General features: G+C 66.7%; 46 protein-coding genes (2 of these 46 cut by a window edge). 34 read left to right on the forward strand and 12 right to left on the reverse strand.

All coding sequences use genetic code 11. The features are described 5' to 3' along the window. On the forward strand, positions 1 to 441 hold the end of the coding sequence (locus F464_RS0121750; protein ID WP_018991971.1) for a transglycosylase SLT domain-containing protein. 1,059 nt of this gene lie to the left of the window's left edge; the window shows 441 of its 1,500 coding nt (coding positions 1,060-1,500); the start codon falls outside the window, past its left edge; the stop codon is at positions 439 to 441. A gap of 27 nt (positions 442 to 468) precedes the next feature. On the opposite strand, the gene F464_RS0121755 is transcribed toward F464_RS0121750, so the two are convergent. The 3 genes from F464_RS0121755 to F464_RS0121765 form a co-directional block, all read right to left on the reverse strand. Next, the gene (locus F464_RS0121755; RefSeq protein ID WP_018991972.1) at positions 469 to 2,565 is read right to left on the reverse strand and encodes an ABC transporter ATP-binding protein; all 2,097 of its coding nucleotides are present in this window, start codon (positions 2,563 to 2,565) and stop codon (positions 469 to 471) included. Between the two features lie 120 nt (positions 2,566 to 2,685). Next, positions 2,686 to 3,165, reverse strand: a complete 480-nt coding sequence (locus F464_RS0121760) for an FKBP-type peptidyl-prolyl cis-trans isomerase (protein WP_018991973.1) — start codon at positions 3,163 to 3,165, stop codon at positions 2,686 to 2,688. Continuing rightward, positions 3,131 to 3,643, reverse strand: a complete 513-nt coding sequence (locus tag F464_RS0121765; RefSeq protein WP_018991974.1) for a peroxiredoxin — start codon at positions 3,641 to 3,643, stop codon at positions 3,131 to 3,133. The genes F464_RS0121760 and F464_RS0121765 overlap by 35 nt, the downstream gene beginning before the upstream one ends. 139 nt (positions 3,644 to 3,782) lie before the next feature. Between F464_RS0121765 and lexA the strand changes: the two genes are divergently transcribed. From lexA to F464_RS0121785, 4 genes are read left to right on the forward strand one after another with little or no spacing between them, the layout of a single operon-like run. Then, positions 3,783 to 4,394, forward strand: coding sequence for a transcriptional repressor LexA (gene lexA / locus F464_RS0121770; protein ID WP_018991975.1), 612 nt, complete (start codon positions 3,783 to 3,785; stop codon positions 4,392 to 4,394). Positions 4,395 to 4,436: 42 nt separating this feature from the next. Continuing rightward, entirely contained in the window at positions 4,437 to 5,159 is a 723-nt protein-coding gene (imuA, locus tag F464_RS29270; RefSeq protein ID WP_018991976.1) for a translesion DNA synthesis-associated protein ImuA, read from the forward strand. Beyond that, positions 5,095 to 6,528: a Y-family DNA polymerase gene (locus tag F464_RS0121780; protein ID WP_026296218.1), complete on the forward strand. Its 1,434-nt coding sequence runs from the start codon at positions 5,095 to 5,097 to the stop codon at positions 6,526 to 6,528. The genes imuA and F464_RS0121780 overlap by 65 nt, the downstream gene beginning before the upstream one ends. 59 nt (positions 6,529 to 6,587) lie before the next feature. Then, complete coding sequence (locus F464_RS0121785; protein WP_018991978.1) at positions 6,588 to 7,967, forward strand: MATE family efflux transporter; 1,380 nt, start codon at positions 6,588 to 6,590, stop codon at positions 7,965 to 7,967. Between the two features lie 22 nt (positions 7,968 to 7,989). Here F464_RS0121785 and F464_RS0121790 read toward each other — a convergent pair whose 3' ends face one another. Then, positions 7,990 to 9,801, reverse strand: coding sequence for a M61 family metallopeptidase (locus F464_RS0121790; RefSeq protein WP_018991979.1), 1,812 nt, complete (start codon positions 9,799 to 9,801; stop codon positions 7,990 to 7,992). Positions 9,802 to 10,150: 349 nt separating this feature from the next. Beyond that, on the reverse strand, positions 10,151 to 14,008 hold the full coding sequence (locus tag F464_RS29275; protein WP_018991980.1) for a CHASE domain-containing protein: 3,858 nt from the start codon (positions 14,006 to 14,008) through the stop codon (positions 10,151 to 10,153). Between the two features lie 174 nt (positions 14,009 to 14,182). On the opposite strand from F464_RS29275, the gene F464_RS0121800 reads away from it, so the two are divergent. After that, entirely contained in the window at positions 14,183 to 17,362 is a 3,180-nt protein-coding gene (locus tag F464_RS0121800; protein WP_018991981.1) for an error-prone DNA polymerase, read from the forward strand. A gap of 31 nt (positions 17,363 to 17,393) precedes the next feature. On the opposite strand, the gene F464_RS0121805 is transcribed toward F464_RS0121800, so the two are convergent. Continuing rightward, positions 17,394 to 18,812: a sensor domain-containing diguanylate cyclase gene (locus F464_RS0121805; protein ID WP_232429016.1), complete on the reverse strand. Its 1,419-nt coding sequence runs from the start codon at positions 18,810 to 18,812 to the stop codon at positions 17,394 to 17,396. Positions 18,813 to 18,859: 47 nt separating this feature from the next. On the opposite strand from F464_RS0121805, the gene pabB reads away from it, so the two are divergent. After that, positions 18,860 to 20,638, forward strand: a complete 1,779-nt coding sequence (pabB, locus tag F464_RS0121810) for an aminodeoxychorismate synthase component I (protein WP_018991983.1) — start codon at positions 18,860 to 18,862, stop codon at positions 20,636 to 20,638. Positions 20,639 to 20,640: 2 nt separating this feature from the next. On the opposite strand, the gene F464_RS0121815 is transcribed toward pabB, so the two are convergent. Next, positions 20,641 to 21,006 carry a hypothetical protein gene (locus tag F464_RS0121815; protein ID WP_228216789.1) on the reverse strand — a complete coding sequence of 122 codons (366 nt, stop codon included), beginning with the start codon at positions 21,004 to 21,006 and terminating at the stop codon, positions 20,641 to 20,643. A 247-nt stretch (positions 21,007 to 21,253) separates the two neighbouring features. Between F464_RS0121815 and F464_RS0121820 the strand changes: the two genes are divergently transcribed. After that, a complete protein-coding gene (locus tag F464_RS0121820; protein ID WP_018991985.1) occupies positions 21,254 to 22,525 on the forward strand; it encodes a bifunctional O-acetylhomoserine aminocarboxypropyltransferase/cysteine synthase in 1,272 nt (423 codons plus the stop codon). 144 nt (positions 22,526 to 22,669) lie between these two features. On the opposite strand, the gene F464_RS0121825 is transcribed toward F464_RS0121820, so the two are convergent. Together F464_RS0121825 and F464_RS0121830 are read right to left on the reverse strand one after the other, a co-directional pair. Further along, positions 22,670 to 23,011 (reverse strand): 4a-hydroxytetrahydrobiopterin dehydratase, encoded by a 342-nt coding sequence (locus tag F464_RS0121825; RefSeq protein ID WP_269744913.1) that lies wholly within the window; start codon positions 23,009 to 23,011, stop codon positions 22,670 to 22,672. Next, a complete protein-coding gene (locus F464_RS0121830; RefSeq protein ID WP_018991987.1) occupies positions 23,008 to 26,805 on the reverse strand; it encodes a DUF748 domain-containing protein in 3,798 nt (1,265 codons plus the stop codon). The genes F464_RS0121825 and F464_RS0121830 overlap by 4 nt, the downstream gene beginning before the upstream one ends. Positions 26,806 to 27,104: 299 nt before the next feature. Here F464_RS0121830 and F464_RS0121835 point away from each other — a divergent pair, with 299 nt between their 5' ends. From F464_RS0121835 to F464_RS0121935, 21 genes are all read left to right on the forward strand, one after another. Further along, entirely contained in the window at positions 27,105 to 27,548 is a 444-nt protein-coding gene (locus F464_RS0121835) for a hemerythrin domain-containing protein (RefSeq protein ID WP_018991988.1), read from the forward strand. After that, complete coding sequence (locus F464_RS0121840) at positions 27,548 to 27,763, forward strand: DUF2249 domain-containing protein (RefSeq protein ID WP_018991989.1); 216 nt, start codon at positions 27,548 to 27,550, stop codon at positions 27,761 to 27,763. The genes F464_RS0121835 and F464_RS0121840 overlap by 1 nt, the downstream gene beginning before the upstream one ends. After that, positions 27,760 to 29,022 carry a hypothetical protein gene (locus F464_RS0121845; protein ID WP_018991990.1) on the forward strand — a complete coding sequence of 421 codons (1,263 nt, stop codon included), beginning with the start codon at positions 27,760 to 27,762 and terminating at the stop codon, positions 29,020 to 29,022. Before F464_RS0121840 ends, F464_RS0121845 begins: the two co-directional genes overlap by 4 nt. Positions 29,023 to 29,366: 344 nt before the next feature. Next, on the forward strand, positions 29,367 to 30,620 hold the full coding sequence (locus tag F464_RS0121850) for an MFS transporter (protein WP_018991991.1): 1,254 nt from the start codon (positions 29,367 to 29,369) through the stop codon (positions 30,618 to 30,620). Positions 30,621 to 30,658: 38 nt separating this feature from the next. Then, complete coding sequence (locus F464_RS0121855) at positions 30,659 to 32,350, forward strand: MFS transporter (RefSeq protein ID WP_018991992.1); 1,692 nt, start codon at positions 30,659 to 30,661, stop codon at positions 32,348 to 32,350. A gap of 68 nt (positions 32,351 to 32,418) precedes the next feature. Beyond that, entirely contained in the window at positions 32,419 to 36,174 is a 3,756-nt protein-coding gene (locus tag F464_RS0121860) for a nitrate reductase subunit alpha (RefSeq protein WP_018991993.1), read from the forward strand. A 123-nt stretch (positions 36,175 to 36,297) separates the two neighbouring features. Further along, positions 36,298 to 37,848 carry a nitrate reductase subunit beta gene (narH, locus tag F464_RS0121865; RefSeq protein WP_018991994.1) on the forward strand — a complete coding sequence of 517 codons (1,551 nt, stop codon included), beginning with the start codon at positions 36,298 to 36,300 and terminating at the stop codon, positions 37,846 to 37,848. Between the two features lie 11 nt (positions 37,849 to 37,859). Then, entirely contained in the window at positions 37,860 to 38,402 is a 543-nt protein-coding gene (gene narJ, locus F464_RS0121870) for a nitrate reductase molybdenum cofactor assembly chaperone (RefSeq protein ID WP_018991995.1), read from the forward strand. A gap of 9 nt (positions 38,403 to 38,411) precedes the next feature. Continuing rightward, positions 38,412 to 39,119: a respiratory nitrate reductase subunit gamma gene (gene narI / locus F464_RS0121875; protein ID WP_018991996.1), complete on the forward strand. Its 708-nt coding sequence runs from the start codon at positions 38,412 to 38,414 to the stop codon at positions 39,117 to 39,119. An 87-nt stretch (positions 39,120 to 39,206) separates the two neighbouring features. Next, positions 39,207 to 41,153 (forward strand): type IV pili methyl-accepting chemotaxis transducer N-terminal domain-containing protein, encoded by a 1,947-nt coding sequence (locus F464_RS0121880; RefSeq protein ID WP_018991997.1) that lies wholly within the window; start codon positions 39,207 to 39,209, stop codon positions 41,151 to 41,153. Further along, positions 41,153 to 41,839 carry a response regulator gene (locus tag F464_RS0121885; protein ID WP_018991998.1) on the forward strand — a complete coding sequence of 229 codons (687 nt, stop codon included), beginning with the start codon at positions 41,153 to 41,155 and terminating at the stop codon, positions 41,837 to 41,839. Before F464_RS0121880 ends, F464_RS0121885 begins: the two co-directional genes overlap by 1 nt. A 22-nt stretch (positions 41,840 to 41,861) precedes the next feature. Then, positions 41,862 to 42,371: a hypothetical protein gene (locus F464_RS0121890; protein WP_018991999.1), complete on the forward strand. Its 510-nt coding sequence runs from the start codon at positions 41,862 to 41,864 to the stop codon at positions 42,369 to 42,371. Between the two features lie 205 nt (positions 42,372 to 42,576). Continuing rightward, positions 42,577 to 44,526, forward strand: coding sequence for a TAT-dependent nitrous-oxide reductase (gene nosZ / locus F464_RS0121895; RefSeq protein WP_018992000.1), 1,950 nt, complete (start codon positions 42,577 to 42,579; stop codon positions 44,524 to 44,526). 212 nt (positions 44,527 to 44,738) lie between these two features. Next, positions 44,739 to 46,934: a NosR/NirI family protein gene (locus F464_RS0121900; RefSeq protein ID WP_018992001.1), complete on the forward strand. Its 2,196-nt coding sequence runs from the start codon at positions 44,739 to 44,741 to the stop codon at positions 46,932 to 46,934. 18 nt (positions 46,935 to 46,952) lie between these two features. Continuing rightward, positions 46,953 to 47,387 (forward strand): hypothetical protein, encoded by a 435-nt coding sequence (locus F464_RS0121905; protein ID WP_018992002.1) that lies wholly within the window; start codon positions 46,953 to 46,955, stop codon positions 47,385 to 47,387. 3 nt (positions 47,388 to 47,390) lie between these two features. Next, the gene (locus tag F464_RS0121910) at positions 47,391 to 48,689 is read left to right on the forward strand and encodes a nitrous oxide reductase family maturation protein NosD (RefSeq protein WP_018992003.1); all 1,299 of its coding nucleotides are present in this window, start codon (positions 47,391 to 47,393) and stop codon (positions 48,687 to 48,689) included. After that, on the forward strand, positions 48,661 to 49,602 hold the full coding sequence (locus tag F464_RS0121915; protein ID WP_026296221.1) for an ABC transporter ATP-binding protein: 942 nt from the start codon (positions 48,661 to 48,663) through the stop codon (positions 49,600 to 49,602). The genes F464_RS0121910 and F464_RS0121915 overlap by 29 nt, the downstream gene beginning before the upstream one ends. A gap of 12 nt (positions 49,603 to 49,614) precedes the next feature. After that, a complete protein-coding gene (locus F464_RS0121920; protein ID WP_018992005.1) occupies positions 49,615 to 50,430 on the forward strand; it encodes an ABC transporter permease in 816 nt (271 codons plus the stop codon). Next, positions 50,427 to 50,963 (forward strand): nitrous oxide reductase accessory protein NosL, encoded by a 537-nt coding sequence (locus F464_RS0121925; protein ID WP_018992006.1) that lies wholly within the window; start codon positions 50,427 to 50,429, stop codon positions 50,961 to 50,963. The genes F464_RS0121920 and F464_RS0121925 overlap by 4 nt, the downstream gene beginning before the upstream one ends. A 9-nt stretch (positions 50,964 to 50,972) precedes the next feature. Next, a complete protein-coding gene (locus tag F464_RS0121930) occupies positions 50,973 to 51,245 on the forward strand; it encodes a hypothetical protein (RefSeq protein WP_018992007.1) in 273 nt (90 codons plus the stop codon). Beyond that, on the forward strand, positions 51,242 to 51,598 hold the full coding sequence (locus F464_RS0121935; RefSeq protein ID WP_018992008.1) for a toxin-antitoxin system TumE family protein: 357 nt from the start codon (positions 51,242 to 51,244) through the stop codon (positions 51,596 to 51,598). Before F464_RS0121930 ends, F464_RS0121935 begins: the two co-directional genes overlap by 4 nt. Before the next feature lie 55 nt (positions 51,599 to 51,653). Here F464_RS0121935 and F464_RS0121940 read toward each other — a convergent pair whose 3' ends face one another. After that, positions 51,654 to 52,100, reverse strand: a complete 447-nt coding sequence (locus F464_RS0121940; protein WP_018992009.1) for a c-type cytochrome — start codon at positions 52,098 to 52,100, stop codon at positions 51,654 to 51,656. Between the two features lie 274 nt (positions 52,101 to 52,374). Between F464_RS0121940 and F464_RS0121945 the strand changes: the two genes are divergently transcribed. From F464_RS0121945 to serB, 5 genes are all read left to right on the forward strand, one after another. Next, positions 52,375 to 52,860, forward strand: coding sequence for a rubrerythrin family protein (locus F464_RS0121945; RefSeq protein WP_018992010.1), 486 nt, complete (start codon positions 52,375 to 52,377; stop codon positions 52,858 to 52,860). A gap of 42 nt (positions 52,861 to 52,902) precedes the next feature. Beyond that, positions 52,903 to 53,067, forward strand: coding sequence for a rubredoxin (locus F464_RS0121950; protein WP_018992011.1), 165 nt, complete (start codon positions 52,903 to 52,905; stop codon positions 53,065 to 53,067). Positions 53,068 to 53,224: 157 nt separating this feature from the next. Continuing rightward, positions 53,225 to 54,397: an NAD(P)/FAD-dependent oxidoreductase gene (locus F464_RS0121955; RefSeq protein WP_018992012.1), complete on the forward strand. Its 1,173-nt coding sequence runs from the start codon at positions 53,225 to 53,227 to the stop codon at positions 54,395 to 54,397. Between the two features lie 81 nt (positions 54,398 to 54,478). Next, positions 54,479 to 55,558 carry a 3-deoxy-7-phosphoheptulonate synthase gene (locus F464_RS0121960; protein ID WP_018992013.1) on the forward strand — a complete coding sequence of 360 codons (1,080 nt, stop codon included), beginning with the start codon at positions 54,479 to 54,481 and terminating at the stop codon, positions 55,556 to 55,558. Then, positions 55,555 to 56,385 carry a phosphoserine phosphatase SerB gene (gene serB / locus F464_RS0121965; protein WP_018992014.1) on the forward strand — a complete coding sequence of 277 codons (831 nt, stop codon included), beginning with the start codon at positions 55,555 to 55,557 and terminating at the stop codon, positions 56,383 to 56,385. Before F464_RS0121960 ends, serB begins: the two co-directional genes overlap by 4 nt. Positions 56,386 to 56,510: 125 nt before the next feature. Here the strand turns inward: serB and F464_RS0121970 are convergent, their stop codons facing one another. Both F464_RS0121970 and yaaA read right to left on the reverse strand, forming a co-directional pair. Beyond that, positions 56,511 to 57,638 carry a M14 family metallopeptidase gene (locus F464_RS0121970; protein ID WP_018992015.1) on the reverse strand — a complete coding sequence of 376 codons (1,128 nt, stop codon included), beginning with the start codon at positions 57,636 to 57,638 and terminating at the stop codon, positions 56,511 to 56,513. Between the two features lie 10 nt (positions 57,639 to 57,648). After that, on the reverse strand, positions 57,649 to 57,671 hold the final stretch of the coding sequence (gene yaaA / locus F464_RS0121975) for a peroxide stress protein YaaA (protein WP_018992016.1). 763 nt of this gene lie beyond the right edge of the window; 23 of the gene's 786 nt are visible here — the last part of the coding sequence; its start codon lies off the right edge, out of view; the stop codon is at positions 57,649 to 57,651.

Genomic DNA, 57,671 nt, shown 5'->3' on the forward strand with positions numbered 1-57,671 from the left:
AGTGGCAAGCAGTGGCGCACCTACGAGATGCGGCGCGGCGACACCCTCGCGTCGGTCGCGCGCGATTTCGGCCTGTCGCTGAGCGAACTGCACCAGATCAACGGTCTCGACGCCCGCAGCCGGGTCAGCCCCGGCTACACGCTGCTCGTGCCCGAAGGCGCCGAGCTTGGCGGCGCACTGGCCGCGGCCCGGATGATCCCGCGCAACGCTGCGCTCGACACCAGCACGATTCCGCCCCCGTCGGCAGCGAAGGCGGACGCGAAGAGCGGGCGCAAGGGCGCTCAGGCGAAAGGCAAGGGAAAATCGCGCGCTGGCAAGGTGTCGGGCGGCAGCCCGAGCCGTGCCGCGGCGAAGGCTCCGTCAGCAGGCGCCAAGGCGACGCCGAAGTCCTCCGGCAAGGCAGCCCCGGTCAAGCCCGCACCAAAGAAACAGAAGCACTGAGGCCGATTCAGCCCCGGAGGCAGGCCCTCAGGCAGGCCCTCCGGCAGGCCAGTGGCAGCGTACGCTGCGCCCGCCGCGCAGATCGGTGACTGCGGGATACTGCGCGCGGCAGATGTCGGTCGCCCGGTCGCAGCGCGGGTGGAAATGGCAGCCTGGCGGGGGTGCCAGCGGCGACGGCAGGTCGCCTGCCACGGCCGGGCGCGCGGAGCCACCCTTGCCGCCTGCGCTCGCTGCTGTCTCGCGCTCGATGTCGGGAACCGCTGCGAGCAGCACGCGGGTGTAGGGATGCGCCGGCGCGGCCAGTACTTTCCCGACCGGCCCCTGCTCGACGATGCGTCCCAGATACATCACCGCGACCTCGTCCGCGAGCCAGCTCACCACGCCGATGTTGTGCGTGATGAAGAGGTAGGCGAGGCCGAACTCCGCCTGCAGCTCACGCATCAGGTTGAGGATCTGCGCCTGCACCGACACGTCCAGTGCGCTCGTCGGCTCGTCGCACACGATCAATTTCGGCCGCACCGCGAGCGCCCGGGCAATTGCGATGCGCTGCCGCTGGCCGCCGGAGAATTCGTGCGGGTAGCGCAACTTCATGTCCGGACGCAGGCCGACACGCTGCAGCAGCGCGTCGATGCGTTCGGCGCGCTTCAGCGGATCCGGCTCGACGCCCAGTGCGAGCATGCCCTCCTCGATGATCTCGCCGACGCGCATGCGCGGGTTGAGCGACGCGAAGGGATCCTGGAACACCATCTGGAAGTCGCGCCGCAGCGCGCGCAAGGCCGGCCGGGACAGACCCGCGAGCGGCGTGCCGTCGAGGAACACCTCGCCGTCCGTGGGCGTCACGAGCTGCAGGATCGCCTTGCCGGCCGTCGTCTTGCCGCAGCCGGATTCACCCACCAGTGCCAGCGTGCGACCCGGCGCGAGAGTGAGGCTCACGCCATCGACGGCACGCACGCGCGCCACCTCGCGCCGAAGGAGGCCCTTGCGCACCGGGAAATGCACCTGCAGGTCGCGCACATCGAGCAGCGGCACCGCCCTTGCACCAGCACGCGCGTCCGCCGCAACGGCCACGGGCGCCGCGGCCGCGGCCATGTGCGCTTCCGTGCGACCTTCCGCGTACAGATGGCAGCGCACCGCCTGTGCCCCCACGGCCTGCCACGCCGGGGCCTCGTGCCGGCAACGGTCGAACACGTCGGGGCAGCGTCCGGCGAAGCGGCAACCGGTGAAGACCTGATCGAGCGGCGGAACATGCCCACCCAGCGCTGCCAGCGGACGCCCGCGCTGGGCGTCGGTCGGCAGCGCGGCGAAGAGCTTGCGCGAATACGGATGCAGGGGCGCGCGGAAGAAATCGCCCCGCGCACCCGCCTCGACCAGCTCGCCCGCGTACATCACGCCGATGCGCTGCGCCATGCGCGCCACCACGCCCAGGTCGTGGGTGATCAGCAGCATGCCCATGCCGCGCTCGGCCTGCAGGCGGGCGAGCAGGTCGAGCACCTGGGCCTGGATCGTCACGTCGAGTGCAGTCGTCGGTTCATCGGCGATCAGCAGTTCCGGCTCGCCCGCGAGCGCCATCGCGATCATCACGCGCTGCTTCATCCCGCCCGAGAACTGGAAGGGATAGTCGTCCAGCCGTCGGCCGGCATCCGGAATGCCCACCGCGTCGAGGAGGCGCTGCGCCTCGGCGCGCGCCGCCGCGCCGCGCAGGCCGCGGTGGCGCGCCAGCACCTCGCTGATCTGCGCCATCACCGTCATCACCGGGTTGAGGCTGGTCGAAGGCTCCTGGAAGATCATCGCGATCCTCCCGCCGCGCACTTCGCGCATGCCCGCCTCGCTGCGCGCGAGGAGGTCGTCACCGGCGAAGCGCACCTCCCCCCCGACGATGCGTCCGGCGTCGGGCAGCAGGCGCAGCAACGCGAGCGCCGTCATCGACTTGCCGCAGCCCGATTCGCCCAGCAGCGCGAAGGTCTCCCCCGCCGCAATCGAGAAGCCGACGCCGTCTACCGGTCGCACGGGCCGTGCGGCGGCACCGATGTGCACGCGCAGGTCCTTCACGTCCAGAAGCGGAGCGTCGATCGGTCGGTTCGGCTGCGCAGCCTGCGCTCGGTCGGTTCCTGCGAGTACGGTCATCGGACGGGGATATCCGCGGAAGTGGATGGAGAGGGGCAAAAAGGAGCGAAAACGACTACAAACGGATGGAAAAAGGGCCGCTTACGCGGCCCTCTGACACTGCTGCGACCGGCCGGCCGATCAGTGGTGGTGACCGCCCGCGCCGTGCACGTGGCCGTGCGCCAGCTCCTCGGCAGTCGCCGGACGCACTTCCGCGATGGTGACGTCGAACACCAGCGCAGTGCCGGCCAGCGGGTGATTGCCGTCGACGACGACCTTGCCGTCGGCGATGTCGGTGATGCGGAAGATCATTTCCTCCTCACCGTCGTCGGTGACGCGCTCGAAGGACATGCCGACCTCGATGTTCTCGGGGAACTGGCTGATATCCTCGACCAGCACGAGTTCCTCGTCGTAATCGCCGAAGGCATCTTCGGGCTGCAGTTTGACCTTCAGCTGCTCGCCGACCTTCTTGCCGTGCAGCGCTTCCTCGATGGCGGGGAAGATGCCATCGTAGCCGCCGTGCAGGTAGACCAGCGGCTGCTGACCATCATCGATCATGTTGCCGTCCGGGTCGACGACGGTGTACTTAAGCGTTACGACGCTGTTCTTGACGATTTCCATTAGCTTTCTCTGTTTCCAGTTTCCTGACCAGTTCGAAAACCCCCGCCGCATGGCCGCGGGGTGTAACGTCGCGGAGTGCGTGGCGAACGATACCTTCCTTGTCGATCACGAAGGTCGCCCGTGCCACGCCCATCTTCTTCACACCATCGACTTCCTTGGGCTGCCAGACATCGTAGAGCCGGCACACTTCGGTCTCGACGTCGGAAAGCAGACGTATCGACAGGCCGTGCTGGTCGCGGAATTCGGCGTGGGTCAGGCAATCGTCGGGACTGACGCCGACAATGATGCAGCCGTAGCGGGCAAAGTCGTCTTCATGATCGGAGAAGTCGGCCGCCTGCAGGGTGCATCCCGGCGTGTTGTCACGAGGGTAAAAGTAGAGGACCACATGGTGCCTGCCGCGTTCTGCGGCGAGGTCGAAATCCTCCATGTCCGCATCCGGCAGCGAAAACGTTGGCGCGATATCACCGATCTGCAACATGTGATCTCCCTGACGTCGTTGGATTCTAGCCGAGACACGAAGCGAACTCTACCTGCGTCTCCCCCGCTTGCGCTACACCGATTTATTGCTTGCGGATCAGCGTAAGCTGTTTAAAATTACAGTTATCCTGGAGAACCCCATGAGCAGCCGCGACCATAACCTGACCGCCCGCCAAGGCGAAATCCTCGACTTCATCCGCCAGACGGTCGAATCCGAGGGGCGCCCGCCCACGCGCGCCGAAGTGTGCAGCGCATTCGGCTTCCGCTCGCCGAACGCGGCCGAAAGCCATCTGCGCGCGCTCGCCGCGAAAGGCGCGATCCTGCTCGATGAAGGGCGGGCACGCGGCATCCGCCTTGCCGAAGCGCTCGGCCTGCCGCTGATCGGCCGGGTTGCGGCCGGCAGCCCGATCCTCGCGATCGAGCACATCGAGTCGCGCCACCAGATCGACCCGGCCCTGTTCTCGCCGCGCGCCGACTACCTGCTGCGCGTGCGCGGCCTGAGCATGCGCGACGCAGGCATCCTCGACGGCGACCTGCTCGCCGTACACCGCAGCCACGAAGCGCGTTCCGGGCAGGTGGTGGTCGCCCGCGTCGAGGACGAGGTGACCGTGAAGACCTTCACCAGCAAGGGGCCCATCGTCAGCCTGCTGCCGGCCAACCCCGATTTCGAGCCCATCGTCGTCGACACCCGCAGCACCCCCCTGACGATAGAGGGGATCGCCGTCGGCCTGGTGCGCAACGGCTCGCTGTGAAGCCTGGCGTCGTGCTCCCCCTTCTTCGGCCCCTCGCTCCCGATGTCCGCCCTCGCCCAGACCGCCCTCGCTGCCCTGCCGCCCGGCCTCGTATGGCAGGCCGACCGGCTCGCGCAGCCGGTCGAGGCGGGCATCGCCACCGGCTTTGCGGCGCTCGATGCCCAGCTGCCGGGCGGCGGCTGGCCCCGTAATGCGCTGATCGAGCTGCTGTCCGACAGCCCCGGCATCGGCGAGATCGGACTGCTGCTGCCCGTCCTGCACACCCTTCCGGCCGACCGCTGGATCGTCTGGGTCGCCCCGCCTCACCTGCCCTACGCCCCGGCTCTCGCTGCCGCGGGCATGCCGCTCGAACGCCTGCTGCTGCTCGAACCCGACAGCCATGCCGAGATCCTGTGGGCGGTCCGGCAGGCGCTGGCCTCGGGCGGCAGCAGCGCCGTGCTCGCGTGGCTGGCACGCGCGGACACCGCCGCGCTGCGGCGCCTGCAGCTCGCCGCCGAAACCTCCGCGACGCCGCTGTTCCTGTTCCGTCCCGCGTCCGCCGCACGTCAGCCGTCCCCCGCCGTCCTGCGCCTGCGGCTCGCGGCGCGCGACGGCGAGCTCGCGGTGGACATCCTCAAGCGACGCGGCCCCGGCCTTGCAGCCCCGCTGCGCCTGTCGCTCCCGCAACGTCCCGGCCTGCGCCGCACTCCCGCCCTCAACGATGCTCTGGTTCGCCCTGATCCTGTCCGACCTGCCGCTGCAGGTATTCACGCGCGGCGTAGATGAGCCGGGCGAACTCGCGGTCGTCGAACACACGCCCGGTGCGCGCGTGGCGGCCGCGACGCCCGCTGCACTGGCGCGCGGCGTCGAACCCGGCCAGGGCGTGGCCGGCGCGCTCGCCGTAGCCCCGTCGCTGCAGCTGCGCGAACGCGACCCGGCACTCGAGGCCGCGACGCTGGCGGAGTTCGCCGTGTGGGCCGCACAATTCACGCCCTGCGTCAGCATCGACCCGCCCGATGCGCTGGTGCTGGAAACGAGCGGCAGCCTGCGCCTTTTCGGCGGCGTCACGGGGCTGGTACGGCGGATCCGTGCCGGACTCCTTCCGCTCGGCCTCGATGCCGCCATCGCCGCCGCCCCGACCCCGCTCGCGGCCCGCTGGCTCGCCCGCACGCACTCCGGACGGCAGATCCGGGCTGCCGCCGAATGGTGGCGCAAACTGGACGATCTGCCCGTCGAACTGCTCGGCGACGGCGCCGAAGTGTCCCGCACCACGCTCGACCTGCTGCACGGCATCGGTGCGCGGCGCATCGGCGACGTCGCCCGCCTGCCGCGCGACGGGCTGGCCCGCCGCCAGGCCTCCGTCGTGCTCGACACGCTCGCACGCGCACGCGGCGAACGCCCCGATCCGCGCCTCTGGTTCCTGCCGCCGGAACGCTTCGAATCGCGCCTCGTCCTGCCCACGAGCCTGTTGCACACCGAGCCGCTGCTGTTCGCCGCGGGAAGGCTGTTTTCCGGGCTTTCCGCCTGGCTTGCCGCCCGCCATGCCGGACTCGACCGCTGCCGCCTGCATCTGGAGCACGAGGATCGCCCAGACACCGTGCTCGAGATTGTCACCGGCGCACCGGGGCGCGACGACGGCCGGCTGCTGATGCTCGCCCGCGAGCATCTGGCCGCGCTGAAACTGCCCGCGCCGGTCGAGGCGCTGCGCCTTTTCGCCGACAATCCGGTCGTCACCCCCGGACGCACGCAGGACCTGTTCGGCGATCCCGACAGCGCGCGCGACGCCGCCGCCCTGCTGCTCGACCGCCTGCGCGCCCGCCTGGGGCGCGAGGCGGTACGCACCGTGCACCCGGTTTCCGAGCACCGCCCCGAACGCGCCTGGTGCCGCGCGGACCCCGGACGCCCCGCCCCCCGCAGCACCCCGGCGGCCGCCGGCCCCCGCCCCCTGTGGCTGATGAACGAACCGCGCGCGCTCGAGTCGATCCGCTCGCTGACGCTGCTACGCGGGCCGGAACGCATCGAATCCGGGTGGTGGGACGGCGCCGACATGCGTCGCGACTACTACATCGCGCGCGCACCGGATGCCGCGCTGTGGTGGGTGTTCGAGCAGCTCGACCCGCCCGGCGGCTGGTATGTGCATGGTTTTTTTGGCTAAACTCGCTTCCCACCCCCGGCCGCCGCCGGGCTCCCATCCCTTCGACCGAACCCCAGCCCTTGAGCGCCTCCGACTCGTCGCCGACCTCACCGTCCACCATCGCCCGTCAGCTGCTCCACCACGCATGGCCGGTGCTGGTCGCGCAGATCCTGTCGATGAGCATGATGATCGCCGACACCGTGATCGTCGGGCGCTACAGCACCGTTGACCTCGCCGCGATCGCAGTCGGCAGCGGCGTGTACATTTCCATCGTCATGCTGGTGGTGGGCGTGCTGCAGGCCGTCGCGCCGACCGTCGCGCATCATTTCGGCGCCGGCCGCACGGATCGGATCGGCCCCGCCCTGCAGCAGGGCTTCTGGCTGGCACTGATGCTCGCCGTGCCCGGCATCGTGCTGATGGTCTTCCCCGGCTTCCTGCTGGAACTCTCCAGCGTTCCCGCCGACGTCGAAGCGAAGACCCGCGAATACCTCCTCGCGACGGCCGCCGGCCTGCCCGCCGTGCTGCTGTACCGCACCTTCTATGCCTTCAACAACGCCGTCGGCAAACCGCGCGTGCTGATGGCGATCAGCTTCATCACCACCGCGACCCACGCCCCGCTCGCGTGGGCACTGGTGTACGGCCACCTGTGGCTGCCGCCGCTGGGCGTGCTCGGCTGCGGCATCTCGACGGCGATCGTGAACTGGCTCGCCTTCACCTGCGGCGCCACCTATCTCGCGCGCAATCCCGGCTACCGGCCGTATCGCCTGTTCTCGCACTGGCGCGGGCCGCAGGCCGGGGAAATCCTCGGGCTGCTGCGCCTGGGCGTGCCGATGGGCCTGTCGACCTTCATCGAGGTGTCCTCCTTCACGCTGATCGCGCTGTTCGCCGCCCGCCTGGGCGCCGAGTCCGTCGCGGGCCACCGCGTCGTCGCGAACATCGCCGCGCTGATCTACATGCTGCCGCTGGCGATGTCGATCGCCGTGCTAGTCCTCGTCGGCCAGGCAGCCGGCGCGCGCGACTGGGCCCGGGCGCGCATGACGATTCGGGTGGGCATGATCGTCACCGCGGGACTCGCGTCGCTCATCGGCATCGCACTATGGCTTGCGCGCGAGCCGGTCATCGCCCTGTTCTCCGAGGACGTCGCCGTGCGCGCGGTCGGCCTCATGCTGCTGATCTTCGTCTGCCTCTACCAGCTGTTCGACTCGGTGCAGACCGTCGCCGCGCACGCCCTGCGCGGCTACAAGGTGACCTTCGTGCCGATGCTGATGCACGCCGTGTGCTTCTGGGGGGTGGGCCTCGCCGGCGGCTATTGGGCGAGCTTCCACGCGCCATGGCGCACCGCGGGCCCGCATGTCGCCGGCTTCTGGGAGGCGGGCGTGATGTCTACCACGATCGCCGCCGTGCTGTTCGGCTGGCTGCTGCGCGTCGTGATGCGCCGCCAGGACGACCCCCCCGCCTGAGATCCGCGCCGGCGGACGGCGCTCAGCTTCCCAGCCAGCCCTCTCGCAGCGTGCGCATCGCGGCCGACACGCGCTTTCCGCTCGCGAGCTTCACCGCGTCGGCCGGCGCCGCCGCGAGCTCGGCCGTAAACGTCATCAGCTCGTCGCGGCGGAAGGCGTGAATGCTCACCCGCTCGCCCGGCCGGCGGCGCGCAAGCTGCCCGTCCAGCGAAGCGGCCGTGACCTTGAGGCCATCAACGGCGATGAGCACGTCCCCCGCCGACAGCCCGCATTGCTGCGCGGGGCTGCCGTCGAACACGTTCGCAAGCTTCGCCTCGCCATTGCCGCCGGCAAGCTTCACGCCCAGCCAAGCTCCCTTCGCCGCGGCCTCGCTGCGGAACTCGATCCCGAACGGTCTGAGGAACTCGTCCAGCGGCAGGTCTTCTGTACCCTCGACCGCGTCCTTCAGCCAGCGCGACAGGCGCCGCCCGGCGCCCTTGAGGCCCGCTTCCGCGACTTCGCCGACCAGCGCGAACAGGCCGTCCTCCGCGACGCCCTCGCCCGTGAGGCCGTGCCGCTGCCATAACAGGCGCATGACATCGTCAAGGCTCTTGCGCCCCGCACTCGCAGCGCGCAGTTGCAGGTCGAGCCCGAGCGCGATCAGCGCACCCTTCGCGTAGTAGCTGACGATCGCGTTCGGGGCGTTCTCATCCTGCCGGTAATACTTGATCCACGCATCGAAGGACGATTCGGCGACGCTCTGCTTCAAGCGGCCGCTGCCGCGCAGCACGTTGGACATCGTCTTGCCGAGCAGCGCGAGGTAGTCTTCCACGCCAATCACGCCCGAGCGCACCAGGGCGAGGTCGTCGTAGTACGACGTGAAGCCCTCGAACGCCCACAGCAGGCGCGTGTAGTTCTCGGTGGTGAAGTCGTAGGGCGCGAACGCCGCCGGTTTGATGCGCTTGACGTTCCACGTGTGGAAGTACTCGTGGCTGCACAGCCCGAGGAAGGTCCGGTAGCCGTCGGTCTGCTCGTGCATGCCCGCGTACGGCAGGTCGCCGCGGCTCGTCAGCAGCGCGGTCGAGGCGCGATGCTCGAGGCCGCCGTAACCGTCGCCGACCACCATCGTGAGGAAGAGATAGCGATCGACCGGGGCGGGCGTGCCGAACAGTTCGATTTGCCACGTGCAGATGCGCGAGAGATCGGCGCACAGGCGTTCGAGGTCGCAGTCGTGGCGCCCAGTGAGGACGACCTCATGGGGCACGCCGGCCGCTTCGAAGCGCGCGTGCGTGAAGCAGCCCATCTCGACCGGGTGATCGACCAGTTCGTCGTAGCTTTCCGCGCGGTACAAGCCGAAGCCCATCGCCGGCGCCGCGAGCGGATCGCCCGCCGGACGCCGCAGCGTCGTCGCGACCTTCCATGTCTGCAGCGCGGGACCATCAGGGGGCAGGATATCTACATAGCAGGGTTCGTCGGTCCTGCCTTCCACCGCGAGAAATACGCTCGTGCCGTTGAAGAATCCGTGGGTGGCATCGAGATGGGCTGCGCGCACTGAAAGATCCCACGCGTACACCTCGTAATTCAACGTCAAGGCCCGCCCGCCCTCAACCGGTGCCGCGCGCCAGCTGTGCTTGTCGAGCTTTTCGACCGCGACCGGCCGCCCGTTGCATTCGGCACGCAGCTTGACGATGTTGCGGGCGAACTCGCGGATCATGTAGCTACCGGGAATCCACGCGGGAAGCCGAAACACCTGCCCGGCAGGATCGGGTTCGGCGACGATGCAGCTGACTTCGAAGACGTGCGCCTCCGGACGCGCGGGGGTGATGGCGTACGACACGCGGGGCTGGTGGGGCATCTTAAATTCCGCAGAACGAAGCAAATAGTAAATTCTAGCCGCACCGGACCGCATCGGACGACCGGCACGCGCGCGGTGTCGATGCCTCATTTTTGCGCAGAAGCAACATTTCCTTTCCCATCAGCGCTCTGCGGCACATCCCCACAAGTTGTCCACAGGACTGCCCACGTCCGATGGGGATAAGGAGGGACTTTCCCACAACACATGTTGCGCGAATGCCTCATTTTTGTGCAGACACAACATTTCCTTGTGCGTCAGTGGCCTGCAACGCATCCCCACAAGTTGTCCACAAGACTGCCCACGCCACGTGGGGATAACCGCATCGCTCGCGGAAAACAGCCCTCCGGCGTCAGTCCGCAGTCGCGCACCCCTGATCGGGGTGTGCCCCGCTCACGGGAGCCTTCGGCGCGGCGGCGAGGAAGCGCCCGATCTCGGCGAGCGTCGCATCCATCGCCTCATCCAGGCATTCCACCGTCCCGCGAGCTTCCGAACCATCCTGCAACCCCATCTCGGTCTCGCCGGCCGCAGTCGCGAGACACGACAGCCCCATCGCCCCCGCCGCACCGCGCAACTTGTGCGCAACGCCCGCCGCAGCCGCTACATCCCCGGTGTGCACAAAAGTGCGGAGCTTGGCCGGATCCTCGCCGTACGTATCGACGAAGCGCTGCAGGTAGGTCGCGTAGGTCTTCGCGTCGCGCCACAGCCGGAGGCCGAGCGCGGCGTCGATCAGAAGCTCCCCCGCGGGGGCGGCGATGGGAGCGCGGGCGAGGGCGGGAACCGGCGGAGCCGGAGCCGCAGGCGGTGTCCGCCTCGCCGCATAAGCCTGCAAGGCGGAGATCAGGTCCTCGGCCGCGAACGGCTTGGATACGAAACCGCTCATGCCCGCCTGCAGGGCGGCCTCATGCTGGTCGTGGAAGGCACCGGCCGACACCGCGATCACGGGCAGCGTCTGCAGAGCTTCCGAGGCGCGAATGCGGCGCGTCGCCTCGTAGCCGTCCATCACCGGCATCTGCACGTCCATCAGCACCGCGTCGAACTCCGCGGTCTGCCCCTCGAGCAACGCGAGAGCCGCCTCGCCATGTTCCGCCTGCGCAACTTGTGCGCCCTCGCCCTCGAGAATCCCCTGGGCGACTTCGCGGTTGATGTCGCTGTCGTCGACGACTAGTATCCGGTATCCGGCAAGACGGCCCGATTGCGTCGGGAATGGCGTGCCGGCCACGCGACCGCCCCTGCCCGCGGCCAGCTCCATCACCGTTTCGAGCAAGGCCCCCCCCGTCACCGGTTTGGTCAGGACGCGGTCGGCGAAGCGGCTGTCCGGATGCCCGCGCAGCGCTTCCCGGTCGGCCGCGGTCACCATCACGATGGCCGGCTGCGCCTCGCTGCCGAACAGGACGCGCATGGCCGCGGCCGTCGCCAGCCCGTCCATGCCCGGCATGCGCCAGTCGAGCAGCACGATGTCGAACGGCTGGCCGGCATCCCGGCGCGCCCGCGCGGCGTCGATCGCCGCCGGGCCCGAATCGGCGAGTTCGGCCGTCCACCCCAGCGCCATGACGACCGCTCCCAGGGTTTCGCGCACCAGCGGATGGTCATCCACGATCAGAACCCGCCGCGGGCCGAGTGCGGGCGCTGGCGCGGCCGGCATTTCGGCAATCGTGAACGGCAGCTCGAAGAAGAACTCGCTGCCCTGCCCGGGCTCGCTGCGCAAGCCGAGTTGCCCGCCCATCAGTCCGACGAGCTGCCGGCTGATCGCCAGACCGAGACCGGTTCCGCCGAAGCGCCGGCTCGTCGAAGTATCCGCCTGGCTGAAGGGGGAAAAGATCTCTTCCTGCATCTCGGGCGGGATGCCGATCCCGGTATCGGACACCGTGAACCGCAGGCGCAGGCCATCGCCTTCGTGGCCGGTGAGCGCGACGCGCAGCACCACCTCGCCCTGCTCCGTGAACTTGATGGCATTGCTCGCGAGGTTGGTCAGTACCTGTCTCAGGCGCAGCGCGTCCCCCGTCAGGAATTCCGTCCCGGGCGGCGGCGGCCAGACCGCGACCTCCACCGGTTTGCCCTCGCACGCATACGCCATCGTGCTCGCCAGCTCGTCGAGCACCTCCGCAAGGCGGAAGGGCTGATGTTCGATGTCGAGCCGATGCGCCTCGATCTTGGAAAAGTCCAGGATGTCGTTGAGGATGCCCAGCAGCGACCGGCCCGCCCGCTGGATCTTGCGCGCCAGCTCGCGCGCGGCGGGCGGCAGCTCGGCCCTGTCCAGCAGGTATGCCAGGCCAAGCACCGCATTCATCGGGGTGCGGATCTCGTGGCTCATGTTCGCCAGGAACTCGCTCTTGGCCCGGCTCCCGGCCTGCGCGAGCTCCGACTGGCGGGTGAGCTCCACGTTCAGCTCCTCCAGGCGGATCTGCGCCTCCTTCAGTTCGCTCACGTCCGACACCACCGCATACACGCCGCGTACGCGTCCGCCGTCGTGGTCGGGAACAAGATGCCACCACAGGTACTTCACGCCCCCGCGCCGATCATCGGCCGAGCTGGCCTGGAACTTCTGCGGCTGTCCCGCGAGCGCAGCCTCGACGTATGGCCGACTCGTCTCATACAGGGAAGGTTCGAATATGGCCTCCATCGGCGCATTGCTCACCGCCACGGCACGCTTGCCGAGGAACGCCAACAGCGCGCGGTTCACGAAGCGGCATCGCAAGCGATCGTCCCAGTACGCGATCATCGTCGGAATGTTCTCCGTGACCGCGCTCAGGAAACGCTCGCTTTGCCGCAGGGCCTCCTCGTTCTGCCGCTGCTCGGTCACATCCAGCGTGACGCTCACCACCCGCAGCGTCTCGCCCGTTACACTCCGTTGCGCCCGCCCGAGCGAACGGACGATGCGCTCGGCCCCATCCGGGCGCACGATGCGGAAGCTGGAGTCGAAGGCTCCACCCTTCAGGGCGCAATCGAAGGCCGCGCCGACGGCCGGGCGATCGTTAGCCACCACATGCGACAGCCAGTCCTCCAGCCGCCCTGGAAAGTCTTCTGCCGACAGGCCGTAGATGTCCAGGAGACGGGCATCCCAGCTCAGACTACCGTCCTCGCGGCGATATTCCGCCACCCCCATGCCGGCCGCCTCGGTCGCGAGCTGCAGCCTCTCCGCGATGAGCTGCTGGCGCGCCCCCTGCTCGGCGAGCGCTGCGTGGCGTGCTTCCGCCGCGCTCGCGCCGATGCGGCGCTGCACATTCTGCAGGTAGATGTACGCAAGGCTCGCGAGCAGCGCGGCGAGCGCAAGAATGCCCGCCGCGAACCAGCGCGGATCGGGCAGGTTCAGCGCCTTGTAGAAGGGCGCCAGCGCCCGGACCTCGACAAACCACTGTCGGCCGTACAGCTCCACCGGCAACTGGCTGATCAGCCCTGCCGCAGTTTCCTGATCGCTCCCCGGTGATTCGTAGAAGCGGAACGGCTGCTCGGCGTAGGCGGCGTCGTAGATCGAAACCGCGAACTCGCCGCCGCGAAAGTCGAAATCCGCCAACACGTCGTCGATGATCAGCGGTGCATAGACCCACCCCAGCAGCGACTTCCAGCGCTCTTCCGGCGTCGCAGGCTGGTACCCGCCGCGATAGACGGGCAGGAGCAACACGAAACCGCGCTCCGGCTTGCCCATCGCCTGCAACAGCGTGAGCGGCGTGGTCAGTACGGGCCGCCCGGTACGAACCGCGGCCAGCGCCGCCGTGCGGCGATTCAACTCCGAAGCGATGTCGAGCCCGATCGCCTCGCGGTTGTTCGCCTCCGGCTCGACATGCAGGATGACGAAGCGCTCCCCCGCGTGCGGAGCGAACTGCTTGATGCGGAAATCCGGCCGGCCGTCATGGCGCACGGCGGCAACGAAATCCGCCTCGTCGGCAGGATCCACGCGGCGGATGAAACCGAAGCCGCGCGCGCCCGGGAATTCCCGGTCGGCCTCGCGCGACTGCGCATACTGCAGGAAGCGCTGACGCGGAATCGATTCGCTGCCAGCCCCGATGATCGCGCCGCGCGCGCCCCGCAAGCCGTATTCGAAGGTCTGGAAGCGCGCAACCAGCGCGGAGGAGGTCCGGGTGGCGAGCGCCTCGAATCGGGCGTTCGCGGTCTGCCGGTTGGTCTCGGCCGTCTGGCGGGCGACGCCCAGCGCGACGGCAAGGCCGATCAGGATGACCGCCAGGGGAAACACGAGGGTTCGCTTGCTCATTCGCTTACGGCTCCGCCCCTGCTCTGCACTGATCCGCGAGACCGATTCACGACCATGTTAAGCCAAAAAAATGACGTTCGCGCGGCCGGACGGATCTTCTCCCCGGCAGAGAACGGCGGGCAGCGCAACGCGACACGCAGAAGCAATCCGCCGCACGAGGTTTATACTGTAATTATGTACAGCCATACGAGCCTTCCCGGCCCACCCGGCGAAGCGGGATATGCGGAACTCCACTGCCTGAGCAATTTCAGCTTCCAGCGCGGCGCATCGCACCCCGAGGAACTCACCGCACAGGCGGCCGGGTTGGGCTATGCCGCGCTGGCCATCACCGACGAGTGCTCGCTCGCCGGCGTCGTGCGCGCACATCAGGAGATCCGGCGCCAGGCGCTGCCGCTGCACCTCATCGTCGGCACCGAGATCCGCCTCGCCGACGGCCCTCGCCTCGTCCTGCTCGCCACCGACCGCGCCGCGTACGGCCGGCTCTCGCGCCTCATCAGCCGCGGCCGGCGTGCCGCCGACAAGGGCGAATACCGCCTGACCCGCGCCGATCTCGAAGACGGCCTGCCGGGCTGCCTCGCCCTGCTCGTGCCGCCCGAGGAGGCACCGGACCACGCAGCTCTCGTCGCCGACGGCCGCTGGCTCGACGGGCGCTTTCCCGACGCCGCCTGGCTCGCCGTCGAACTCGCCTGCGGACCGGACGATGAGGGACGGCTCGCGGGCCTGCTCGCGGTCGCCCGTGAAGCCGGCCTATGTCCCGTCGCAACCACCGGCGCGCTGATGCACGAGGCCGCACGCCGGCCGCTTGCCGACATACTCGCGGCGACCCGCCTCCATTCCACCGTCGCCGAAGCCGGCGCCCGGCTCGCTGGGAACGCCGAACGCCGCCTGCACGAGCGCAGCACGCTCGCCCGCCGCTACCCGCCGGAGCTCCTCGCCGAAACCCTGCGCATCGCCGCACGCTGCCGATTCCGGCTCGACGAGCTGCGCTACGAATACCCCGCCGAACTGGTCCCCGACGGCGAAACCCCGTCCGGCTGGCTGCGCCGCCTGGTCGAGGACGGCGTGCGCTGGCGCTATCGCCCGGACGGCGACGCTCCCCCGCGCGTACGCAAACAGATCGAATACGAGCTCGCACTGATCGCGGAGCTCGGCTTCGAAGCCTATTTCCTCACCGTACACGACATCGTGCGTTTCGCCCGCAGCCGCGGAATCCTGTGCCAGGGACGCGGCTCGGCGGCCAACTCGGTCGTGTGCTGGACGCTCGGCATCACCGAAGTCGATCCCCGGCTCGGCATCATGCTGGTCGAGCGCTTCATCTCGAAGGAGCGCAACGAGCCGCCCGACATCGACGTCGATTTCGAGCACGACCGGCGCGAGGAGGTCATCCAGTATCTGTACGCGAAATACGGCCGTGAACGGGCCGCGCTCGCAGCCACGGTCATCCGCTACCGCGCACGCAGCGCCCTACGCGACGTCGGCCGCGCACTCGGTCTGCCGCTGGCGCAGATCGAGCGGCTCACGCGCGACCACTTCTGGTTCGACGGCCGCCATATCCTGCCGGAACGCCTGCGCGATGCCGGCCTCGACCCCGACAGCCCGACCGTCCGACGCCTCGCCGCCCTCACCGAGGAACTGATCGGCTTTCCGCGACACCTCTCGCAGCATGTCGGCGGTTTCGTGATCGCCCGCGGCCGCCTCGACGAACTGGTGCCGATCGAGAACGCCGCGATGCCCGAACGCACCGTGATCCAGTGGGACAAGGACGACCTCGACACCCTCGGCCTGCTCAAGGTCGACGTCCTCGCCCTCGGCATGCTCTCGGCGCTGCGCCGCGGCCTCGCGCTGATGGCCGCCTGGCACGGCCGCGAAATGACGCTCGCCGACATCCCGCGCGAAGTCGACGCCGTGTATGACATGCTCTCCGCGGCCGACTCGGTCGGCGTCTTCCAGGTCGAATCGCGCGCCCAGATGACCATGCTGCCGCGCCTCAGGCCCCGCCGCTTCTACGATCTCGTCGTCGAAGTCGCGATCGTGCGCCCCGGGCCGATCCAGGGCGGCATGGTCCATCCCTACCTCGAAGCCCGCATCCGCAAGGAGCGCGGCGAGGAGATCGATTATCCACGCCCGGAACGCCGCGATCCCGGCGTGCAGCAGGACGATGGCGTGCGCCAGGTGCTCGAACGCACGCTGGGCATACCGATCTTCCAGGAACAGGTCATGCAGCTCGCCGTGGTCGCAGCCGGCTTCACCCCCGGCGATGCCGACCAGCTGCGCCGCGCGATGGGCGCCTGGCGCCGCCAGGGCGAACTCGAACGCTACCGCGCGCAACTGCTTGCCGGCATGGCCGAGCGCGGCTACCGGGCGGAGTTCGCCGAGCGCCTGTGCAACCAGATCGAAGGTTTCGGCAGCTACGGCTTTCCCGAATCGCACGCCGCGAGCTTTGCGCTGCTGGTGTATTTCTCCGCCTGGATCAAGCGCTTCGAGCCCGCTATCTTCCTCTGTGCGCTGCTCAACAGCCAGCCGATGGGCTTCTACTCCCCTTCCCAACTGATCCAGGACGCCCGTCGGCACGGCGTGACGATACGCGGGGCCGACGTGCGCGCCAGCGGCTGGGACTGCACGCTAGAGCCCCAGGACGGCACGAAGCTGCCCGCGGCGCGCCTGGGACTGCGCATGATCAAGGGCTTCCACGCCGACGCCGCGGCCCGCATCGCCGCGGCACGCAGCCTGCGCCCCTTCGCGGGCGTGGACGATCTCGCGCTGCGCGCCGCGCTCGACGCCCGCGAACTCAGGCTGCTCGCCACCGCCGGCGCGCTGGCGGGCCTCGCCGGCCATCGCCGCCAGGCGCTCTGGCAGGCCGCCGGCGGCCTGCCGGCGGAAGGCGTGCTGCATGGCGCGCCGGTGATGGAGAGCACCGCGCAGATCGCCCCGCCGAGCGAAGCCCAGGAACTGGTTGCCGACTACGCCCGGCTGGGTTTCACGCTCGGTCGCCATCCCCTCGCGCTGCTGCGCGAGCGGCTCAGCGCGATGCGCTTCCTCACCGCCGCGGAAATCTCCGCCTGCCCCGACCGCAAGCTCGCCCGCGCCGCCGGCATCGTCACCTGCCGCCAGCGGCCGGGCACCGCGAAGGGAACGCTGTTCATGACCATCGAGGATGAAACGGGACTCGCCAACGTGATCGTCCGGCCCGAACTCATCGAACACCAACGCCGGGAACTGCTCGGCGCGCGCCTGCTGGGGGTGTTCGGCCAGATCAGCCGCCAGGGCGATGTCACGCACCTGCTGGCGAGCCGCGTCGTCGACCATTCCGCGATGCTCGGCGCACTCGACGCGCAGAGCCGCGACTTCCACTGAGGGCGCGCGTTGCCGCCGCGCGCCGCCACCCTCACTGCACGTCGCCCGGCGGCCCCTTGCGCAAGCAGTCCGTGACCGCCACCACGCAGTTGCGCCCCAGGCTCTTCGCCCGGTAAAGCGCCGCATCCGCCGCCGCCAGCAACTGCTCCAGATCGTCACCCGGCTCGAAGTCCGCGAATCCGATACTGACCGTGACGGCGACGGGCGCGCCGTCCGCGCCCGCGACTCCGATCGCCGCTATCTGCTGCCGCAAACGGTCGGCAAGCTCGCGAGCGCCCTCCGGCAAGGTTCCCGGCAGGACGATCACGAACTCCTCGCCGCCATAGCGCCCGACGATGTCGATCTCGCGCACGCTCCCGGCGCAGGTCTGCGCCACCATCCTGATCACCTGATCGCCCACGGCATGTCCGTGTTCGTCGTTGATCGCCTTGAAATGGTCGATATCCACCATCAGCAGCGCGAGGGGCTGGCCGAATCGCTCGGCCCGCCGCCGCTCCTGCTCCGCGCGATCGATCAGGTAGCGGCGATTCGCGATACCCGTCAGGACGTCGACCTGGGCCAGCTGGCGCAGATCCTCCTCGCGTCCCTTGCGTTCGGTGATGTCCTCACGCACCGCGACAAAGTGAGACACCCGGCCGAAGCGGTCCCGCAGCGGCGAGATCGCCATGTTCTCCCAGTATTCCTCGCCACTCTTCCTGCGGTTGCACACCTCGCCGCGCCATACGCTGCCCGACAGGATCGTCTGCCACAGGTCGGCATAGACCTCGCTGCGCGTATGCCCGGCCCCGAACATTGCCGGACTGCGCCCGAGGATCTCGTTGCGCGAATATCCCGAAGTCTTCAGGAAGGCTGCGTTCACGTATTCGATCCGGCCGCGGTTGTTGGTGATCATGATCGCAGCCGGGGCGTGATCGACGGCCGCCTTGTAGGTTTCCAGCGCGTACTCGCTGACCGGGAGCTCCACCTGGCTGACATCCGGCATCTCGCCAGCGGAAAAAACGGCCGGCGGGGGAAGGACCGCTCCCGGCTGGCCGGCGCCGGCCTGTGCCGACGTGCCGGACGTGCGCAACAGCGGCCACACCGCCCACGCGACGACGACCGCGAGCAGCACCATGGATACGCCGAGGAAAGGAACGAAGATGTTTCCGCCCCCTTCGGCACCGCCGAAACCGTCGGCTGCGAACACTCCGTCCAGCATCCAGAGCCCCACCGCCGTGAGCAATGCGAACGCCACCACCAGGAAGATCGTCAGCGACGTGCGGGGGAAAAGCATCAGCCCTTGAAACCCGGAAAACGAACAAAATCCCTGTACATACCGCAATGATAGTAGATACCCCCGAGACGATGCCAAATAAATTATCACCACAAAAATAGTGGGGGCTTTCACCCGCAAAGGCACCGACGCCGCGAACAAGGGCCGCACGCGAACGGCGAGGCCTTGCGCTAACATGCGGATCCCGCCTCCGCATCGCGACGCCACCTGCAGCAGCCGCAACGATGATCGACTCCGCTCACGAATTCGCCCTGTTCGACGACAATCAGCACGGCCACGGCGACCTTCTCCTGTCCGAGCCGGAAGAAACCATCCGCTGCACGGACGCAGGCGAGCTCGATGACGCCTTCGACGCCGTCGAGCGTGCCCGCCTGCGCGGAAAATGGGTCGCGCTTGCAGCCTGCTACGAACTGGGTCACGCGCTGGAACCCCGCTTGCGGGAGCTGCTGCGCAAGGACGGCGCACCGCTCCTGACGGCGTGGGTGTATGGCCGGGCCGAGCGGCTACCCTCGCCCGAAACCGACAGGCGCATCGCCGCTGCGCTGGCCCGGCGCGACGAGCACGCGCGGCTGGGTGGCGTGATGGACCTGCGCCGCGAAATCGCGGAGGAAGACTACTGCCGCAGCGTGCAGCACATCCGCGACTACATCGCCGCCGGCGACTGCTACCAGGTGAACCTCACCTTCCCCCTGCGCGGACGGCTCTACGGCTCGCCTCTTGCCCTCTACCATGCCTTGCGCGCCGCACAGCCGGTACGGCACGGGGCGCTGATCTGCCATGCCGATGGCGCGATCCTCTCGCGCTCGCCCGAGCTGTTCGTCGAACGCCGCGGGGACCGCCTGAGCTGCCGTCCGATGAAGGGCACTGCCGCGCGGGACAGCGATCCCGCAGCACTCGCGTTGTCGGAAAAGAATCGCGCCGAGAACATCATGATCGTGGACCTGATCCGCAACGACCTGGGCCGCCTCGCACCCAGCGGCGGCGTGCGCGTCGAGCGGCTGTGCGAGATCGAGGCCTATCCGAGCGTGTGGCAGATGACTTCGACGGTCGTCGCCGAACCCGTTGCGGCGAGCCTCGCGGAGGTGTTCCGCGCCCTCTTTCCGTGCGGCTCGGTCACCGGCGCCCCGAAGATCCGGGCAATGCAGATCATCCGCGAACTCGAGACGGCGCCGCGCGGGATCTATTGCGGCGCGCTGGGATGGATCGCTCCCGACGGTGACTTCCGCTTCAGTGTGCCGATCCGCACGCTGGAGGTCGGAAAAGACGGCTGCGCGCAGCTCGGTCTGGGCAGCGGCATCGTTGCCGATTCGGAGCCGGCTGCCGAATGGGCCGAGTCGCTGCTCAAGGGCCGTTTCCTGACCGGTCTCCGGCCGGCATTCGGCCTCATCGAGACGCTGCGCTGCGAACCGGGAGCAGCCGAACCCTACCCGCTGCTGACTCGTCACTTCGAGCGGCTCACCCGATCCGCCGGCGCATTCGGATTCGCACTGGACATCGACGCGATCCGGCGCGCGCTGATCGACAAGGCGCAGGTGCTGAGCGGACCGCAGCGCGTCCGCGTCCAGCTCGCGGCCGACGGCAGCTTCGCGCTATCGGCCGGCGCCCTCGACGATGGCATGGTGGCGACGCCGACCGTCGTCGTTTCGACACACACGATATCGAGTTGCGATCCCCTGCTGCAGCACAAGACGACCGCGCGCGAGCTTTACGATGCTGAACTGCGCGGGGCGATGGCGACGGGGCACTTCGACGCGCTGTTCTTCAATGAACGCGACGAACTTGCCGAAGGAGCCCGCACCAATGTGTATCTGGACCTGGGCGGTGACCGCCTGCTCACCCCGCCGCTGCACTGCGGCGTGCTGGACGGGGTGTATCGGCGCAAGCTGCTCGACGAAGGGAAGGCACGCGAGCAATGCCTGACCCGGGCGGACCTGTCGCGCGCCCGGGCGATCCTGTTGTCGAATGCAGCCCGCGGTCTGTTTCGCGTCGGGCTGGCGTCCTGAGTTCAGTGAGTGGCGCAGCGCCGGTTCGTGCAATTGCAGGGGATGAGCCCCTGGTCCTCGTCGGCACACATGCAGTAGTGATTCCCCGTACCGACGACGGGCATGCCGGTCGGCTCACCCGGCTCGAAGTCCTCGATGCGCATCAGCTTGAGAAAGTGCAGCGCTGCGCTCAGGCCATGGAATACCGTCAGTTCTCCCGACCCGACGCACAGCCAGCGCCCATCCATGGAAATCGCATAGCATGTACCGTCGCGCGGTCCGACCGCATGCACCTGGATCTTGCATCGCTCCCGACGCCAGTCGGGTGCCACCGCGAGCTCCAGCCAAGTTGCGACTTTGCCTTGAATCGGCATTACTGCGTCCATCATCCTCTCTCCCTTTTCTTCTTTATACGTCCGGATCAGTGCAACCCGGTGAAATCTTCTTTTCAACGAAGTTTCATATTAGCAATATCCAAGATAGGCACTCAACACGGGGATTGCAAGATATTCATACTGACTTGCCCGGTTCAGGCATGGTCATAAGCATTTGAGAAATCCATCTTTTTCAAGGCTCGCGCGCTGGCTATACTTTTCGACTTGCAACTGAACCTTGCCAACCACCCGGGATGAACACATGAAACTCGAAACGCTTGCCGTGCACGGCGGTTACTCGCCCGATCCGACCACCAAGGCGGTGGCAGTGCCAATCTACCAGACGACGTCGTACGCATTCGACGACACCCAGCACGGGGCAGACCTGTTCGACCTGAAGGTGCAGGGCAACATCTACACCCGCATCATGAATCCGACCCAGGACGTGCTGGAAAAGCGCGTCGCGGCAATGGAAGGCGGCATCGCGGCGCTGGCGATGGCTTCGGGCATGGCGGCGATCACCGCATCGATCCAGACGATCGCCGAGGCCGGCGACAACATCGTCACCTCCAGCACCCTGTACGGCGGCACCTACAACCTGTTCGCGCACACGCTGCCGCAGTACGGCATCGAGGTGCGCTTCGCCGACTACCGCGACCCGGACGCCTTCGAGCGCCTGATCGACGCCCGCACCAAAGCAGTGTTTTGCGAATCGGTCGGCAACCCGCTCGGCAACATCACCGACTTCGAGAAGCTCGCCGAAGTCGCACACCGTCACGGCGTGCCGGTGATCGTCGATAACACCGTGCCCTCGCCCTACCTGTGCCGCCCGTTCGAACACGGCGCCGACATCGTCGTGCATGCGCTGACCAAGTACCTGGGCGGTCACGGCAACTCGATCGGCGGCATCATCGTCGATTCGGGCAAGTTCCCCTGGGCTGAACACAAGGAACGCTTCAAGCGCCTGAACGAGCCCGACGTGTCGTATCACGGCGTCGTATATACGGAAGCGCTTGGACCCGCGGCCTACATCGCGCGGGCGCGCGTGGTGCCGCTGCGCAACATGGGTGCGGCGATCTCGCCGTTCAACGCCTTCCTGATCCTGCAGGGCATCGAGACGCTGGCGCTGCGCATGGACCGCATCTGCGAAAACTCGGTGAAGATCGCACGCTTCCTGACCAGCCATTCCAAAGTCAGCTGGGTGAATTACGCGGGACTGGAGGAACACAAGGACTACCCGCTGGTCCAGCGCTACATGGGCGGACGGGCATCGGGCATCCTGAACTTCGGCGTGAAGGGCGGCCGTGAAGGCGGCGGCCGTTTCCAGGACGCGCTGAAGCTGGTGACGCGCCTCGTGAACATCGGTGACTGCAAGTCGCTCGCCTGCCATCCGGCGTCGACGACGCACCGCCAGCTCTCGGCCGAGGAGCTCGTGCGCGCCGGCGTGACCGAAGACATGATCCGCCTGTCGGTCGGCATCGAGCACGTCGATGACCTGATCGCGGACCTCGATCAGGCACTCGCGGCCGCCTGAGCGCCCCGCACGAATCGGTAGCGCGAGCACAGCGCATCCCGCCACGCTGCGCCTGCCCCTGGCGCGCAGCGTGGATCGGCGGGATCCGCTTTGCTCCTCCCGCCCTGCCTGATTCGTCTCATCTGCCGCCTGATCGGCGGCGGACTATTTCCCGCCCGCCGCCTCGTCGATGAAGCGGGCAAGCGCGATGTCGCGCTCGGTCAGCCCGCCCGCGTCGTGCGTCGACAAGGTGATGTCGACGCGGTTATACACATTGAACCATTCCGGATGGTGGTCCATCTTCTCCGCCATCAGGGCGACGCGCGCCATGAAGGCGAAGGCGGCGTTGAAGTCCTTGAACCGGATGCTGCGCGTGATCGCGTCGCGTCCGGGCGCGAGCGTCCAGTCGGGCAGCGTCGCCAGCGCGGCGCGGCGTTCGTCGTCATCGAGTTTCCGGCTCATGGTGTCCTCCGCTCCGTCTGCCCGCGCGCGTCGCCGTCCGCTCACTTGAGCGAGAACATCGTGCGCCGCGCGGCACCCCCTTCACCCGCCTTGTCGCCGCTCGCCGCCTCGACCTTGGGGCTGAGCAGGAAGACCCGCTCGGCGGGAACCTTGCCATCCTCGAGCAGTTTGTCCTTGATCACCTGGCCGCGCTGCAGGGCGAGCTGACGCAGCGCCTCGTCATCCACCTTGGTGTTGGCGAGCATCAACGCCTCCATTTCCTCCACCGGCAGATCCTTGAGCAGCCCGATCGCGTTGCGCGGGCGCTTGAAGTCGGCATCACGATAGACCTTCCTGAGCCAGGTTGCGTACTCCTCTTGCGTCAACGTCAGCTCGTCGAGCGACGGCGCCTCTTCGCCCTTGCGCACCATTTCCTTGAGCTTCGCTGCCTTGACGCTGCGCTCCATCTGCACGCGCCGAACGCCATCCGGATCGGTGGCAGGATCGGCGTGGGCAGTGATTTCGAGCTTCAGCGCAGGCCGGTCGGCGAGCGCACGCGCGAGCGTCGCGACCTTCTCGGTCGTGGCCTTGTCGAGGCTCGCGCGGCCCGGCGCGAACTCGATGTAGGACAGCTCCTCGCCGCCGCCGAACATCGAGCCGAGCAGCGAGAACGGGGCGGTGAGCGCCTTGCCGATGAGGTTGATGATGGCCTTGATGACGATGCCGGCGACGCTGAACTCGGGGTCGTCGAGCGAGCCGCCGATGGGCATATTGAGGTCGATTTCGCCGCGGCTGTTCTTCAGCAGCGACACCGCTAGCTGCACCGGCAGGTTCAGCGCGGTCGGACTGTCGACCTTGTCACCGAACGTGAGCTGATCAAGGAAAACGCGGTTGGTCGCAGTGAGCTTGCGGTCCTCGATCTTGTAGTTGAGGTCGGCGGACAGCTTGCCTTTCTGGATGCCGTAGCCGACGTACTTGCCGGAATACGCAGAGACGGCGGTGAGTTCGAAATCCTTCACCGATGCAGCGATGTCGAGGTAGCGGTCCTGCCGGAAGGGGTTGAGCTGGCCGACGACGGTGACGGGAGCGGCATTGTCCACCTTGCCGCGCAGGTCGAGCTTGGCGATGGTCGACGGGTCCGACGACAGGCCGACGAGTTCGCCCTCCATGCCCGTGAGGTTGGCGTCGTAGTTCGGCCTGATGAAACGGTCGCTGAACTGGATGTTGCCCCGCTTGATCGTCACCTTGCCGATCGAGATCGGCGGGGGCGGTTCCGCCGGCGGCGCGACCGTCGTTTCGGCCTTGCCGGACGCAGCCGGCGCCGGTGCCGGAGCGGGAACGGGCGGCACCTCACCGGGCGCCGGCGCGGCGGCCGGCTGCGCATCCGCGGGCGTTTCGTGATGACGGATCTCGCGCAGGTTGAGGCGACCCTGTTCGTCGAGGATCAGGCGGGTGTAGAAGTCATCCAGCGAGACATCCTTGATGGCGACCGCGAGCGGCGCGAGGCGGAAGTCGATGCCGGTGACGGCGAATTTCTTCCAGCGCAGGAAGTCCGCGGCCTGTGCCTTGTCGATGGACGCGAAGTTGTCGACGCCGACATCGCCGCGGAAGTTCGCCTTGAGGCTGCCATCGCGCACCGACTCGAAAGCGAGCTTGCCGCGCGTGCTGAGATTGCCGCGCGAGATGGCGATGTTGAGCTGTTCGACGACATAGGGCTGCAGCGGCAGGAGGTCGACGGCCTTCAGGTCGAGGTTGAGATCGCCCTTGAGCGGGTCCATACCGACGGCGCCCTTCACGCCGATGCTGCCGCGCTTGTTCACACGCGCCGCGAGGTCCAGCCTGGCGGTGGAGCCCTTCACCGTGCTGATGCCTTCCGCCCCGAGCTTGATCGCATCGGCGAGCAGCACGATGGGCGTGCCCTGGGTACGGTCCTCGAAGCGCGCGGACCAGTCGTCGAACGTGAGCTTGTTGACCGTCACCACCCAGGGTTTCGCTGATCCCTCGTCGGCGGACTGCTGCTTGTCGCCCTTTCCGGGCTTCGCAGCCTTGGCCGGCTTCGCGGCCGGTTCGGCCTTGCCCGGCTTCGGCTCGCCGACGAGACCGAGGGCGTCGAGCTTGCCTTGCTTGTCCCGGACCGCCGCGAACGCTGCGCCGTTCGATTCGACGCTGCCGACGTTCACCGTACGATCGGCCGGCACGATCTTGACGTCGTTGACGGCGAAGCGCGCGAGCTTGGCGACGGGCTGTTTCTGCCCCTTGAGCGCGAGCTCGAATTCACGCAGCACGAGTGCTTCGGCAAGAAGATCGATCTGCGGCGCCTGGTCGGCCATCTTGACCTTGTACTGGACGGTCGCGTCGACACGTCCGCCGCGGACGTCTCCGCCCGGAAGCTGCGCGGCGTAGTACGGAAGGTAGCGCGAGACGAGGAAGTTCTCGGCTGCGACGCGCCCCTCCACCTCCAGCGGATTGAGACGCACGCGGTCGCGGTGGCTGCTCTTCTCGCCGGCGTCCGTGGCGAAGTCGAGAGCGATTTCGGCGACCGCGTCCGGTGCGGTACTGACATTGCGGGCCTCGAACTGCAGGTCCCTGATCTCGGTGCGGAAAGGCTCGCCTCCGCTGTTCGGTCCGGCGGCTGCGCGGTCTTCGACACGGATCATCGCGCCGGTGATCTTCGCGTTGTCGAGTGTGAACAGCAGCGGCTCGGCGGCTGCAGGCGCTGACGCAGGGGGCGCGACAGGCGCTGCGTTCGGCGCGTTGCCCTCCGCCTGCCCGGCACCCGTCTCGGGCGCGGCAGCAGCCGGTTTGTCGGCGGCCGGTGGCGGCAGGATCTCCTGGAAATTCAGGCGTCCGTTGGCGAGGCGCACGACATCCACGGTCGGCTGCCCGATTTCGAGGCGATCGAAGTGGAGCTTGCGCGCGAGGGGCTGCACGTCGGCCAGGCCGAGCGAGAGCGTGGGGATGCCGAGCAGCGGAGCGCCGTTCGCGTCCTCCAGCCTGATCGCGGCGAAATCGACCGAACCCTTCAGGGCAACGTTCGGCGTTTCGTTGGCGGCCTGCGAAAAAGCGAGTTCGAGATTGGTCGATACACGGCCTTCGGGCAGCCGGAATGCCGGCTTGAAGGGCAGGTAGGCGACGTAAGGGGTGAAGTCGAAGCCGTCGAGCTTGAGTTCGAGGATGGTGTCGCGGTCGTTCGCGAACGGACGAGTGCGTCCGACGAGTTGCAGCGGGTGGCCGTTGATGAGCGCGGAAACGACCGGCTCGATGAAGAGTTCGATCTTGACCGGCAGATTGGAGACGAAGGGCAGGCCGATGGTGAGATCGGTGATGTCGTTCTTGACCCCGACCAGCCGGTCCTCGACGTGGACCGCGCCGTCGACGAGCTGGATGTTGTTGAGCGAGAACAGCGCCGGCTTGTCGTCCTCCGTCTTCGGGCGCGCTGCCAGCCGCTCCTGGACGTCGGTCCAGCTGTGACGGGTTTCGTCGAGGCGCACGAAATTGACGCGCGGTGCTTCGAGGCGAATCTCGCGCAGCACGGGCGCGCCGCGGAAGATCGACTCGCCTTCGAGATTTGCATACAGCGAACGGAACGAGAACGCGCCGGGCTGGCCGTCGGCCTCAGCGATGTCGAGACCCGTTGCGGTGATGGACAGCGCGAACGGGTTGATGTCGATGTCTTCGATGGTGACCTGGCGGCCGAGGACGTCCGAGGCGATCTTCTGCCCGAAATGGCGAACCAGCGGGGGGGCGGCCAGGAAGCCGAGCACGGCGATCACGACTACGGTGCCGGCCAGCCATTTCGCCAAACGCTTCAGCTTGGCCGGATCGAACCGCGAACTGCTGGCCTGGGCATCAACGGACATGCATTGCCTCCACGAAAATTTCACACCACAGGCGACGCGCTCGCGCCCATGACATCAATCTAGCAGGCCACCGCACGAGTGTGAATCTCGGCCGCGCCACTCCTCGATCTTGCACCATTGCGTTGTTGCAGGAATGGCGCAAATGTTTCCCGATTTCATAGGCGTCGCACCGTTGCCCGCGGCAGCCGGACCGGCTCCGCGGGGCGAATTGATTGGATACACCGACGGTTTGACACGCATCAAGGATCACCCTGCTGGAATTGGGAGAATTCATCCACCCACACAGGAGACCCGCAACCATGAGCCAGATCACTTCCCTGATGACCGACGACCACCGCCACTGCGACCAGACCTTTGCCCGGGCCGAGACGGCCGCGGCCAAGGGCAAGTGGGACGAAGCGAGTGCTGCCCTGGAGCAGTTCGCGTCGGAACTGGAAGGTCATTTCGATACCGAGGAATCCTTCCTCTTCCCGAAGTTCGAGGCCGCCACGGGAATGACCGAGGGCCCGACCAAGGTGATGCGCGGCGAGCATGCCGAGATGCGCAGCGCGCTCACCCGCATGCGCGACGCACTCGCCAACAAGGACAAGGACGATTACGCCGGCGAAGCGGAGACGCTGCTGATCCTGATGCAGCAGCACAATATGAAGGAAGAGAATATCCTTTATCCCATGTGCGATTCGCAGTTGGCGGGCTCCGACGTGGCAGCCGGGCTGAGCGAACGCCTTCACGCGAGGGCCTAATGAAGAAAACCGTAGACGCGCGCGGCCTGGAACCACCGCAGCCTTTCGAACGGGTGATGGATGCGCTGGCGGATCTGCCGAAGGGCGAGAGCCTCCTGCTCCTGCTCGACCGCATGCCCCATCCGCTGTTCCGCATCCTGGACCGCGACGGCTACAAGTATGAAAGCCGTATCCGCGACGACGGCGTCGTCGAGATCGACATCCTGAATCCATGATTCCCGACGGACAGACCCTCAGCTACGACGCGGCGCCGGCCTTCTCGACGCCGCTGCGTTTCTTTCTCACCGCCCCGCTCTTCGGCGCCGCCGCCGGAGCCGCCCTGCTGGCGGCGCCGGAACTGCTGGATTCGCGCTGGACGCCCGGCGCGCTGGCGGTGACGCACCTGATAGCAGTCGGTTTCATGCTGACGGTGATGCTGGGGGCCTTGTTCCAGGTTTTGCCGGTGGTCGCGGGGGCGGTGATTCCGCGCTCGGGACCGGTCGCAACGGTCGTGCATGTGGCGATGACGACCGGCGCGCTGTGTCTGGCGTGGGGACTGGGCAGCGGCTCGCCTGCCTTTCTCGTTCCGGCGACGGTACTGCTCGGCGGAGGGCTCACGCTCTTCGTCGTCGCCGCCTTCCTCGGGCTGCGGCGGATCCCCGTGGCGCAGGCGACGCCGCGCGACATGCGCATCGCGCTGCTCGGCTTCGCTGTCGCCGTCGCGCTCGGCATCACCCTGGCGCTGGCGCTCGGCGGCCGACTCGATCTGCCGCTGCTGACCGTGCTGAAACTGCACATCGGCTGGGCCCTGCTGGGCGGGTCAGGCGTGCTGCTCGCGGCCGCGAGCTGGGTCGTCGTGCCGATGTTCCAGATCACGCCGAACTACCCGGCGACCCTCACCCGATTCTGGGCGATGGGAACCGGTGCGGTACTGCTGGTGTGGAGCGCGACCGTGTATGGCGAACTCGGCTCCGCCGAATTCGCACTGTCGGCGGCGCTCGCAGCGCTGTGTGCGCTATTCGCGGTGAGCACGCTGAGGCTGCAGCGGCAATCACGGCGCTCGGTGCCCGACATGACGACGCGGGCCTTCCAGCTCGGGATGGGGAGTTTCATCGCGGGACTCGCCTGCGTGCTCACCGCGCAGCAGTCGGAGCATCAGGTCTGGCCCCTCCTCGCCGGGATACTGATCCTCCACGGCGGCTTCGTCAGCGTGATCGTCGGCATGCTCTACAAGATCGTGCCCTTCCTCGCCTGGCTGCACCTGACCCAGGACGTCGGCAAGGCGCCGAACATGAAGAAACTGCAGCCCGATTCGCCGATACGGCGTCATCTGGCCCTGCACGCAGTCGCGCTCGCAGCCCTGCTGGTGGCGGCGCTGGTCGGCAATGCCTGGCTGATCCGCCTCGCCGGACTGCTCGTGGTCGGCGAGTTCGCTTTCCTGTTCGCGAACATCCTCAAGGTACTCGGCAACTATCGCCGGGCGCACGCAGCCTGATCCGGTCGCAGTAGCCGTCCGGGTTGCCCGCGCGGCCGAATTCGCCGCGCTCGTCACGCCTCCGGCATGCCGTTGCGGGACCAGCCAGCGCGAACCCGTAGGGCGGGATGAAATCCCGCCGGTCGTTGGCGACTCCACCGAAAGGGGCGCTCGTCGGGCGGGCGGCGGGATTTCATCCCGCCCTACTTCTCCCCTGTGCGTGGACTAGTTCTGAAGTACTAGGCCCGCCGGCACACGACTAGTACTTCAACCCCTGCTTTCGGCGAATGTTCGCCGGCAGGCGCGAGGCATAACCTTGCTTCCAGCATGGAACGCGGTGCGTTCCGCCCTGGAGGAAGAGGAAGATGGCCTCGCAACGCCGCAAGCAGTTCTCCGTTCTGGTGATGAGTACGACCGCATTCACGATGTGTTTTGCGGCGTGGATGCTTTTCGCGGTGATCGGGATTCCGATCAAGGCCCAACTGGGTCTCAACGAAACCCAGTTCGGTCTGCTCGCGGCAACCCCCGTGCTGACCGGCGCGCTGGTGCGCCTGCCCCTGGGCATGCTGACCGACAAACTCGGCGGCCGCATGGTGTTCTTCGCGCTGATGCTCGCGACGGTCGCGCCGATCTGGCTGATCAGCCAGGCGACGGCGTACTGGCATTTCCTGCTCGCGGGGCTCTTCGTCGGGCTCGCGGGCGGCTCGTTCTCGGTCGGCATCGCCTACTGCGCGCGCTGGTTCGAACGCAAGAACCAGGGTTTCGCGATGGGCGTATTCGGCGCCGGCAACTCCGGCGCGGCGGTGACCAAGCTGGTCGCGCCGGTGCTGGTCGTCGCCTTCGGCTGGGAATTCGTGCCCAAGGCCTTCGCCGGAGCGATGCTGGCGATCGCCATCGCCTTCTGGCTCTTTACCTACGAAGATCCCGAACACCGCGTGTCGTCGAGCGTGAAGTTCGCCGACCAGCTGCGCGTGCTGAAGAATCCGCGCGTGTGGAAGTACTGCCAGTACTACTCCATCGTCTTCGGCGGCTATGTGGCGCTGGCACTGTGGATGACGAAATACTACGTGACCGAGTTCGGCCTGGGCCTCGAGACCGCGGCCCTGCTTGCGGCCTGTTTTTCGCTGCCGGGCGGCGTGCTGCGCGCGGTGGGCGGCTGGTTCTCCGACCGCTTCGGCGCCCACAAGGTGACCTGGTGGGTGATGTGGGTGTCGTGGGTGTGCCTGTTCCTGCTGTCCTACCCGCACACCGAGTTCACGGTGATGACCGTGTCCGGCCCGAAGACCTTCGCGATCCATCACAACGTCTGGTTCTTCACCGCATTGATGTTCACGGTCGGCGTCGCCTGGGCCTTCGGCAAGGCGTCGGTGTTCAAGTACATCTCGGACGAATTCCCGCACGAGATCGGCGCGGTGTCGGGGATCGTCGGCCTGGTCGGCGGCCTCGGCGGCTTCCTGCTGCCGATCATGTTCGGGGCACTCCTCGACCTGACGGGCGTGCGCTCCAGTGCCTTCATGCTGCTCTACGGCGTGACCTGGGTGTCGCTGATCTGGATGTACTGGACCGAGGTGCGCCGCACCGACGTGATGCACGGCGGCGCAGCGGCCGCAACCAAGTAATTCCCAAAACAACACCAAATCCTGACCAAGGAGGAAGCATGGCACCTGCAAAGCTCCGCCCGATCCCGCCGGTTCCGGGCCCCGCGCCCGCCGGCGTACGCCCAGGCGAAGGCGCGCGCGGCGCCGACATCGCGGACTGGCGCCCCGAGGACGAGACGTTCTGGGCGCGCGAAGGCAAGCGCGTCGCCAACCGCAACCTGTGGATCTCCATCCCCAGCCTGCTGTGCGGCTTCGCCGTGTGGCTGATGTGGGGAATCATCACGGTGCAGATGGCCAACGCGGGCTTCCCCTTCACGCCCGACCAGCTGTTCTCGATCGCGGCGATCTCGGGCCTGTCGGGTGCGACGCTGCGCATCCCGGCGTCCTTCTTCATCCGCATCTGCGGCGGACGCAACACGGTGTGGCTGACGACCGCGCTGCTGATGATCCCGGCGCTCGGCACCGGCATCGCGCTGCAGGACAAGAACACGCCGCTGTGGGTGTTCCAGCTGATGGCGCTGCTCTCGGGCATCGGCGGCGGCAACTTCGCCTGTTCGATGGCCAACATCAGCACCTTCTTCCCGAAGCGCCTGCAGGGCACGGCCCTCGGTTTGAATGCCGGCCTCGGCAACTTCGGCGTCACGACCTCGCAGATCCTGATCCCGGCAGTCATGACGATCGGCCTGTTCGGCGCGATCGGCGGCGACGCGATTCCGCTGGCGAAGGACTCGGCCACGCTGATCGGCAAGATCGCCGCCGGCACGCCGACCTTCGTGCAGAACGCGGGCTTCGTGTGGCTGCTGCTGCTCGTGCCGCTCGCGGTCGTCGGCTGGTTCGGGCTCAATAACCTGAAGACCGTGTCGCCCAACATCGGCTCGAACGGCGCGGCGATGGGACGCATCCTGCTGATGTACGGCATCGCCCTCCTGGTGTCCGGCGCGGGCCTCTACCTCTACCTCCCGAGCGGCTCCGGACTGCTCGCCGGCAATGGCATGTGGATCGTGCTGCCGCTGGTGATCTTCGGCACGCTGTTCGCGCTGAAGATGGTCGCCACCGGCGAGATGAAGGCGAACCTGGACAAGCAGTTCGGGATCTTCCGCAACAAGCACACGTGGTCGATGACGGCGCTCTATGTCGTGACCTTCGGCTCCTTCATCGGCTTCTCGATGGCGCTGCCGCTGTCGATCACCGTGATCTTCGGCAACACGCACGTGTTCGACCCGGCGACCAGCGCGTGGGTGCATGCGAAGAATCCGAATGCGCCCTCCGCGCTGATGTATGCGTGGATCGGCCCCTTCGTCGGCGCCCTTATCCGTCCCGTCGGCGGCTGGATCTCGGACAAGCTGGGCGGGTCGATCGTCACCCAGGTGATCTCGGTGGTGCTCGTGGGTGTGTCCGCCGTGACCGGCTACGTGATGCATCTGGCCTACCAGTCGGCCACGCCCGAAAGCTACTTCCTCGCCTTCATGCTGCTCTTCATCGTGCTGTTCGCGGCGTCCGGCATCGGCAACGGCTCGACCTTCCGCACCGTGGGTTTCGTCTTCGACCAGGACCAGCGCGGGCCGGTGCTCGGCTGGACCTCCGCGGTCGCGGCGTACGGTTCCTTCATCGCGCCGGTCGTCATCGGCGGGCAGATCAAGGCCGGCACGCCCGAGAACGCGATGTACGGCTTCGCGGTGTTCTACGCCGCGTGTCTCGTCCTGAACTGGTGGTTCTACCTGCGCCGCAACGCCTACATCCGCAACCCCTGACCCGATTTTCGAACACTCACGAACACAACAACGACCGAAACGCAAAGCAGGATTCACAGGAGCAAACAATGAGTCATTTTCTCGACCGCCTGAAATTCTTCGACAAGGTGAAGGACACCTTCGCCGGCGGCCACGGCATCGTCACCAACGAGGACCGCGGCTGGGAAGACACCTACCGCAACCGCTGGCGCCACGACAAGGTCGTGCGTTCGACGCACGGCGTGAACTGCACGGGCGGCTGTTCGTGGAAGATCTTCGTCAAGAACGGACTGGTGTCGTTCGAGATGCAGCAGACCGACTACCCGCGCACCCGCGAGGATCTGCCGAACCATGAGCCGCGCGGCTGCCAGCGTGGCGCCTCATTCTCGTGGTACCTGTACTCTCCGCACCGCATCAAGCACCCGATGATCCGCGGGCGCCTGCTCGAGGTCTATCGCGCCGAGCGCAAGAGCGGCAAGGATCCGGTCGAAGCGTGGGCGGCGATCCAGGCAGACAGCAAGAAGCGCGACCGGTACGTGAAGGTGCGCGGCCTGGGCGGCTTCGTGCGCACGAACTGGGACGAGGTCAACGAGATCATCGCCGCGGCGAACATCTACACGATCAAGAAATGGGGTCCGGACCGCATCTACGGCTTCTCGCCGATCCCGGCGATGTCGATGATCTCCTATGCGGCCGGCGCGCGTTACCTGTCGCTGATCGGTGCGGCCTGCGGCTCGTTCTACGACTGGTACTGCGACCTGCCCGCGGCGAGCCCGCAGACCTGGGGCGAGCAGACCGACGTGCCGGAAGCAGCCGACTGGTACAACTCGACCTACCTCATCATCACCGGCGCGAACCTGCCGATGACGCGCACGCCGGACGCGCACTTCGCGACCGAAGTCCGCTACAAGGGCGCGAAGGTCGTGTCGATGGCGCCGGACTACGCTGAATACGTGAAGTTCGCCGACCTGTGGATGCCGGTCAAGCAAGGCACCGACGCCGCGGCCTTCCTCGCGATGGGCCACGTGGCGCTGAAGGAATACTTCATCGAGCGCCAGGAACCCTACTTCATCGAGTACGCGCAGAAGTACACCGACCTGCCGATGCAGGTGATCCTGCGCGCGCACGACGGCGCCTTCGTGCCGGACCGCAACCTGCGCGCGTCGGACTTCGACGACCTGCTGGGCGAGACCAACAACCCCGACTGGAAGACGATCGTCTTCGACGCGCGTACGAATAGCTACGTGGCGCCGAACGGCTCGGTGGGCTTCCGCTGGGGCGAGGAAGGCAAGTGGAACCTGCTGCCGAAGAACGCCGCGAACCAGGAAAACATCGACGCCGAGCTGTCGTGCATCGACAAGCGCGATGACATCGCGTCGGTCGGCTTTCCGCACTTCCAGCCGGGCGAGCCGGGCCTGCTGTACCGCAACGTGCCGGTCCGCAAGCTGACCCTCGCATCGGGCGAGACCGTGTATGTGACGTCCGTGTTCGACCTGCAGGTCGCGCAGTACGGCATCGACCGCGGCCTCGGCGGCAAGAACGTCGCGACGTCCTACGACGACGCGACTGTCGCCTACACCCCGGCCTGGGCCTCCAAGGTCACCGGCGTGAAGGCCGCCGACATCGAGCGCACCGGTCGCGAGTTCGCGCAGAACGCGGCCAAGACGCGCGGCAAGTCCATGATCATCATGGGCGCGGCGATCAACCACTGGTACCACAACGACATGCAGTACCGGTCGATCATGAACCTGCTGCACATGTGCGGCTGCGTCGGCCAGAGCGGCGGCGGCTGGGCGCACTACGTGGGCCAGGAAAAACTGCGGCCGCAGGCGGGCTGGGCACCGATCGCGTTCGCGACCGACTGGCAGCGTCCGCCGCGCCACCAGAACTCGACGTCGTACTGGTACTTCCACACCGACCAGTGGCGCTACGAGACCATCGACGCCGACGAGCTGCTGCAGCCGGCCGCGAAGGGCAAGTACAAGGGCTACAAGCTCGCCGACTACAACGTCGCCGCGACCCGCATGGGCTGGCTGCCGTCCATGCCGCACTTCAACCGCAACCCGCTCGACCTCGTCGCCGAAGCCGAGAAGGCCGGGGCGACCGATGAGGCCGGCGTCGCGAAGTACATCGTCGACGAACTCAAGTCGGGCAAGCTCGACGTCGCCTTCGCCGACCCGGACGCGGAAGAGAACTGGCCGCGCAACCTCTTCGTGTGGCGCGCCAACCTGATCGGCTCGTCCGCGAAGGGTCACGAGTACTTCCTCAAGCACTTGCTTGGCGCGCAGAACGGCGTGCTGCAGGAAGGCGGCGACGGCAAGGGCACGAAGGAAGTGAAGTGGCGCGAGGAAGCGCCCGTCGGCAAGCTCGACCTGATGGTGGACATCAACTTCCGCCTCAACTCGACCGGCGCCTACTCCGACATCATCCTGCCGACGGCGACGTGGTACGAGAAGAACGACCTCAACACCACCGACATGCACCCCTTCATCCACCCGCTGTCCGAAGCCGTGACGCCGGGCTGGGAGTCGAAGTCGGACTGGCAGATCTTCCGCACGATCGCGAAGAAGTTCTCCGATCTGGCCGAGAAGCACCTCGGCGTCGCGAAGGACATCGTCGCGCTGCCGATGCAGCACGACTCGCCGTTCGAGCTCGCGCAACCGCTCGGCCAAGTGCGCGACTGGAAGAAGGGCGAATGCGAGCCGGTTCCGGGCAAGACGATGCCGCTGCTGAAGCTCGTCGAGCGCAACTTCGCCGACACGTACAAGAAGTACATCGCGCTTGGACCTCTGATGACCAAGCTCGGCAACAACGTGAAGGGTCTCGACTGGAACACGGACGCCGAGTACGAAGAGCTCAAGAAGTGCAACTACACGGTGCAGATCCCGGGTGTTTCCTTCGGCATGCCGTCGCTGGAAGAGGACATCTCGGTGTGCGACGCGGTGATGCGCATGGCGCCCGAGACCAACGGCGAGGTCGCGCACAAGTCGTGGTCGGCCCTGTCGAAGAAGACCGGCATCGACCACCACCACCTGTACGCCGGCCGTCACGAGGACAAGATCACCTTCCGCGACATCCAGGCCCAGCCGAGGAAGATCATCACCGCGCCGACCTGGTCCGGGATCGAGTCGGAGACCGTGAGCTACACCGCGGGCTACACCAACATCCACGAGCACATCCCGTTCCGCACGCTCACCGGCCGGGCGCACTTCTACCAGGATCACGAGTGGTTCCTCGACTTCGGCGAAGGCTTCTGCGCCTATCGTCCGCCGATCGACATGAAGGCCCAGAAGGTGATCCCCGACTCCGTGCGCAAGAAGCCGCACCTGACGCTGTCGTGGATCACGCCGCACTCCAAGTGGGGCATCCACTCCAGCTACCAGGACAACCTGCGCATGCTGTCGCTGTTCCGCGGCGGCCCCTACGTGTGGGTCTCGGAGGACGACGCGAAGGAGATCGGCCTGCGCGACAACGACTGGGTCGAGGCGATCAACGCCAACGGCGCGACGATGGCCCGTGCGGTGGTTTCGCAGCGGGTGCCGCGCGGCATGGCGCTGATGTACCACGCCCAGGAGAAGACGGTGAACGTCCCCGGCTCGCCCTCCACGGGCAAGCGCGGCGGCATCCTGAACTCCGTGACGCGCGTGATCGTGAAGCCGACGAACATGGTCGGTGGCTACGCCCAGCTCGCGTACAGCTTCAACTACTACGGCACTGTCGGTTGCCAGCGTGACGAGATGGTGGTGCTGCACAAGGTCGCGGACCAGGACATCGACTGGCTGGAGCGGCCTCTGACGCCGGAGCGCGAACAGCAACTCAATCCGGTCGGCGTCGGGCCCCGATAAGCACACGAAAGGGTACTTCCGCGCGCGGGTAGCTGCGGCAGGGCGAGGGTGAAACTGACCCCGAGCCCCTCGCCCGGCCCGCTCCCGCGCGGCGGGGTACCGAACAGGACACAGGAGAATCAAATGAAGATTCGCGCGCAATTCGCGATGGTTTTCAACCTCGACAAGTGCATCGGTTGCCACACCTGCTCGGTGACCTGCAAGAACGTCTGGTCGAACCGCAAGGGCATCGAGTACGCCTGGTTCAACAACGTCGAGTCCAAGCCCGGCGTCGGTTATCCGAAGAACTGGGAAAACCAGGAGAAGTGGAAAGGCGGCTGGGAGAAGGTCAACGGCAAGCTCGAGCTCAAGGCCGGCGGCAAGCTGAAGAAGATCGTGCAGATCTTCGCCAACCCCAACATGCCCGAGATCGACGACTACTACGAGCCCTTCACCTACGACTACGCGCGCCTGCACAACGCGCCGCTGTCGGAAGCCGCGCCGACCGCGCGCCCGGTGTCGCAGATCACCGGCGAGAAGATGGACAAGATCACGTGGGGCCCGAACTGGGAGGACGACCTCGCCGGCGAATTCGCCGCGCGCGCCCAGGACCCCAACTTCGCGAACATGCAGAAGGAGATGTACAAGCAGTTCGAGAACACCTTCCACCTGTACCTGCCGCGCATCTGCAACCACTGCATCAACCCCGCCTGCGTCGCCTCCTGCCCCTCGGGCGCGATGTACAAGCGCGAGGAAGACGGCATCGTGCTCGCCGACCAGGACCGCTGCCGCGGCTGGCGCATGTGCATCTCCGGCTGCCCGTACAAGAAGGTGTTCTTCAACTGGGAATCGTCGAAGGCCGAGAAGTGCATCGGCTGCTACCCGCGCGTCGAATCCGGCCTGCCGACCGTCTGTTCCGAATCCTGCGTCGGCCGCATCCGCTACAACGGCATCATCCTCTATGACGCCGACAAGCTGCTGGACGCTGCCTCGACCGACAACGAGCAGGACCTGTACAAGGCCCACCTCGACCTCTTCGTCGATCCGTACGACCCCGCGATCATCGCCCAGGCGCTGAAGGACGGCGTGCCGCAGAGCTGGATCGACGCCGCGCAGAAGTCGCCCATCTACAAGATGGCCGTCGAGTGGAAGATCGCCTTCCCGCTGCACCCCGAGTTCCGCACGCTGCCAATGATCTGGTACGTGCCGCCGCTCTCGCCGGTGCAGTCGCAGATCGACCAGAAGAAGCTGCCGACCGAGTCCGACGGCGTCATCCCGAAGGCCGAGGCGATGCGCCTGCCGGTGCAGTACCTCGCGAACCTGCTCACCGCGGGCAAGACCGAGTACATCCAGAGCGCGCTCAACCGCCTGCTCGCGATGCGCTCCTACATGCGCTCGATCAACGTCGATGGCGAACCGGATCTCGGCCCGCTCAACCGCGCCGGCATCACCGAGCAGAACGCGAAGGACATGTACCGCTACCTCGCGATCGCCAACTACGAGGACCGCTTCGTCGTGCCGACCGCGCACGAGGAGATCCGGCTGGACGACTACCACGGCTTCCAGGGCCAGAACGGCTTCACCTTCGGCGCCGACAACTCCAAGGGCTACGGCACCTTCGCCCTCTTCCCCGAGCGCCGCACCGAGTCGGCCGAACCACGCGAACCGGCGCCCCTCGCCGGCGAGCGCGACTGAAGGAGATAAACATGAAAATCTTCCGACTGCTGGCCGCCCTGCTCGACTACCCGAGCAACGAGTTCCTCGTCGAACTAAGCGAACTTGCCGGTAAGGACGCCTACGCCTTCGTCGAGTCGCTCGATGAAGAAAGCGCCCTCAGCGCCGAAGAGTACCGCTGCGTCGCCGACTTCATCACGACGCTGCTCGCCTCCGATCCGCTCGAACTGCAAGGCGCCTACGTGCAGTGCTTCGATCTCACGGCCGAGCACAGCCTGCACCTGACGCACCACATCTTCGGCGAAGAGAAGACGCGCGGCCCTGCGTTGATCGACCTCGGCGAGTTCTATCGCGGCTATGGCCTGCAGGCCGACGAGAAGGAACTGCCGGACTACCTGCCGGTGATGCTGGAATTCTGCTCGACGCTGAGCATCGGCGAGGCATGGGTGTTCCTGGGCGACGTCGCCAAGGTGCTCAAGGTGCTCGCCGACAACCTGGAAAAGTCCGCCAGCCCCTACGCGTCGCTGGTCCGGATCGTGGAAAAACAGGGCAGCCTGACGCGCCTGGCTGCCTGAGGAGACGACATGAACGCACTCAACTTCTTCTTCGGGATCTATCCCTACATCGCGCTGTCGGTGTTCGTGATCGGCAGCTGGATCCGCTACGACAACCAGCAGTACACGTGGAAGACGGACTCTTCGCAGCTGTTGTCGAAGAGCAACATGTGGATCGCAAGCAACCTGTTCCACGTCGGCATCCTGTCGATCTTCGCGGGCCACTTCGCCGGCCTCGTGCTGCCGCACGCGCTGTGGGTCGGCCTGGGCGTCTCCGATCTGCAGCACCAGTGGATCGCCATCGTGGCCGGCAGCGTGTTCGGCTCCATGTGCCTGATCGGCGGCGCGATCCTGTGGCTGCGCCGCATGTTCAACCCGCGCGTTCGCGCCGCGGGCCGCCGCATGGATGCCTTCATCCTGGGCTGGCTGCTGCTAACGCTCGTCGCCGGCCTGTCGACGCTGCCGGTTTCGATCGGTCACGCGAACCACGGCGATCCGGGCGTGATGCTGGCGCTGTCGGGCTGGGTGCAGAGCGTGCTCACCTTCCAGGCGAAGCCCGAGCTGCTCGCCGCCGTGGAGCCGGTGTTCCGCTTCCACATGGTGCTGGGGATGACGGTGTTCCTGCTGTTTCCCTTCACTCGTCTCGTGCACATTCTCACTGCGCCGCTGAGCTACGTCGGCCGTGCCTACCAGATCGTGCGTTCGAAGCGCCGCCTGAAGGCAACCGCATCGGCCTGAGGCCATGCCGGGGGTGGAAGCGCCCCCGGCTTGCAGGGTGGCGGCAGGCGACGTAGTCTGCATGCCACCCCGCTTCATCGAGCATTCATGCTTCCCCTCGGCAACAGTCTCAGCACCAAGATCACCGGCATCCTGCTGGTGTTCTTCCTCGTCGCCCTGACGGCAATCGGCATCACGCTGTTCATGTCCTGGCAGCTCCAGGGCGCGGCCGCCGCCATCAACGACGCCGGCAGCCTGCGCATGCGCGCGTACCGCATCGACCAGCTGCTGTCCCGCGCCGACGGGCGGTCCCTCACCGAACCGCTGGTGTTCGCCCAGACGCTGCGCGAGGAGCTCGACGACTTCCAGCACATCTTCGACGAGCTGCGTCAGGGCAATCCCGAACGCCCCCTCTTCATCCCGCGCGACCGCGGCATCCCCGAAGACGTCGAACGCATGGCGGTCTACTGGCTCAACGAAATCCGTCCCGTGCTGGACGCACTGGTCGCCGAACCCGAACCCGGCCGGCTCGCGAAGAATCTCCCGGCGTTCGACAACACGATCAAGAATTTCGTCGCCAGCACCAACGATGTCGTGCTGAAGATGGAACAGAGCTACGCGCGCAGCACCGACATCCTGCGGGCCTCGCAGGTGTCCCTGATCGCGCTGGCAGTGATCGGCACGCTGTTCCTGATCCGCTTCTTCTTCGTGCTGGTGATCCGCCCGGTCTCCGAACTGCAGACCGGCATCAAGCGGATGGAGCAGGAAGACTTCAGCGCCCGCGTCCCGGTCCTCGGCAAGGACGAATTCGGCGAGCTGTCCGACGGCTTCAACCGCATGGCCGTCCACCTGCAGGGCCTTTACGGAACGCTGGAGGAACGCGTCGACGTGAAGACGCGCAGCCTCGAGGAGAAGAACCGCCAGCTCGAAATCCTCTACGACATGGCGGCCTTCCTGCGCCAGCCGCAGGATGTGGACGCCCTGTGCCGCGGCTTCCTGCAGCGCGTGCAGAAGATGTTCGGCGCGGCGGCCAGTTCCGCCCGGCTGCTCGACAAGGATTCGCGCCAGCTGTGCATGACCGTGCATGCCGGACTGGACAACGCGTTCATCGACCGCGAGGCGACGCTCGACTGCGGCGAATGCGTGTGCGGTCAGGCCGCACGCGGTGGCAACTCCCTCATCTGCGAACCCGAACGGCCCGAAACCGCCCCCGATCTAGGCGCCTGCCGCCGCGCCGGCTTCAAGCTCGTCTCCGCCACGCCGATCGGCGCGAACCAGCAGACGCTGGGCATCTACAACCTGTATTTCCGCGAGGCGCGCCTGCTCGAAGACTCCGACCGCCAGCTCCTCGAAACGCTGGGACAGCAGCTCGGCATCGCGATCGAGAACCAGCGCCTGCATGCCAGCGACCGCGAACTCGCGGTGTCGGAGGAACGCAACCTCCTCGCCCGCGAACTGCACGACTCCATCGCGCAGGGGCTCGCGTTCATGAACCTGCAGGTGCAGATGCTCGACGACGCCCTGCGCCACAACGACGCACCTCAGGCACAGAGCACCCTCGCCATGCTGCGGCAGGGAGTCCAGGAGAGCTACGATGACGTGCGCGAACTGCTGGTGCATTTCCGCACGCGCGTCGCAAAGCAGGATCTCCCCGGAGCGATCGGTGCCGCGCTGCGCCGGCTCGCCGACCAGAGCGCGATTGCTACGGAACTGGAGCTGGAAGGGGGCGGCGCGCCGCTCGATGCGGAGGTCGAAACGCAGGCGCTCTACATCCTGCAGGAAGCCCTTTCCAACGTCCGCAAGCACGCCCAGGCGACGTCCGTGCACGTCGCCCTGCGCCGCGGCGTGCATGGGCTGACGCTCGTCGTGCGCGACGACGGCGTCGGTTTCGATGAAAACGCCCGCAGTGCCCGCGAAAAGGAAAACCACATCGGCCTGCAGGTCATGCGCGAGCGTGCGCTGCGCATCGGCGGAAAATTCTCGCTAAGCTCCACGCCCGGCCGCGGAACCGAAGTGTGCCTCGAACTCCCGCGAATCAACCAGGAACCGAACTGATGTCCGCCCCGATCCGAGTGCTCCTCGTCGACGACCACGCCCTCTTCCGCAGCGGCATCAAGTCCCTGCTGCAGCGCCACCCGGAGTTCGAGATCGTCGGCGAGGCGGGCGACGGCATGGAAGGCGTCAAGCGTGCCGCGCAACTCAAGCCCGACGTCGTGCTCCTCGACCTGCACATGCCCGGCCTCTCGGGCCGCGACGCCGCCGCGATGATGGCCGATGAGACGCCCGACTCGCACGTGCTGATGCTGACCGTGTCCGAAGATGCCGAGGATCTCATCGAAACGCTGCGCGCGGGCGCCTGCGGTTACCTCCTGAAGAACATCGAGGCCGATACGCTCACCGCCGCCATCACCAAGGCCGCTGCCGGCGAATCCGTGATCTCGCCGCAGATGATGGGCAAGCTCGTGCAGGGCGTGCGCGGCGCCCCGCCCAAAGCCAGCACCGAAGCGGCGCCGGCAGTGGTCGCCTCCGAACTGAACAAGCTCTCGCCACGCGAGCGGGAAATCCTCGTGCTCATCGCGCGCGGCCAGAGCAACAAGGAAATCGCGCGCTCGCTGGACCTCGCCGAAAGCACGGTCAAGATTCACGTGCAGAACGTCCTGCGCAAGCTCGGCCTGACCAGCCGCGTGCAGGCGGCGGTGTTTGCGGTCGAACAGGGAATCGTGCAGGATCCCCGGATCTGAAAGGCGGCCAACGGAGGCCAGCTTGACCCCACCGACCCGCAACGGCGTCTTCAGCCGCATGGTCCTGCCATTCGCGCTGGTGCCACCGGTCATGATCCCGCTGGCGATGCGCGACCATGCCGCAGTCTATCGCCTCGATCCGGCGGGTTCGAACTGGGAATGGATCGCACTGCTGGTATTCGTCGCCGAGCTCGTCTCGGTGACCGTCGTCGCCGGCATGCTGCGGCTGACGACGCCCGCCGAAGCCTTGCGCCCCACCCGCGCCCGCGCCCTGGCGATCGCGGCCCGCGCGGCGGCGCCGCTGTGGACCTCCGCCGTGGTGCTCGCCGTCCCCAGCCTCGGTGCCCTCGTCGCCGCCCACCTCCTCGCCCATGCCATCGCGCTGCGCAGGCTCTACCTCGACCTGCGCGACGAATTGCGGCTGGACAACGACATCCAGGCACTCCACATCACCTATATGGCCTACAGCGTCGCGGCCATCCTGTGGGCGCCGGTCTTCGTCATGATCTTCGTCTCGCTGTCGCCCGGCTGAGACCTCCGGCCGCGGCGGTGTGCTTCCGACATACCCGCTGCGGTTTTTTCCTTATCCAAGATCAAGGAGTCGGCGCCGCCGGTTCCATAAAGTTACGTTAGCGCCCGCTTCGGGCTACGCAGCATGGGCGTGCCGTCACCCCGGCCCGCCCGCACCGGCAGAACACAGGCAAAACCCTCGACGCTTGAACAACGGAGCCCATCACATGTCCCAGGACCATAACAAGGATCAAAAGCTCGACGGCCAGCCCGACCCGAGCCGCCGCAAGTTTCTCAATACCGCCGCCTTCGCCGGTCTCGCCGGCGCCGGCCTGTCGGTCGGCCTTTCGGCCTGCAAGCAGGAGCAGGCACCCGCGCCCGCCGCTGCCCCCGCAGCCCATCCCGCAGCCGAGGCGGCTGAAGTCGGCAAATATGAAGTCGCCCCCGGCCAGCTCGATACCTACTACTCGTTCTCGAGCGGCGGTCACTCCGGCAACGTGCGCATCTACGGCCTGCCGTCGGGCCGCGAACTGAAGGCCATCCCGGTCTTCAACACCGATTGCCTGGTCGGCTGGGGCATCACGAACGAATCGAAGGCGATCCTCGGCACCAAGCCGGACGGCAGCCTGAAGTACACGACCGGCGACACCCACCACGTGCATCCCTCGTACAAGGATGGCACGTACGACGGCAAGTACCTGTTCGTGAACGACAAGATCCACGGCCGCATCGCCCGCGTTCGCCTCGACACGATGGAGTGCGACAAGATCACCGAGCTGCCCAACATGCAGGGCTATCACGGCACCTTCCCGGACAAGCGCGACCCGGTCGATCCGGCCATCAACTACACGACGCGCGTCTTCTGCGGCGCCGAGTTCTCGATCCCCCTGCCGAACAACGGCAGCAACATGGACAAGGTGGATCAGTACCGCTCGCTCTTCACGTGCGTGGATTCGGAATCGATGCAGGTGCGCTGGCAGGTGCTGATCGACGGCAACTGCGACCTCGTGGCCACCTCCTACGACGGCAAGATCGCCGCCACCAATCAGTACAACACGGAGATGGGCGTCCATTATCCCGAGACGATGGCGGCGGAACGCGATGCGTGCCTGTTCTTCAACGTCGCCCGGATCGAGGAGGCCGTCAAGGCCGGCAAGGTCACGTACATCGGTGACTCCAAGATCCCGGTCGTCGACGGGCGCCTGGCGTCGAACGCCGACCCCAAGACCGCGCTCACCTGCTACGTTCCCATCCCAAAGAACCCGCACGGCGTGAACATCAGCCCGGACGGCAAGTACTACGCCTGCTCGGGCAAACTGTCGCCCACGGCATCCGTGATCGCCCACGAACTGGTGCTGAAGTGGTTCGACGGTGACCTCAAGGAGCCGCGCGACGCCGTCGTCGCCGAACCGGAAATCGGCCTCGGCCCCCTGCACACCGGCTTCGACAACAAGGGCAACGCCTACACGACGCTGTTCCTCGACAGCCAGATCGTGAAGTGGAACGTGGAGGCCGCGATCAAGGCCTACCAGGGCGACAAGAACGTCACCGTCGTCGTGGACCGCATCGACGTGCATTACCAGCCCGGCCACGGCTTCACCTCCATGGGTGAAACGAAGGAAGCGGACGGCAAGTTCTTCATCTCCGACAACAAGTTCTCCAAGGACCGCTTCCTGCCGGTCGGCCCGCTGCACGCCGAAACCGCGCAGATGATCGACATCAGCGGCGACAAGATGAAGCTGGTTGCCGACCACTCGGTGCTGTCCGAACCGCACGACTCCATCGTGATCCGCCGCGACATCATCAAGACGCGCCAGATCTACAACATGGACGAGTTCCCGAATGCCGTGAAGGACTTCAAGGACAGCGGCGTCTTCCGCGACGGCAAGAAGGTCACGATCAAGCTGACCAGCCAGGCGCCGGCTTACAGCCTGGGCGAGTTCAAGGTGAAGAAGGGCGACGAGGTCACGATCATCCTCACCAACCACGACAAGGTGGAGGACCTGACGCACGGCTTCGCGATCCCGAAGTACGACATCAACTTCATCGTGAATCCGCAGGAAACCAAGTCCGTCACGTTCAAGGCCGACAAGCCGGGCGTCTACTGGTGCTACTGCACGCACTTCTGCCACGCGCTGCACCTGGAGATGCGCAGCCGCCTGATGGTCGAGGCCTGAGCCTCCGCTACGACTGCGCCGGAGCGACACCGCTTTCGGCGCGGTAATCCTGCTCCTGCAAAGGGGTAACGATGGGTGACTCTCGAGGGGCCGTGCGCCCCTCCTTTTTTTCGCGCGGCGAAGACGATGAATTTGTACCAATTGATCGGAAACAATTACGTCCCGAGATCCTGTTTCTAGACTGCACCCAGTCCCGCCGATCGGAAAGTGTCATGAATTATTTGGCTGCACTCCGCAATACCCTGCTGTCCGTCGTGCTTTCATCGACCGCAGCGCTCGCTTTGGCCAACACCTACGAAGCGAAGTTGCCGGACGAGATCAACACCGCCCCCGAACTGTGCAAGTACGCGCCCTGCACCGAGGTCCTGCCCGGTGCGACGTCCTTCTCGGAACGTAAGGGTCAGCCCCCCTACGTGGAAGCTTATGCGGAGGAAGGCGGCAAGAAGAAGCTCGTCGGCTACGTCATGCTATCGACCGACATCACCGACACCCCAGCCTACTCGGGCAAGCCCGTGATCACCCTGATCGGCATGGACACCGGGGGACGCTTCGTCGGCGTCAAGATCCTCAAGCACTCCGAGCCGATCCTGCTGCTGGGCATCCCCGAATCGTCGCTGGTCCGCTTCAACCAGCAGTACCTCAACAAGTTCGTCGGCGACAACATCGAGATCGGCCAATCCCGTCCCGAAGAGAACATCATCGGACTCGACGCGATCTCGGGTGCGACCGTCACCGTCATCGCGCAGAACCAGGTCATGATGACCTCGGGCACCTCGGTCGCGCGCCAGGTCGGCATCCTCAAGCCGACCATCCGCGAACAGGCGAAGTTCGTCGACAGCGGCATCAAACCCGACTGGGCGAGCCTCGTGAAGGAAGGCGCCGTCAAGCGCATCGTCGTGACACCCGAGCAGGTCGGCCTCCCGCGCGGAGGCGAACCGTTCATCGACCTGTGGTTCGGCTACCTCAACCAACCCGACATCGGCCGCGCCGTCCTCGGCGACGGCCCGTACAACAGCCTGATGTCCGGCCTCAAGGAAGGCGAACACGCACTCTTCGTGATCCGCAGCGGCGGCGCCCAGTCGTTCAAGGGGTCGGGCTTCGTGCGCGGCGGCATCTACGACCGGGTGCAGGTCCGCCAGGGCGCCGACTCCTTCACCTTCCGCGACACCGACGCCTTCAACCTCTACGGCGTCGCCGCGCCCGGAGCGCCCGCGTTCAACGAGTCGGCGATCTTCATCGTCCGCTCCAAGGCCTTCTCGGCAGCGTATCCGTGGAAGTTCGTGTTCCTCGGCAACCGCGTCGATCGCGCGACCGGTGCACGCAGCTTCGCCAACTTCGACACCGAATACTGGCTGCCCGCACAGTACCTGCAGGGCGGCCGCCCTGAAGTCGTCAAGCCCGACGCTCCTTGGGTGCGCGTATGGAAGACCCGGGCAGTCGAGATCGCCCTGTTTGCCGCGCTCCTGATCGCCGTGGCCACCGTCTACGCGTTCCGCGACAAACTCACGCGCCGCGCAACGCACAAGAACAAGTGGCCTGTGAATGTGTTCAAGTACGGTGCCTGGATCATCAGCATCGGGTTCGTCGGCTTCGGCATGCTCGCGCAGCCCTCGATCACGCAGGTGCTCACCTGGTTCCACGCCCTGCTGTTCCAGTGGACATGGGAGTTGTTCCTGTCCGACCCCTTCATCTTCCTGTTCTGGATCTTCATCATCGTCACGGTGTTCGTCTGGGGCCGGGGACTCTTCTGCGGCTGGCTGTGCCCCTTCGGCTCGCTGTCGGAACTGCTGTACAAGGTCGGCGGCGCCGTGGGCCTCAAGCGCTTCCAGTTCCAGTTGCCGCGCAGATGGCACAACCGTCTGAAATGGGTGAAGTACGGCGTTTTCTTCGGCCTGCTGGCAGTGTCCTTCTTCTCGATGGGGCTGGCCGAGAAGCTCGCCGAGGTCGAACCCTTCAAGACGACTTTCCTCGTCGGCCTGTTCAATCGCAGCTGGCCCTACACGCTCTTTGCCGCAGGTCTGCTGGGCCTGTCGATCTTCACCGAACGGCCGTTCTGCAAGTACCTGTGCCCGCTCGGCGCGTCGCTGGCGATGCCTTCGACCTTCCGCTGGTTCGGCTTGAAGCGCAAGCAGGAATGCAGCAGCTGCAAGGCCTGCGCGGTCGGCTGCGGTTCGCAGGCGATCGACGAGAATGGCCGCATCGATCACCGCGAATGCCTGCACTGCCTCGACTGCATGGTGCTCTACACTGACGACCACGCCTGCCCGCCGCTCGCGCAGGAACGCAAGCGCCGCACCAAGGCCGGCCTGGCGCTGACGCCCATCGGCGCCGACGGCTACTTCATCCCGATCCAGCCCGTGCCTGCCCGCGCCGACGCGGCGGCCATGAAGAACTCCATCAAGAACTGAATTCCGGAGCCGTCTGCAATGGTCAATCCGAAAATGCCGACCGATCCCGCCGAGCCGCCCTACGCCTCAACGGATAGCGTCCTGCACCTGTTCGCTGCCGAAGTGTGGGACCACCTGTGGCCGTGGAGCCACCACGGCTTTCAGCGCCAACGCGCCCTGCACGCCGCCAGTATTGCGCTGGCACTGGCGGCAAGCGTCGTGTGGGTGCTCGCCGCAATGGGCCAGATGCAGGCCGGTGCGTTGATCGGCTGGTGGTTCGGCTGGAGCGTGTTCGAGGTCGTCGTGCGCCTCGGCTCCAAACCCTATGTCAAGGACGGCCCATGGTGGGGGCGGCGCTATCGCGTAGCGAACACGATGGACATGGTCTGTTACGTCGGCTTCAAGAACCTGCTGATCGGCGCCACACTGTTCATCGTATTGAAATCCAGCGGATTCCTGATCGTTCAGGGCTGATCGATGGTTCGCATGACGACATCGCTCGCGAGGACACTGCGCCATGCCTGCATCGGAGCGTTCGCGCTACTGTGCGGCACGCCGCTATGGGCCGCGATGCTCGCGGTCTCCCCGGGCGAGTCGATCCAGGCAGCGATCGAGCGCGCCGCCCCCGGCGATGTCGTCGAGGTCGCGCGCGGCCACTACACCGAAAACCTGCTGATCGCCAAACCGCTCACGCTACGGGGCATCCAGCGCCCGACCGTCAGCGGCGGCCAGAAGGGCGATACGATTCGCGTCACCTCGCCCGACGTCGTGATCGACGGTCTGATCGTGCGCGACTCGGGCGACGATCTGGGCGCACAGAACGCGGGGATCTACCTCCGTCCCGGCTCCGACCGCGCCGTCGTGCGCAACTGCGACCTGACCTACAACCTGTTCGGACTGTGGATCGAAAAGGTCAAGGATGTCCGCATCGAAGGCAACGTCATCACCGGCAAACGCGACTATCGCTCCGCCAGCCGCGGCAATGGCATCCAGCTCTACAACACCACCGGCGCACAGATCGTGGGCAACCGGATCAGCTTCGTGCGCGACGCGATCTACGTCGACGTCTCGCACCATGCCGTGTTCCGCGGCAACCGCCTGCACCACAGCCGCTACGGCACGCACTATATGAACTCCTACTACAACCTGTGGGAGGACAACGACGTCTACATGAACCGCGGCGGCCTCGCCTTGATGGAAGTGCGCGACCAAACGGTCAGGAACAATCGCGCGTGGGCCAATTCCGACCATGGCATCATGCTGCGCACGATCCAGGACTCGGTCGTCGAGAACAACGTCGTCGCCGGCAACAACCGCGGTTTCTTCGTCTACGACGCCGAGTACAACACGCTGCGCGGCAACCTCGTCGTCGACAACGTCGTCGGCGTGCACCTGTGGGCGGGCTCGAAGAACAATGTCGTCGAGACCAACGATTTCGTCAGCAACCGCGAGCAGGTGCGCTACGTCGGCGCCAAGGACGAGTTGTGGGGAATCAAGGACGGCAATCACTGGAGCAATTACCTTGGCTGGGACCGCGACGGCGACGGTCACGGCGATGTGCCCTACGAGGCCAATGACCTCGTCGACCGCCTGTCGTGGCAGCACCCGATGATGAAACTGCTGCTTGGGAGCCCCGCAGTGCAGACGCTGCGCCTCGTGGGCCAGCAGTTCCCGCTGCTGCGCGCACCGAGCGTGGTCGACCCGAAGCCGCGCATGCTGCCCAAGAACAACAACTGGAGAGAATGGCTTGGCAGGTACTTCCCCGGCTCCCGCTGAAACGGGAGCGTCCGTAATCGCCGTGCACGGTGCCACCAAGCATTACGGTGTCGTCCGTGCCGTCGACGGTGTCGACCTCGAGGTCGCGCCAGGCGAACTGTTCGGCCTGATCGGGCACAACGGCGCCGGCAAGAGCACCCTGTTCAAGATGATGCTGGGCCTGATCCCGGCCACCGCCGGCGACATCCGCATCGACGGCTCGCCCGTCACCGGCAGCGGCTTCCGCGCAGTGCGCCGCAAGATCGGCTACCTGCCCGAGAACGTCGTCCTGTACGACAACCTCACCGGCTTCGAGACGCTCGAATTCTTCGCCCGCCTGAAGGGCGTCGCCGCAAGCGAGTGCGGCCCCGCGCTCGAACGCGTCGGCCTCACCCACGCCGCGCGCCGCCGCGTGCGCGAATACTCCAAGGGCATGCGCCAGCGCCTCGGCTTCGCGCAGGCGCTGCTCGGGAAACCGCGCATCCTGTTCCTCGACGAACCCACCACCGGCCTCGATCCGGAGGCGATCCGCGAGTTCTACATGATCCTGCGCGGCCTCAAGGCCGACGGCGTGACGATGATCCTCACTTCACACATCCTCGCCGAGATCCAGGAGCGCGTAGACCGCCTCGCGGTCATGGCCGCCGGCAAGCTGCAGGCGGTGGGCACCGTGCAGGGCCTGCGCGAACAGATGGACCTGCCGCTGTGGTTCCACGTGCGCCTCGCGCACGACGATTTCGACCACGTCCGCACCGTACTGGGCGGCCTGCCGGTCATGGCCGTCGAAGCGCGCGAGGACCACGTCGCAGTCGAATGCCGGCGCGAATCCAAGATGCTCGTGATGCAGGCGCTCGCCTCGCTCGGCGACAAGGTGCTCGACCTGCACGTGCACGAACCCTCGCTCGAAGACGTGTTCTTCGGCTTCTCCGACTGAGGCGCGACGCACATGGAAATCCGTCAGATCGCCACCCTCGCCGGCAAGGAATTCTGGGACCGCATCCGCAACCGCTGGGTGCTCGCGGTCGCGCTCGTGTTCACCGTCTTCGCGCTCGTCATCGCCTACTTCGGCGGCGCGCAGCAGGGCACCGTGGGCTTCCGCTCGATCGAGTTCACGATCGCCAGCCTCGTCTCGCTCGTGATCTACCTCGTCCCGCTGATCGCGCTGGTGCTCGGCTTCGACGCCATCGTCGGAGAGCGCGAACGCGGCTCGCTCGACCTACTGCTGTCGATGCCGATCACGCGCTTCGAGCTGCTGCTCGGCAAGTACCTCGGCCTCGCCGGCGCGCTTGCCTTCTCGACCATCGCCGGCTTCGGCCTCGTCGCCGTCGTGCTCGCGTCGCAGCTGACCCTCACCGCACTCTTCCACTTCTTCGGCTTCATGCTGAGCTCGGTGCTGCTGGGCCTGGCCTTCCTCAGCCTCGCAGTGATGGTCTCGACCTTCGCTGCGGACCGCACCCGCGCGTCGGGCATGGCAATCGCGCTGTGGTTCTTCTTCGTGCTGGTGTTCGACCTGCTGCTGCTCGGCGCGCTGGTCGTCACCGGCGGCAAGTACGGTGGTGAAATCTTCCCCTACCTGCTGCTCCTGAATCCCGCCGACGTTTTCCGCATCCTCAACATCTTCACCCTCGACGACGTCCGCACGCTGTACGGACTCGCGACCGTATTCCCCCGCGCGCTGGCCGAACCCTGGCTACTCGGCCTCGTGATGGCCGCGTGGATCGCAGCGCCCCTGGGCGTTGCCGCATGGAGATTCCGCAAATGATTTTTCCCATCCTGCCCTTCCGAACGCCCCTGCTCGCCGCCCTCGCAGCCGGCCTCCTCGCCGCCTGCAGCCCCGGCGGCGGCGACGGCGGCAAGAAGCTCGCCGCGGTCGAGATCGACCAGAGCACCGCCTGCTCGCTCGACGGCATGCTGCTCTCCGACTACCCCGGTCCGAAGGCACAGATCTTCTACGCCGACCGCCCGGAGCCCGAGTTCTTCTGCGACACGGTCGAAATGTTCAGCATCTACCTGAAGCCCGAGCAGGTGCGTCCGGTGAAGGCGCTCTTCGTGCAGGACATGGGCAAGGCGGACTGGGACCAGCCGCGCGGCGCATGGATCGACGCGAAGACCGCCTGGTACGTGCTCGGCAGCTCGCGCCACGGCTCGATGGGGCCGACGATAGGCTCCTTCGCGCAGCAGGCGGATGCCGAGAAATTCGCCCAGGCACACGGCGGCAAGGCCCTCGCCTTCGACTCCATCACCCCCGACATGGCCGTGTTGGACGGCGGAGCCCTCCACGACAGCAAGATGTGAGCGACGATCATGGCTAGTTTCTACGACGACTTCGAGTTCGACGACGCGCAACAGCTCGAACAACTGTCACGGCTGATTTTCGAGCTGCGCGAGAACCGGGACGCGATCCTCAAGGCCAGCGGCGCAGCCGACGAGATCGAGCTGCTGGAGCGGATCTACAACGGCGCGATCCCGGAGCACCCTTCGTACGAGCACTATCTCAGTGCCCGCATCCTGGCCGATACGCGCGAAACCGTGCGCGCGATGATGGCCGAATGCCTTAGCGAGGCCCGACGGACATGAGCCTGCACATCGAACTCGCCGATCATGTCGACCGCAACTTCGGCGAGCACCTACCGCGTCCGATCGAACACAAGCAGGACGCACTCATCGTCCACCTCGACAACGGCGTGACGCTGACGGTGCGCTATGCGGCCAATGACGCCTACTCGCTGAGGTGGACCTGCGGAGACCTGGAACTCGGCATCGACACGGCGCCGCTGCACCGCGAACTGGCGACCTTCCCCAACCACCTGCACGACGGCAACGGGCAAGCCCGGCCCGACCCCTTGACCCGGCCCGAGCTCGCGCCGGCCGAGAACATTTCCCTCCTGATTCACGCCCTCCTCGCCGACCCGAGCCTCGGGCTCGGCTGAGCGGACCAGGCGGACGCATGGGGGCCGCCGGTCCCCGCCACTCACGCCGCCGGCTTCACTCCGATTTCGAAACCATGAAATCGACGGCAGCCTTGACCTCATCGTCCTTCAGCGCCGGACTGCCGCCGCGCGGCGGCATCATGCCTTTCTGCCCCGTGAAGCCTTCCAGCGCGTGCTTGTACAGCACATCCTTGCCCTGCCCGATCCTCGGCCCCCAATCGGCCTTGTCGCCGGGCTTCGGAGCGCCACCCACGCCTGCCGCATGGCAGAGCACGCACACCTTGTTGTAGGTGCTGCTCCCCGACGCGTTGCCACCCGCGGCAGCAACGGCAGCGGACGGTGCTGCATTCGCCGGAGCCTCGGTCGCCGGCGCGGCCGGGGCGGGACTTGTCGCCGGTGCGGGCGGGGCCGCCGGGGCCGCCGGGGCCGGAGTTTCGTTCCGGCCACAGGCCGACAGCAGGACAGTCAGAGCGACGGCGCTCAGGGTAAATGCCTTGATCATCAGCTATCTCCTCGTCAATGAATACGGAATCCCATTCCCCGATCGGGACCTGCATCGCGGGAAGCTCATGCCTCGTTGACGTCATCGGGCGCACAAACATTTCTGCAAATACAAATCCTTGCATTTCCTCGGGTTCGGAACGAAGGGAGTCTCCACGAAACCTCCACTGAATAGCTCCTACCTATTCATTAAATAATAACGTTCAATTTTTACAATCAACAGCCGGCGCGTAGCATTCACTCATCGCAACATCAACGACGCAAGGAGAGAAACGATGGCCAGCCCCTTCCACAACCCCGAGTCGCTCACGATCAAGAACCTCGAATCCGCCTTCGCCGGCGAATCGATGGCGCACATCAAGTACCGCTACTTCGCCAAGCTTTGCCGCGAGATGGGCGACGAGGAAACCGCGAAGGCCTTCGAGGCGACCGCCGACCAGGAAGTGATGCACGCCTTCGGCCACCTCGACCTGCTCTTCCCCAGGGAAAGGATGACCCCGGCGCGTGCGCTGCAGTTCGCGATCGAAGGGGAAACCTACGAATACACCGAGATGTACCCGAACTTCCGCCATGTCGCCGTTGCCGAAGGCAACGAGGCTGCCGTGCAGGAGATCGACGAACAGATCGCCGAATCGAAGGAACATGCGGAACAGTTCAGGGCCGTGCTCGAAAAGGCCGCCAAGCGCTTCGCCGCGCTGGCCAAGGTCGAAGAACGCCACGCCAACCACTACCAACAGGTGCTTGACCGGATTTCCGCCTGAACCGTCCGCCCCCGACAACCCCTACGCAGAGGAACGAAGATCATGAAAACCTATCAGTGCATCGTTTGCGGGTTCATCTACGATGAAGCAGCCGGCCTCCCCGAAGAAGGCATCGCCCCCGGCACGCGCTGGGACGACATCCCCGCCGACTGGGCCTGTCCCGACTGCGGCGTCGCCAAGGCCGACTTCGAGATGGTCGCCATCTGACCCGGCCAGGGACCGCAGCTGCGGTCTCTGCTCGCCGCCCCCCTAAGCCTGCCCCGCCCCGATCCACCCCCGACCCCAATGTCGTACGGGGTGGAGGCAGGCCCCCTCCCGCCGTCGGCGCTCCCGAACAATCAAAATCAAGGATGAGATCGCTTTCATGACCCAGCCCATCGTCATCGCCGGCAGCGGCCTTGCCGGATACAACCTCGCGCGCGAATTCCGCAAGCTCGACCGCGACGCCCCGCTGATGATCCTGAGCCGTGACGCGGCCGGCTTCTATTCCAAGCCCATGCTGTCGAACGCGCTGTCGGGCAACCGGACGGCGCAGAGCCTCGTCATGAAATCCGCCGACAAGATGGCGGGCGAAGTACTGGCGACGATCCGTCCGCAGGTCGAGATCGCGTCCATCGACCCGGCAAACCGCATCGCGGTGCTGACGAGCGGAGAACGCATCGCCTACCGCGACCTGGTCCTCGCCATCGGCGCAGACCCGATCCGCCTGCCCATCGCCGGCGACGGCGCGTCCGACATCCTCTCCGTGAACGATCTCGACGATTTCGCCCGCTTCGCCGCGCAGCTCGACGGCGCGAAGCGCGTCGTCGTCCTCGGCGGTGGCCTGATCGGCTGCGAATTCGCCAACGACATGCTCGCCCGCGGCATTGCCCCGACCGTCATCGATATCGCCGCATGGCCGCTCGGCCGCCTGTTACCCGAAGCCGCGGCGTCGTGGTTCCGCCAGCAGCTGGAAGCGGCCGGGGTCACGTTCCGCATGAAGGTCTCCGCCACCTCCGTCGAGCGCGACGGCAACGCCTGGCGCGTCACGCTCGACGACGGCAGCATCCTCGACGCCGACCTCGTGCTCTCGGCGGTCGGCCTGCGCCCGCGCACCGTGCTCGCCGGCGCTGCCGGCCTGAGCGTGAATCGCGGCATCCGCGTCGACCGCCAGCTCGCCACATCCGACGCGCACATCCACGCCATCGGCGACTGCGCCGAAGTCGAAGGCCTGGTGCTACCCTTCGTGATGCCCATCATGCACCAGGCGCGCGCACTCGCCGCGACGCTGGCCGGCAAGCCGACGCCGGTCGCCTACCCTGCGATGCCCGTCGTCGTGAAGACCCCCGCATGCCCGACCGTCGTCTGCCCCCCGGCCGCGAATGCCGAAGGTCGCTGGCACATCCTGCCCGCGCCGGACGGCGAAGGGAGCCTCGGGGGAGGCATCGAGGCGCAGTTCCTCGCAGCCGACGGCACCCTGCTCGGCTTCGCCCTGCTCGGCGCCGCAACCGCCCGCAAACAGGCGCTCACGACACAGGCTCCCGCCACGCTCGCCTGACACGGCGGGCGCGCTCCCCCGCCCCGGAGCGTCCGTGCTTCGGGTTACAATCTTTCTCTTTGCTGCACTGCGGAGCGCGCCATGCCTGTCGCCAATACGGATAACCTCAACATCGTCGCCCTTGATCACATGCCCTCGCCGGAGGAGATCAAGGCGCGCGTCCCGCTGACCGAAAAAGCCGCCGAGACGGTTCTGGCCGGTCGCCGGGCACTCAACGACATTCTCGACCGCAAGGACAAGCGCCTGTTCGTGGTCGTCGGCCCGTGCTCGATCCACGACCCGGTCGCCGGTGTCGACTACGCCCGCCGCCTGAAGGCGCTCGCCGACGAAGTCTCCGAGACCATGCTGCTCGTGATGCGCGTGTATTTCGAGAAGCCGCGCACCTCCACCGGCTGGAAGGGCTACATCAACGATCCGTACATGGACGACTCCTTCCGCATCGACGAAGGCATGGAGAAGGCGCGCCGCTTCCTCATGGACGTGAACGAGATCGGCCTGCCCGCCGGTACCGAGGCGCTCGACCCGATCGCCCCGCAGTACTATGGCGACCTGATCTCGTGGACCGCGATCGGTGCCCGCACCTCCGAATCGCAGACCCACCGCGAGATGTCCTCTGGCCTGTCGACCCCCGTCGGTTTCAAGAACGCGACCGATGGCGACCTCGACGTCGCAATCAACGCCATCGTCTCCGCCTCGCATCCGCACAGCTTCCTCGGCATCAACGGGCAGGGCCAGTCGGCCATCCTGCGCACCCGCGGCAACCGTTACGGCCATGTCGTGCTGCGCGGCGGCGGCGGCCGCCCGAACTACGACACCGTCTCGATCTCGCTCGCCGAACAGGCGCTCGCGAAGGCCAAGCTGCCGCGGAACATCGTCGTCGACTGCTCCCACGCCAACTCGTGGAAGAAGCCCGAGCTGCAGCCGCTGGTCATGAAGGACGTGATCCACCAGGTCCGCGAAGGCAACCAATCGGTCGTCGGCCTCATGATCGAAAGCTTCATCGAAGCCGGCAACCAGCAGATTCCCGCCGATCTGTCGCAGCTCAAGTACGGTTGTTCGGTCACCGACGCCTGCGTCGGCTGGGACGACACCGCCGACACGATCCGCAAGGCCCACGCCGTCCTGCGCGACGCACTGCAACGCCGGAGCCGCGCCGAATGAATCTAGTCGTGCAGGGCGAGGACGTCGATTCGGTCGCCCTGAAAACCGTCGCCAAGCTCACCGGCGCCAGCGCCATCGAACAGATCACCCCGCAGGCCTTCCGCCTCGTCGGCGCGCATGAAAACGGCGAGATCGAAGCGGTGTGCGCCACCGCCGCGCTCGACTGGGCCTGGGTCGAACCCGGGCGTCGGCTCGCCGATTTCGGCCTCTTCGTCACCGACATGGACTCGACGCTGATCAACATCGAGTGCATCGACGAGATCGCCGACATGCAGGGCCTCAAGCCCGAAGTCGCAGCGATCACCGAGGCCGCGATGCGCGGCGAGATCGACTTCACCGAGTCGCTCACGCGCCGCGTGAGCCTGCTCGCGGGCCTGCCGGAATCGGCGCTGGCCGACGTCTACGAACAGCGCCTGCAGCTCAATCCCGGCGCCGAGCGCCTGATGCGCGGACTCAAGTCGGCCGGCATCCACACCGTGCTCGTGTCCGGCGGCTTCACCTACTTCACCGAACGCCTCAAGGCGCGGCTGGGCTTCGACGAAGCCTACGCCAACCAGCTCGAAGTGATCGACGGCAAGCTCACCGGGCGTGTCAGCGGTCCCGTCGTGGATGGCGCGGCGAAAGCGGCCCACCTGCGCGCAGCCCGCGAACGCCTCGGCCTGCGCCCGGAGCAGGTCATCGCCGCCGGCGACGGCGCGAACGACCTCCCCATGCTCACCGAAGCTGGCTTCGGCCTCGCGTTCCGCGCCAAACCGGTGCTGCGCAAGGCGGCAGACTGCCGCCTCGACCACGTCGGCCTGGACGGTCTGCTCAACCTCTTCGCGTAGTACATCCCCGTAGGAGCGGCTTCAGCCGCGAATGGGCCGTGCAAGCTGCGATAGCGCCGATTCGCGGCTGAAGCCGCTCCCACATGACCGCTCCCGCATAGCCGCTCACTCTGCGGCATCCCGCATCAACCACCTTCCAGGTGCGCGAGGATCGCGTTCAGCATCGCCGCCCCCAAGCGCTTGCTGCGCGCACTGCTCCACCCCGCGTGCCCGTCGGGCATGTTCGCGTTGTCCTTGAACGGCATCTCCAGCGTCAGCGACACGCAGCCGAAGCGGTGCGCCACCCATTTGCTCGCCAGCGTGAGCAGCTCCTCGCCGAAACGCCCCGGCTTGTAGCCATGATCTGTCTGGAAGTCCGGGCTTGCCGCCGACAAGGCCGCCACCATCCGTGCCTGCCGCGCGGCCGCCTCGGCAGTGAAGCCCGGCACCTCTTCCGCGGTCGAAAAGAACACGTAGGGCAGCGCCTCGTCGCCGTGGATGTCGAGGAAGAGATCGCAGCCGGTCGCCTCCATCGCGTTCCGTACGTGGAAGACCTCGGGACTCGCCTGCTCGTCGGGCGTGCGCCATTCGCGGTTCAGGTTGCGCCCCGCCGCATTCGTGCGCAAGTTGCCGTGGATCGCCCCGTCCGGATTCATGTTCGGCACGATGTAGAGCACCGCCTTTTCGCGGATCCGGCGCGCGACCGGGTCCGCCGCGTCCAGCAGGCGCTCCAGCAGGCCTTCGATGAACCACTCGGCCATCGTCTCGCCCGGATGCTGGCGCGCGAGGACCCACACCGGCCGGTGTGCCGGTGTCTCCCGCCCCACGACGATGCGGTCGAGCTCGCGCCCTTCGACCGTCGATCCGACGCTATCCACATGCGCGAAGGGCGAAGTCTCCGCCCAGCCGACGAGATCGAGGTGGCGCTCGTAGGAATACGGCTCGAAATACGCGTAATACACGCTGTCGTGCGCCGGCGCATGCTCGACGACCAGTTGGCCATCCTCGTAGCGCGTCGCCGCGACGCGGAACCAGTTGCGCCGATCGTAGGACGCGACGCAGCGGTATTCCGGCCATCCGTCCGGGTACGCCGCCTCCGCGGCATTCTCGAACACCATGCGCAAACTCCGCCCCGCCGCCCCCTGGACGCGAAAATGGAACCATTGGCGAAACTCCGCCGCATTGTCCGCCCGCAGGCGCAGGCGGATGTTCTCCGGGTCGTCCAGGCTCAGGACCTCGATCGCCCCCGAGTCGAAGCTGTGGCTGATCCTCATGTCCCGCCCCTCACTCGACGCGCCGGCGGAACA

It is taken from the genome of Aromatoleum toluclasticum ATCC 700605 (assembly GCF_000378245.1).
In the GTDB taxonomy this organism is placed as follows: domain Bacteria; phylum Pseudomonadota; class Gammaproteobacteria; order Burkholderiales; family Rhodocyclaceae; genus Aromatoleum; species Aromatoleum toluclasticum.

Coding starts and splice junctions, on each gene's coding strand:
- F464_RS0121815 (WP_228216789.1), bottom strand. CDS start 21,006: ATGATGGACGCAGTAATGCCGATTCAAGGCAAAGTCGCAACTTGGCTG.
- F464_RS0121885 (WP_018991998.1), top strand. CDS start 41,153: ATGTCCGCCCCGATCCGAGTGCTCCTCGTCGACGACCACGCCCTCTTC.
- F464_RS0121845 (WP_018991990.1), top strand. CDS start 27,760: ATGATTCCCGACGGACAGACCCTCAGCTACGACGCGGCGCCGGCCTTC.
- F464_RS0121790 (WP_018991979.1), bottom strand. CDS start 9,801: ATGCCCCACCAGCCCCGCGTGTCGTACGCCATCACCCCCGCGCGTCCG.
- F464_RS0121805 (WP_232429016.1), bottom strand. CDS start 18,812: ATGTTAGCGCAAGGCCTCGCCGTTCGCGTGCGGCCCTTGTTCGCGGCG.
- F464_RS0121940 (WP_018992009.1), bottom strand. CDS start 52,100: ATGATCAAGGCATTTACCCTGAGCGCCGTCGCTCTGACTGTCCTGCTG.
- F464_RS0121920 (WP_018992005.1), top strand. CDS start 49,615: ATGGAAATCCGTCAGATCGCCACCCTCGCCGGCAAGGAATTCTGGGAC.
- lexA (WP_018991975.1), top strand. CDS start 3,783: ATGAGCAGCCGCGACCATAACCTGACCGCCCGCCAAGGCGAAATCCTC.
- F464_RS0121925 (WP_018992006.1), top strand. CDS start 50,427: ATGATTTTTCCCATCCTGCCCTTCCGAACGCCCCTGCTCGCCGCCCTC.
- pabB (WP_018991983.1), top strand. CDS start 18,860: ATGATCGACTCCGCTCACGAATTCGCCCTGTTCGACGACAATCAGCAC.
- F464_RS0121840 (WP_018991989.1), top strand. CDS start 27,548: ATGAAGAAAACCGTAGACGCGCGCGGCCTGGAACCACCGCAGCCTTTC.
- F464_RS0121935 (WP_018992008.1), top strand. CDS start 51,242: ATGAGCCTGCACATCGAACTCGCCGATCATGTCGACCGCAACTTCGGC.
- F464_RS0121860 (WP_018991993.1), top strand. CDS start 32,419: ATGAGTCATTTTCTCGACCGCCTGAAATTCTTCGACAAGGTGAAGGAC.
- serB (WP_018992014.1), top strand. CDS start 55,555: ATGAATCTAGTCGTGCAGGGCGAGGACGTCGATTCGGTCGCCCTGAAA.
- narH (WP_018991994.1), top strand. CDS start 36,298: ATGAAGATTCGCGCGCAATTCGCGATGGTTTTCAACCTCGACAAGTGC.
- nosZ (WP_018992000.1), top strand. CDS start 42,577: ATGTCCCAGGACCATAACAAGGATCAAAAGCTCGACGGCCAGCCCGAC.
- F464_RS0121755 (WP_018991972.1), bottom strand. CDS start 2,565: ATGACCGTACTCGCAGGAACCGACCGAGCGCAGGCTGCGCAGCCGAAC.
- F464_RS0121850 (WP_018991991.1), top strand. CDS start 29,367: ATGGCCTCGCAACGCCGCAAGCAGTTCTCCGTTCTGGTGATGAGTACG.
- narI (WP_018991996.1), top strand. CDS start 38,412: ATGAACGCACTCAACTTCTTCTTCGGGATCTATCCCTACATCGCGCTG.
- F464_RS29275 (WP_018991980.1), bottom strand. CDS start 14,008: ATGAGCAAGCGAACCCTCGTGTTTCCCCTGGCGGTCATCCTGATCGGC.
- F464_RS0121765 (WP_018991974.1), bottom strand. CDS start 3,643: ATGTTGCAGATCGGTGATATCGCGCCAACGTTTTCGCTGCCGGATGCG.
- F464_RS0121960 (WP_018992013.1), top strand. CDS start 54,479: ATGCCTGTCGCCAATACGGATAACCTCAACATCGTCGCCCTTGATCAC.
- F464_RS0121835 (WP_018991988.1), top strand. CDS start 27,105: ATGAGCCAGATCACTTCCCTGATGACCGACGACCACCGCCACTGCGAC.
- F464_RS0121820 (WP_018991985.1), top strand. CDS start 21,254: ATGAAACTCGAAACGCTTGCCGTGCACGGCGGTTACTCGCCCGATCCG.
- F464_RS0121900 (WP_018992001.1), top strand. CDS start 44,739: ATGAATTATTTGGCTGCACTCCGCAATACCCTGCTGTCCGTCGTGCTT.
- F464_RS0121780 (WP_026296218.1), top strand. CDS start 5,095: ATGCTCTGGTTCGCCCTGATCCTGTCCGACCTGCCGCTGCAGGTATTC.
- F464_RS0121800 (WP_018991981.1), top strand. CDS start 14,183: ATGTACAGCCATACGAGCCTTCCCGGCCCACCCGGCGAAGCGGGATAT.
- F464_RS0121945 (WP_018992010.1), top strand. CDS start 52,375: ATGGCCAGCCCCTTCCACAACCCCGAGTCGCTCACGATCAAGAACCTC.
- F464_RS0121910 (WP_018992003.1), top strand. CDS start 47,391: ATGGTTCGCATGACGACATCGCTCGCGAGGACACTGCGCCATGCCTGC.
- F464_RS0121905 (WP_018992002.1), top strand. CDS start 46,953: ATGGTCAATCCGAAAATGCCGACCGATCCCGCCGAGCCGCCCTACGCC.
- F464_RS0121855 (WP_018991992.1), top strand. CDS start 30,659: ATGGCACCTGCAAAGCTCCGCCCGATCCCGCCGGTTCCGGGCCCCGCG.
- F464_RS0121830 (WP_018991987.1), bottom strand. CDS start 26,805: ATGTCCGTTGATGCCCAGGCCAGCAGTTCGCGGTTCGATCCGGCCAAG.
- F464_RS0121930 (WP_018992007.1), top strand. CDS start 50,973: ATGGCTAGTTTCTACGACGACTTCGAGTTCGACGACGCGCAACAGCTC.
- F464_RS0121970 (WP_018992015.1), bottom strand. CDS start 57,638: ATGAGGATCAGCCACAGCTTCGACTCGGGGGCGATCGAGGTCCTGAGC.
- imuA (WP_018991976.1), top strand. CDS start 4,437: ATGTCCGCCCTCGCCCAGACCGCCCTCGCTGCCCTGCCGCCCGGCCTC.
- F464_RS0121880 (WP_018991997.1), top strand. CDS start 39,207: ATGCTTCCCCTCGGCAACAGTCTCAGCACCAAGATCACCGGCATCCTG.
- F464_RS0121955 (WP_018992012.1), top strand. CDS start 53,225: ATGACCCAGCCCATCGTCATCGCCGGCAGCGGCCTTGCCGGATACAAC.
- F464_RS0121950 (WP_018992011.1), top strand. CDS start 52,903: ATGAAAACCTATCAGTGCATCGTTTGCGGGTTCATCTACGATGAAGCA.
- F464_RS0121760 (WP_018991973.1), bottom strand. CDS start 3,165: ATGGAAATCGTCAAGAACAGCGTCGTAACGCTTAAGTACACCGTCGTC.
- narJ (WP_018991995.1), top strand. CDS start 37,860: ATGAAAATCTTCCGACTGCTGGCCGCCCTGCTCGACTACCCGAGCAAC.